The sequence below is a fragment of the Rhodococcus sp. WAY2 genome (assembly GCF_009859915.1).
In the GTDB taxonomy this organism is placed as follows: Bacteria; Actinomycetota; Actinomycetes; order Mycobacteriales; family Mycobacteriaceae; genus Rhodococcus_F; species Rhodococcus_F oxybenzonivorans.
Genome location: NZ_CP046574.1, coordinates 169,534 through 226,687 on the forward strand (window position 1 = coordinate 169,534; position 57,154 = coordinate 226,687).

Annotated in this window: 52 protein-coding genes and 5 pseudogenes (2 of these 57 running past the window's edge); 38 read left to right on the plus strand and 19 right to left on the minus strand. The window is 65.0% G+C overall.

What is annotated here, in order from left to right; all coding sequences use genetic code 11:
* The 4 genes and pseudogenes from GFS60_RS35395 to GFS60_RS39620 form a co-directional block, all read left to right on the plus strand.
* Positions 1-350: the 3' portion of a 3-phenylpropionate/cinnamic acid dioxygenase subunit beta gene (locus tag GFS60_RS35395; protein ID WP_054248802.1), read on the plus strand. 199 nt of this gene lie to the left of the window's left edge; only the last 350 of its 549 coding nucleotides appear in the window; its start codon lies beyond the left edge, outside the window; it ends in the stop codon at positions 348-350.
* Positions 351-379: 29 nt separating this feature from the next.
* Entirely contained in the window at positions 380-745 is a 366-nt protein-coding gene (locus GFS60_RS35400; RefSeq protein WP_063786650.1) for a non-heme iron oxygenase ferredoxin subunit, read from the plus strand.
* 147 nt (positions 746-892) lie between these two features.
* On the plus strand, positions 893-1,717 hold the full coding sequence (locus GFS60_RS35405) for an alpha/beta fold hydrolase (protein ID WP_054248941.1): 825 nt from the start codon (positions 893-895) through the stop codon (positions 1,715-1,717).
* A 44-nt stretch (positions 1,718-1,761) separates the two neighbouring features.
* Positions 1,762-2,253, plus strand: a pseudogene (locus GFS60_RS39620) (helix-turn-helix domain-containing protein); the annotation flags it as partial.
* 47 nt (positions 2,254-2,300) lie between these two features.
* On the opposite strand, the pseudogene GFS60_RS39625 reads toward GFS60_RS39620, so the two are convergent.
* Positions 2,301-2,861, minus strand: a pseudogene (locus GFS60_RS39625) (IS630 family transposase); the annotation flags it as partial.
* A gap of 142 nt (positions 2,862-3,003) precedes the next feature.
* On the opposite strand from GFS60_RS39625, the gene GFS60_RS35415 reads away from it, so the two are divergent.
* From GFS60_RS35415 to GFS60_RS35435, 5 genes are all read left to right on the plus strand, one after another.
* Complete coding sequence (locus tag GFS60_RS35415; RefSeq protein WP_054248916.1) at positions 3,004-4,539, plus strand: AMP-binding protein; 1,536 nt, start codon at positions 3,004-3,006, stop codon at positions 4,537-4,539.
* A 1,217-nt stretch (positions 4,540-5,756) separates the two neighbouring features.
* Positions 5,757-6,344, plus strand: coding sequence for a peroxiredoxin (locus GFS60_RS35420; RefSeq protein ID WP_054248917.1), 588 nt, complete (start codon positions 5,757-5,759; stop codon positions 6,342-6,344).
* Between the two features lie 3 nt (positions 6,345-6,347).
* A complete protein-coding gene (locus GFS60_RS35425; protein ID WP_054248918.1) occupies positions 6,348-6,887 on the plus strand; it encodes a carboxymuconolactone decarboxylase family protein in 540 nt (179 codons plus the stop codon).
* 440 nt (positions 6,888-7,327) lie between these two features.
* On the plus strand, positions 7,328-8,548 hold the full coding sequence (locus GFS60_RS35430; RefSeq protein WP_054248996.1) for an IS110 family transposase: 1,221 nt from the start codon (positions 7,328-7,330) through the stop codon (positions 8,546-8,548).
* Positions 8,549-8,639: 91 nt separating this feature from the next.
* The gene (locus tag GFS60_RS35435; RefSeq protein WP_054248950.1) at positions 8,640-10,853 is read left to right on the plus strand and encodes an ATP-binding protein; all 2,214 of its coding nucleotides are present in this window, start codon (positions 8,640-8,642) and stop codon (positions 10,851-10,853) included.
* Between the two features lie 360 nt (positions 10,854-11,213).
* Here GFS60_RS35435 and GFS60_RS35440 read toward each other — a convergent pair whose 3' ends face one another.
* The 4 genes from GFS60_RS35440 to GFS60_RS35455 form a co-directional block, all read right to left on the minus strand.
* Positions 11,214-11,789 carry a TetR/AcrR family transcriptional regulator gene (locus tag GFS60_RS35440; protein ID WP_054248951.1) on the minus strand — a complete coding sequence of 192 codons (576 nt, stop codon included), beginning with the start codon at positions 11,787-11,789 and terminating at the stop codon, positions 11,214-11,216.
* 111 nt (positions 11,790-11,900) lie between these two features.
* Positions 11,901-13,094 (minus strand): acetyl-CoA C-acetyltransferase, encoded by a 1,194-nt coding sequence (locus tag GFS60_RS35445; protein WP_159929219.1) that lies wholly within the window; start codon positions 13,092-13,094, stop codon positions 11,901-11,903.
* A 65-nt stretch (positions 13,095-13,159) separates the two neighbouring features.
* On the minus strand, positions 13,160-14,347 hold the full coding sequence (locus tag GFS60_RS35450) for an acyl-CoA dehydrogenase family protein (protein ID WP_054248190.1): 1,188 nt from the start codon (positions 14,345-14,347) through the stop codon (positions 13,160-13,162).
* A 34-nt stretch (positions 14,348-14,381) separates the two neighbouring features.
* Positions 14,382-15,125: an SDR family NAD(P)-dependent oxidoreductase gene (locus GFS60_RS35455; RefSeq protein WP_054248825.1), complete on the minus strand. Its 744-nt coding sequence runs from the start codon at positions 15,123-15,125 to the stop codon at positions 14,382-14,384.
* A gap of 301 nt (positions 15,126-15,426) precedes the next feature.
* Here GFS60_RS35455 and GFS60_RS35460 point away from each other — a divergent pair, with 301 nt between their 5' ends.
* From GFS60_RS35460 to GFS60_RS35475, 4 genes are all read left to right on the plus strand, one after another.
* Positions 15,427-16,716 (plus strand): MFS transporter, encoded by a 1,290-nt coding sequence (locus GFS60_RS35460; protein WP_054247964.1) that lies wholly within the window; start codon positions 15,427-15,429, stop codon positions 16,714-16,716.
* Positions 16,716-18,356 carry an AMP-binding protein gene (locus GFS60_RS35465; protein ID WP_054247965.1) on the plus strand — a complete coding sequence of 547 codons (1,641 nt, stop codon included), beginning with the start codon at positions 16,716-16,718 and terminating at the stop codon, positions 18,354-18,356. The genes GFS60_RS35460 and GFS60_RS35465 overlap by 1 nt, the downstream gene beginning before the upstream one ends.
* Before the next feature lie 14 nt (positions 18,357-18,370).
* Positions 18,371-19,345 (plus strand): NADPH:quinone oxidoreductase family protein, encoded by a 975-nt coding sequence (locus tag GFS60_RS35470; RefSeq protein ID WP_054248362.1) that lies wholly within the window; start codon positions 18,371-18,373, stop codon positions 19,343-19,345.
* Between the two features lie 870 nt (positions 19,346-20,215).
* Positions 20,216-20,482, plus strand: a complete 267-nt coding sequence (locus GFS60_RS35475; protein WP_054248348.1) for a hypothetical protein — start codon at positions 20,216-20,218, stop codon at positions 20,480-20,482.
* 53 nt (positions 20,483-20,535) lie between these two features.
* On the opposite strand, the gene GFS60_RS35480 is transcribed toward GFS60_RS35475, so the two are convergent.
* Positions 20,536-20,754, minus strand: coding sequence for a hypothetical protein (locus GFS60_RS35480; RefSeq protein ID WP_054248349.1), 219 nt, complete (start codon positions 20,752-20,754; stop codon positions 20,536-20,538).
* 342 nt (positions 20,755-21,096) lie between these two features.
* Here GFS60_RS35480 and GFS60_RS35485 point away from each other — a divergent pair, with 342 nt between their 5' ends.
* On the plus strand, positions 21,097-21,237 hold the full coding sequence (locus GFS60_RS35485) for a hypothetical protein (protein WP_159929221.1): 141 nt from the start codon (positions 21,097-21,099) through the stop codon (positions 21,235-21,237).
* Positions 21,238-21,504: 267 nt separating this feature from the next.
* Here GFS60_RS35485 and GFS60_RS35490 read toward each other — a convergent pair whose 3' ends face one another.
* A complete protein-coding gene (locus GFS60_RS35490; RefSeq protein WP_054248350.1) occupies positions 21,505-22,269 on the minus strand; it encodes an IclR family transcriptional regulator in 765 nt (254 codons plus the stop codon).
* Between the two features lie 152 nt (positions 22,270-22,421).
* On the opposite strand from GFS60_RS35490, the gene GFS60_RS35495 reads away from it, so the two are divergent.
* From GFS60_RS35495 to GFS60_RS35510, 4 genes are all read left to right on the plus strand, one after another.
* On the plus strand, positions 22,422-23,252 hold the full coding sequence (locus GFS60_RS35495) for a 2-keto-4-pentenoate hydratase (RefSeq protein WP_054248351.1): 831 nt from the start codon (positions 22,422-22,424) through the stop codon (positions 23,250-23,252).
* Positions 23,253-23,257: 5 nt separating this feature from the next.
* Positions 23,258-24,238 (plus strand): acetaldehyde dehydrogenase (acetylating), encoded by a 981-nt coding sequence (locus GFS60_RS35500; RefSeq protein ID WP_054248352.1) that lies wholly within the window; start codon positions 23,258-23,260, stop codon positions 24,236-24,238.
* A complete protein-coding gene (gene dmpG / locus GFS60_RS35505; protein WP_054248353.1) occupies positions 24,235-25,254 on the plus strand; it encodes a 4-hydroxy-2-oxovalerate aldolase in 1,020 nt (339 codons plus the stop codon). Before GFS60_RS35500 ends, dmpG begins: the two co-directional genes overlap by 4 nt.
* 265 nt (positions 25,255-25,519) lie before the next feature.
* Positions 25,520-25,972: a LysR family transcriptional regulator gene (locus GFS60_RS35510; protein ID WP_054248354.1), complete on the plus strand. Its 453-nt coding sequence runs from the start codon at positions 25,520-25,522 to the stop codon at positions 25,970-25,972.
* A gap of 130 nt (positions 25,973-26,102) precedes the next feature.
* On the opposite strand, the pseudogene GFS60_RS35515 reads toward GFS60_RS35510, so the two are convergent.
* The 7 genes and pseudogenes from GFS60_RS35515 to GFS60_RS35545 all read right to left on the minus strand — a co-directional run.
* Positions 26,103-27,108, minus strand: a pseudogene (locus tag GFS60_RS35515) (IS1380 family transposase); the annotation flags it as partial.
* 609 nt (positions 27,109-27,717) lie between these two features.
* Positions 27,718-28,599, minus strand: a complete 882-nt coding sequence (locus tag GFS60_RS35520) for a VOC family protein (RefSeq protein WP_054248357.1) — start codon at positions 28,597-28,599, stop codon at positions 27,718-27,720.
* 7 nt (positions 28,600-28,606) lie between these two features.
* A complete protein-coding gene (locus GFS60_RS35525) occupies positions 28,607-29,086 on the minus strand; it encodes a cupin domain-containing protein (RefSeq protein ID WP_054248358.1) in 480 nt (159 codons plus the stop codon).
* A 10-nt stretch (positions 29,087-29,096) separates the two neighbouring features.
* Positions 29,097-29,861 carry an SDR family oxidoreductase gene (locus GFS60_RS35530; protein ID WP_054248359.1) on the minus strand — a complete coding sequence of 255 codons (765 nt, stop codon included), beginning with the start codon at positions 29,859-29,861 and terminating at the stop codon, positions 29,097-29,099.
* Positions 29,858-31,354 (minus strand): 4-hydroxyphenylacetate 3-hydroxylase family protein, encoded by a 1,497-nt coding sequence (locus tag GFS60_RS35535; protein ID WP_054248360.1) that lies wholly within the window; start codon positions 31,352-31,354, stop codon positions 29,858-29,860. Before GFS60_RS35535 ends, GFS60_RS35530 begins: the two co-directional genes overlap by 4 nt.
* On the minus strand, positions 31,351-32,211 hold the full coding sequence (locus GFS60_RS35540) for an alpha/beta fold hydrolase (RefSeq protein WP_054248361.1): 861 nt from the start codon (positions 32,209-32,211) through the stop codon (positions 31,351-31,353). Before GFS60_RS35540 ends, GFS60_RS35535 begins: the two co-directional genes overlap by 4 nt.
* Positions 32,212-32,787: 576 nt before the next feature.
* Positions 32,788-33,423 (minus strand): GntR family transcriptional regulator, encoded by a 636-nt coding sequence (locus GFS60_RS35545; protein ID WP_054248871.1) that lies wholly within the window; start codon positions 33,421-33,423, stop codon positions 32,788-32,790.
* 442 nt (positions 33,424-33,865) lie between these two features.
* Between GFS60_RS35545 and GFS60_RS35550 the strand changes: the two genes are divergently transcribed.
* From GFS60_RS35550 to GFS60_RS35570, 4 genes and pseudogenes are all read left to right on the plus strand, one after another.
* Positions 33,866-34,378, plus strand: a complete 513-nt coding sequence (locus tag GFS60_RS35550) for a flavin reductase family protein (protein WP_159929483.1) — start codon at positions 33,866-33,868, stop codon at positions 34,376-34,378.
* Positions 34,379-34,433: 55 nt separating this feature from the next.
* A complete protein-coding gene (locus tag GFS60_RS35555; protein ID WP_159929223.1) occupies positions 34,434-35,429 on the plus strand; it encodes a 3-carboxyethylcatechol 2,3-dioxygenase in 996 nt (331 codons plus the stop codon).
* 894 nt (positions 35,430-36,323) lie between these two features.
* Positions 36,324-37,043, plus strand: a pseudogene (locus GFS60_RS35560) (acetaldehyde dehydrogenase (acetylating)); the annotation flags it as partial.
* 483 nt (positions 37,044-37,526) lie between these two features.
* Positions 37,527-38,633, plus strand: a complete 1,107-nt coding sequence (locus GFS60_RS35570; protein ID WP_159929225.1) for an IS110 family transposase — start codon at positions 37,527-37,529, stop codon at positions 38,631-38,633.
* A gap of 555 nt (positions 38,634-39,188) precedes the next feature.
* Here GFS60_RS35570 and GFS60_RS35575 read toward each other — a convergent pair.
* Positions 39,189-40,283 (minus strand): IS630 family transposase, encoded by a 1,095-nt coding sequence (locus GFS60_RS35575; protein WP_159929227.1) that lies wholly within the window; start codon positions 40,281-40,283, stop codon positions 39,189-39,191.
* A 1,033-nt stretch (positions 40,284-41,316) separates the two neighbouring features.
* Here GFS60_RS35575 and GFS60_RS35580 point away from each other — a divergent pair.
* On the plus strand, positions 41,317-41,643 hold the full coding sequence (locus GFS60_RS35580; protein WP_442972226.1) for a hypothetical protein: 327 nt from the start codon (positions 41,317-41,319) through the stop codon (positions 41,641-41,643).
* Here the strand turns inward: GFS60_RS35580 and GFS60_RS35585 are convergent.
* Positions 41,640-43,463, minus strand: coding sequence for an FAD-binding protein (locus tag GFS60_RS35585; RefSeq protein WP_159929229.1), 1,824 nt, complete (start codon positions 43,461-43,463; stop codon positions 41,640-41,642). The two genes, GFS60_RS35580 and GFS60_RS35585, sit on opposite strands and share 4 nt — an antisense overlap.
* Positions 43,460-43,720 carry a rubredoxin gene (locus GFS60_RS35590; RefSeq protein WP_159929231.1) on the minus strand — a complete coding sequence of 87 codons (261 nt, stop codon included), beginning with the start codon at positions 43,718-43,720 and terminating at the stop codon, positions 43,460-43,462. Before GFS60_RS35590 ends, GFS60_RS35585 begins: the two co-directional genes overlap by 4 nt.
* 471 nt (positions 43,721-44,191) lie before the next feature.
* On the opposite strand from GFS60_RS35590, the gene GFS60_RS35595 reads away from it, so the two are divergent.
* Positions 44,192-44,884: a GntR family transcriptional regulator gene (locus GFS60_RS35595; protein WP_159929233.1), complete on the plus strand. Its 693-nt coding sequence runs from the start codon at positions 44,192-44,194 to the stop codon at positions 44,882-44,884.
* Positions 44,881-45,552, plus strand: coding sequence for a V4R domain-containing protein (locus GFS60_RS35600; RefSeq protein ID WP_159929235.1), 672 nt, complete (start codon positions 44,881-44,883; stop codon positions 45,550-45,552). Before GFS60_RS35595 ends, GFS60_RS35600 begins: the two co-directional genes overlap by 4 nt.
* Before the next feature lie 463 nt (positions 45,553-46,015).
* On the opposite strand, the gene GFS60_RS35605 is transcribed toward GFS60_RS35600, so the two are convergent.
* The gene (locus tag GFS60_RS35605; protein ID WP_005253619.1) at positions 46,016-46,411 is read right to left on the minus strand and encodes an SCP2 sterol-binding domain-containing protein; all 396 of its coding nucleotides are present in this window, start codon (positions 46,409-46,411) and stop codon (positions 46,016-46,018) included.
* Positions 46,412-46,639: 228 nt separating this feature from the next.
* Between GFS60_RS35605 and GFS60_RS35610 the strand changes: the two genes are divergently transcribed.
* The 12 genes and pseudogenes from GFS60_RS35610 (at position 46,640) to GFS60_RS35660 (ending at position 55,079) form a co-directional block, all read left to right on the plus strand.
* Entirely contained in the window at positions 46,640-48,046 is a 1,407-nt protein-coding gene (locus tag GFS60_RS35610; RefSeq protein ID WP_159929237.1) for a Rieske 2Fe-2S domain-containing protein, read from the plus strand.
* Between the two features lie 3 nt (positions 48,047-48,049).
* Positions 48,050-48,568, plus strand: a complete 519-nt coding sequence (locus GFS60_RS35615; RefSeq protein ID WP_159929239.1) for an aromatic-ring-hydroxylating dioxygenase subunit beta — start codon at positions 48,050-48,052, stop codon at positions 48,566-48,568.
* A 13-nt stretch (positions 48,569-48,581) separates the two neighbouring features.
* Positions 48,582-48,854 carry a hypothetical protein gene (locus GFS60_RS35620; protein WP_005253629.1) on the plus strand — a complete coding sequence of 91 codons (273 nt, stop codon included), beginning with the start codon at positions 48,582-48,584 and terminating at the stop codon, positions 48,852-48,854.
* Between the two features lie 5 nt (positions 48,855-48,859).
* A complete protein-coding gene (gene hcaB / locus GFS60_RS35625) occupies positions 48,860-49,675 on the plus strand; it encodes a 3-(cis-5,6-dihydroxycyclohexa-1,3-dien-1-yl)propanoate dehydrogenase (RefSeq protein ID WP_159927764.1) in 816 nt (271 codons plus the stop codon).
* Positions 49,676-49,896: 221 nt separating this feature from the next.
* The gene (locus tag GFS60_RS35630; RefSeq protein WP_159929241.1) at positions 49,897-50,883 is read left to right on the plus strand and encodes a dihydrodipicolinate synthase family protein; all 987 of its coding nucleotides are present in this window, start codon (positions 49,897-49,899) and stop codon (positions 50,881-50,883) included.
* Positions 50,884-51,201: 318 nt separating this feature from the next.
* Positions 51,202-51,423: pseudogene (locus GFS60_RS40550) on the plus strand (hypothetical protein); the annotation flags it as partial.
* A 26-nt stretch (positions 51,424-51,449) separates the two neighbouring features.
* The gene (locus GFS60_RS35635) at positions 51,450-51,905 is read left to right on the plus strand and encodes a hypothetical protein (protein WP_159929243.1); all 456 of its coding nucleotides are present in this window, start codon (positions 51,450-51,452) and stop codon (positions 51,903-51,905) included.
* The gene (locus GFS60_RS35640) at positions 51,902-52,555 is read left to right on the plus strand and encodes a hypothetical protein (protein WP_159929244.1); all 654 of its coding nucleotides are present in this window, start codon (positions 51,902-51,904) and stop codon (positions 52,553-52,555) included. The genes GFS60_RS35635 and GFS60_RS35640 overlap by 4 nt, the downstream gene beginning before the upstream one ends.
* A gap of 10 nt (positions 52,556-52,565) precedes the next feature.
* Entirely contained in the window at positions 52,566-53,099 is a 534-nt protein-coding gene (locus GFS60_RS35645; RefSeq protein WP_159929245.1) for a hypothetical protein, read from the plus strand.
* Between the two features lie 51 nt (positions 53,100-53,150).
* Entirely contained in the window at positions 53,151-53,858 is a 708-nt protein-coding gene (locus GFS60_RS35650) for a hypothetical protein (RefSeq protein ID WP_159929246.1), read from the plus strand.
* Complete coding sequence (locus GFS60_RS35655) at positions 53,855-54,502, plus strand: hypothetical protein (RefSeq protein ID WP_159929247.1); 648 nt, start codon at positions 53,855-53,857, stop codon at positions 54,500-54,502. Before GFS60_RS35650 ends, GFS60_RS35655 begins: the two co-directional genes overlap by 4 nt.
* Positions 54,503-54,554: 52 nt before the next feature.
* Entirely contained in the window at positions 54,555-55,079 is a 525-nt protein-coding gene (locus GFS60_RS35660; RefSeq protein ID WP_159929485.1) for a hypothetical protein, read from the plus strand.
* Between the two features lie 70 nt (positions 55,080-55,149).
* Here the strand turns inward: GFS60_RS35660 and GFS60_RS35665 are convergent, their stop codons facing one another.
* The gene (locus GFS60_RS35665) at positions 55,150-55,755 is read right to left on the minus strand and encodes an HNH endonuclease (protein WP_159929248.1); all 606 of its coding nucleotides are present in this window, start codon (positions 55,753-55,755) and stop codon (positions 55,150-55,152) included.
* A 302-nt stretch (positions 55,756-56,057) separates the two neighbouring features.
* On the opposite strand from GFS60_RS35665, the gene GFS60_RS35670 reads away from it, so the two are divergent.
* Positions 56,058-57,154, plus strand: partial view of a tyrosine-type recombinase/integrase gene (locus GFS60_RS35670; RefSeq protein WP_159929249.1) — the 5' portion only. 52 nt of this gene lie beyond the right edge of the window; only the first 1,097 of its 1,149 coding nucleotides appear in the window; its start codon is at positions 56,058-56,060; its stop codon lies off the right edge, out of view.

Here is a 57,154-nt window from a genome sequence, read left to right on the forward strand (position 1 = left end):
CGGTCAACGATTTGTCGCGTATGGCCTACTACAACGATGATCTCGACATGATCTTCACTCGCGTGGAACGGCTGAAGACCGGCACCGCATGGTCGGAAGATCCACCCACGCGTTACCAGCATCTCATCACTAACATCGAGGTTGAACTCACCGATCGTCCCAACGAATACAGGGTCTATTCCAACTTTTTCGCGTTCCGTAGCCGCAACGAGAGGGATGAAGACAGGCCGCTGGTGGGCAGTCGGGAAGACATCTGGCGTCACAAGGAGGGCGACTATCTCCTCGTGAAGCGGATCATCACACCCAAATGGAACACGCTGCTCAGCAAGAACCTCAACATCTTCCTCTGAGCACAGTCACGACAACGAGGTTGAAGGCTATGGTCTGGACGTCCCCCTCAAATAAAGAATCTAAAACGGCGGACTTGATTCGTTTGTGCTGCGTGGATGAAGTGACAGAGGGAAAACCTGTCGCGCTGAACCCACCGGGATTACCACCGCTAGCGGCATACCGGGTCGGCGACGATTATTTCGTCACTCACAATGTTTGTACGCACAGCTACTCGTTGCTTACCGACGGGTTTCAAGAGGGCGAGGTAATCGAATGTGAAGTGCACGGCGGGACCTTCGACATTCGCAGTGGCGCGGCGACCGGGTTCCCCTGCCGGACAGCGCTGAAAACGTTTGATGTCGTCCTTATTGAGGGGTGGATTACGATTGTGGCGCCCGGCGCCGAGTCTCAATGACGAGGTCAGCAGTCCGGGAACGGAAATCCGGACGGTTTAGGACGGGTGCCAGCTTGTGAGGCATCCGCGGGCGCTTCGTCGTAACACGTTGGAACTGAATAGTGGGTTCGCCGACGCGAACTCGGGAATTACGTCGGAGGGAAGATAATGAGCACGGAAATTCCCCCAGGGGATAACTCAATCGTCGCGAACGGTATCAGGACGAACTACCTCGAGGCTGGTAGCGGTCCTCCTGTCGTGCTGATCCACGGATCAGGTCCGGGAGTTACTGCCTATGCGAACTGGCGGCTCACGATCCCGGCACTCGCGGAAAGGTTTCGGGTACTTGCCCCCGATATGGTCGGGTTCGGTGGGACCGAACGCCCCCCTGGCGTGGTGTACGACATCAAGACCTGGACAGACCAGGTGGTGGGTTTCCTTGACGCGCACGGCATCGAGCGGGCGTCCTTGGTTGGCAACAGCTTCGGCGGGGCAATCGCGCTGCGGGTCGCCACACAGCACCCGGAGCGTGTCGAGCGGCTGGCGCTCATGGGCAGTGCGGGTGTTTCCTTCCCGCTCACCGATGGCCTCGATGCGGCATGGGGTTACCAGCCATCGATTGAAAACATGCGTCGACTGCTCGACATCTTCGCATACTCGCGCGAGCTCGTGACCGACGAGCTGGCCGAAGTGCGGTACCGCGCGAGCATCGAACCGGGCATTCAGGAAGCATTCTCCGCCATGTTTCCCGAACCGCGGCAGAGCGGCGTGGATGCACTGGTCACTCCTGAGGAGGATCTGGCAGGACTGCTTCATGAAACGCTTGTCATTCACGGCCGCGAGGACCGCGTCGTACCCCTGTCGAGCTCCATTCGGCTCCTGGAAGTCATCCCCAAGGCCCAGCTACACGTCTTCGGCCGCTCTGGACACTGGACACAGATCGAATGGGCCGAGAAGTTCAACCAGCTACTCAACGACTTCCTCGCCAACTAGTGTCGTACGCCATAAATTTGTGCTTTAACTTGATAATCTGAGGTATGCCTCGAACCGCACGCCCGAAGGCGGAGTTGATGTTGACCGATGACGAACGCGAACAGCTCGTTCGATGGTCGCGGCGGGCGAAAACTCCACAATCGTTGGCACTGAGGGCGCGGATCGTGTTGGCTTGCGCGGAGCCGGGGATGACAAATAAGCAAGTTGCGGTAGTTCTAGGGATATCCGCCAACACGGTCAACAAATGGCGCGGGCGCTTCGTCGACCGACGCCTCGACGGCTTGGTCGACGAACCTCGACCGGGTCGTCCGCCCTCGATCTTGCTGGACCGGGTCGAAGACGTGGTTACCGCGACACTGGAAACCTCCCCGGCCAATGCGACGCACTGGTCGCGTACCTCGATGGCCAAGCGCACCGGCCTGTCACCGTCGACGATCGGCCGGATCTGGCGCGAGTTCGAACTCAAACCGCATCTGACCGACGGTTTCAAGCTGTCCACGGATCCGCAGTTCGTGGACAAAGTCGTCGATGTGGTGCCGTGTCGGACATAGTCGTGGGTGCGTTTCTCGGCCGAACCGATCCGCATCGGTGCCGTCCGGTCCAGGGCCTGGATCTGCGACTTCTCGTCCACGCACAGCACGATCGCGTTGTCGGGCGGATTCAAGTACAGCCTGACGATGTCGGTGACCTTGGCGACCAGCTCCGGGTCGGTAGAGAACTTGAACGTCTCACTGCGCCAAGGCTTGACACCGTACTCGCGCCATGCCGCCGCGACCGTGGTGTTACTGATCTTCAATCGGCCGGCGAGCAACCGGCTGCTCCAGTGCGTCACCCCAAGATTCTTCGGCGGCGGAGCCAACGTCGCGGTCACAATCGCGGCGTGGTCGACCTTCCGAGGCCGCCCCGACCGCAACTCGTCCTCGAGCCCCGCGGTCCCGAACTGCTCATAACGCGAACGCCACAGGATCACCGTCGGCCGCGAGACCCCGACCGTCCGCGCGATCTGCGCATTCGACTCCCCCTCTGCCGCCAACACCATCATCCGCGCCCGCTGCGCCAAATCCGCACGCACCGACTTCGACCGCGCCAACGGGGTCAGCACTTCCCGATCTCCGTCACGCAACACCAAAGGAGCAGCTCGCATGCCTCATTGTCTCAAACAAGTCCGTCAAATCACTTACCCCACGCCGCACTAGGATCCGCACCTTCGGGTGCGCTACACGATGTCTGCGCGGACCCCGCGGGGGGTCGGCGCAGACAGTACCGAGGAAGGGAACGTATCAACGATGCGTGTTCCGTTGACTACCAATGACTTCATCGACCGGGCTGAAGCCGTCTACGGCGACCGGGTCGGGGTGGTGGACGAGCCAGTGCAGCCGGCTGCCTCCCTCAAGGAACTGACCTACAGGGAATTGGCGCGCCGAGTCAGGGCAATTCAGGCCGGCCTTGACAGTATGGATGTTCCCGAAGGCGCACGGGTCGCAGTCGTCAGCCACAATTCCGCACGGCTGCTCGAGATGCTGCAGGCGATTCCCTCCTCCGGACGAATCCTGGTTCCGGTCAACTTTCGGTTGCAACCCGAGGAAGTGTCGTACATCGTCGACGACTGCGCACCAGACGTCCTGCTGATCGACCCCGAACTGGACCACGCACTCTCGAAGGTCCAGGCTTGCCATAGATTCGTCCTCGGGAATGAGTCCGACGATGCCTTGCTACGGTTCGGCGTCGAGCCACGTCGATGGCAGGGGCCGAACGAGAACGCCACCGCGACGCTGAACTACACGAGCGGCACGACTGCCAAACCCAAGGGCGTCTGTATCACCCACCGCAACATTTGGATCAATTCAGTCACCTTCGGATTGCACCTGCAGGTCAGCGACCGTGATGTGCTGATGCACGTGTTGCCGATGTTTCATTGCAACGGGTGGGGAATGCCATACACCGCCACGGCCATGGGGGTCAAGCAGATCGTTCTGCGTAAGGTCGACGGCACCGAGATACTGCGCCGTGTCGAGGAACATGGAGTCACCCTGATGTGCGGCGCTCCGACGGTGTGGAACATGGTGCTCGACGCCGCCCAAGAATGGGAAGGACGGATTCCGGGCCATGGCCGGGTGCGTCTGGTCTGTGCCGGAGCACCACCGCCGTCGCAAACCATCGCGCGGATCGAGGACGAACTGGGGTGGCAGTTCAACCAGATCTACGGTCTCACCGAAACCACACCGCTACTTGCGGTGAATCGTTCGCGCGCCGAATACGACGACTTGCCCGCGATCGAGCGCGCTAAAAAGCTCGCCCGCGCCGGCGCACCTTCGTTGGGAACCGCGCTCACACTCGACGACACCGGAGAAGTCCTGGCGGCGTCGAACACTGTAATGGCCAGCTACTGGAATCAGCCGGAAGCGACGGCCACTGCGCTCAGAGAAGGATGGTTCCATACCGGTGACGGCGGAACCATTGGGACGGACGGATATCTGACGATCACCGATCGAAAGAAGGACGTCATCATCACCGGCGGAGAAAACGTCAGCTCCATTGAGGTCGAAGACGTACTTTTCACTCATCCCGCGGTGGCAGATGCCGCGGTCTTCGCCGTACCCGACGACAGGTGGGGTGAATCCGTCACGGCCGTGGTAGTCCTGCGTGATGGCGAAACGGTGACCGAATCCGAACTGATCGCCTACGCACGCACAAAGCTCGCCGGATACAAGATTCCTAAACAGGTGTTCTTCCGCGCGGAAATCCCTCATACCGCCACCGGGAAGATACAAAAATTCAAGCTCCGTAAACAATTCTGGACCGGCGATCGACAAGTGAATTGAGCCTGACCCGCTCGGCTCGCCCCGACTGCTAACCCCGCCGGCGATGGCCTTTGGTTGACAGACATCCGAAGGTACAAGCGATGCTTGGCGAGGTGCATCATCGAATCGAGGATCTGGCGCACAGCTGAAGTCCAGGCCGAAAACGTGTCCGCCTTGGTGATGGCAGGTGCCGCGAGGGACTTACGGTGTCCAATCACCTTTGCGGGACATGCGAAAGACCCAGCGTGCTCGGGGCATCGTCAGACCCGCCCCACCCGCTGAGCCGTAGGTCTATCGGACGCTTCACCCCGACGGGCAAGCCGCGAGATCGGAACCTGGGTTGACGTCGCGGCGCGCTCTACTTGGCCGCCGCGAGAAGCACGATGGCGGTAGGGACGCCGGCGCGCCTAGAGTTTGGAATGATGTAGCCCGACATCAGCCAACTTGTTGACCAGATTGTCCGATTGGGCAGGTTGAGAACTACCCGGAACGCCAGTCCGCTCCGCGAGCAATCTACGTATCGTGGTCACAACAGCTGAGATACAGTTAATCAGCGCGGCGGAGGCACTCCTGTGAGCGCCCCGCAGGAAACACGAGTTCATCTGTCGGTCGCAATGTGGAGAAGGATAGACAATGTCGCAGTCAGCGAAACCCGCTAGCTCAGTTGACCTCGCCTCGCTCGTCGAGTCACAGAGTCTTCCCGGGGAACCTGAAATCCGATCCGTTGACGACACTCTCCATGTCAGCTATTCCCATGCAGACCTTGTCATCAAACTCAAGAAGCGGCCGTCCCAACCACTGTGGGACACTAAATGGGAAGTCAGCGTGCGGGAACCCACCCCAGGCCTCGGGACCTGGTGGGGCGCATGGAGTCAATCCTTTGCAGCGAACCGCGCCGACATAGGCAACCTGCTTGCGGGAGAAATCACTGAGACAGCTTGCCGTATTCGGAACATGCTCGACGACCATTCATCAATCATCCCTGTCCCTGATCTCTAACTTCGCGCGAATCTCCGCGATATCTGACTAGCTCGACTATGACGAACTGGAGATACCGACACTCAGGGCATGCCGACGGGTGACCAGCGCATTCGGCCGGATGCCTCGCCAGTTCGAGATGCGCTGATTGCTTATCGCCGATCAGGTTTCACGTTCCATGGGGATCATCTTTTTACGCACACTCCGGTTCGAATCACGTGTGGTATCTGCGAACAACCCAACACAGGAGGACGACCGCAATGGCTCTGCTCACCATCGGCGATCAGTTTCCCGCGTACAACCTGAAAGCCGTCATCGGCGGTGACCTCTCCAAGGTCGACGCCCAGCAGCCCGACGACTACTTCACCACGATCACCAGCGACGATCACGCCGGCAAGTGGCGGATCGTCTTCTTCTGGCCCAAGGACTTCACGTTCGTGTGCCCCACCGAGATCGCCGCATTCGGCAAGCTGAACGACGAGTTCGCCGACCGCGACGCGCAGGTGCTCGGTGCGTCCGTCGACAACGAGTTCGTCCACTTCCAGTGGCGTGCCCAGCACGAGGACCTGAAGACCCTTCCCTTCCCGATCCTTTCGGACCTCAACCGTGAACTGGTCGAGGCCACCGGCGTTCTCAACGCCGACGGTGTCGCCGACCGCGCCACCTTCATCGTCGACCCCAACAACGAGGTCCAGTTCGTCTCCGTCACCGCCGGTTCCGTGGGCCGCAACGTCGACGAGGTCCTTCGTGTCCTCGACGCCCTGCAGTCCGACGAGCTGTGCGCCTGCAACTGGAAGAAGGGCGATCCGACGATCGACGCCGGCGAACTGCTGACTGCGAGCGTCTGAGTCATGACTGTCGAGAATCTGAAGAACTCACTCCCCGAATACGCCAAAGACCTCAAGCTCAATCTGAGTTCCATCGGGCGCAGTACCGTGCTGAACGAGCAGCAGCTGTGGGGCACCCTCCTCGCCACCGCAGCTGCCACCAAGTCGGCGACCACCTTGAAGGAGATCGCCGAAGAGGCGGCCGACTCGCTGTCGGCCGAGGCCTACAACGCAGCTCTGGGTGCCGCGTCGATCATGGGCATGAACAACGTCTTCTACCGCACCAAGGGCTACCTTGACGGTAAGTACGACGATCTCCGTGCGGGCCTGCGGATGAACATCATCGGCAACCCGGGTGTCGACAAGGCCGATTTCGAGCTGTGGTCGCTCGCGGTCTCCGCGATCAACGGCTGCAACCACTGCCTCGAAGCCCACGAGAACACCCTCCGGCAGGAAGGCGTCGACCGTGAGGTGATCTTCGAAGCGATCCGCGCCGGTTCGATCGTCGCGGGTGTCGCCCAGGCCGTCGAGACCGGCCGCACACTTGACGTTGTTGCAGTCTGACCCCTACCGCATAACAGCTGCCCGTGTGGAGCGGACGACATCGGCTCCCCCTTTCGCCGGGACCTGCGGAACACACCCGAGATGGACCGTTTGCCTACCTGAAGTATTTTCGGTTCGTTCGCGAACGCTTATGCCAAGGTCGGTGGGTTCTGACCCACTTTCGCTGACGGATCGTCGTCTCCCCTCTCTAATGAGTGTTAGCGGGTCGGCTTTCTGGCAGGCTTGCTACCGGTAGCGGCCGGTGGGTGAGCACTTTCCCTCTCTGGACTTCGAGTCCTGTTGACAGATCGGCGCCCCCACCGGTCGGCCGGGAGGATGGATCGCTGATGGGATGTCGTGCCCGCTCGCTATTCGGCGTGAGCACTGCTTCATTAGAGCGCGAATGGTTCTCCCGCACGCTGCCGGACGTGACCGACACCGAGGACGGGAGAAACAGGGTGTTGCTATTTGTGGGAGACGATTGGGCGGAGGACCATCACGATGTCGAGCTGATGGACCCGGCCGGCAGCAGGCTGGCCAAAGCGAGGCTGCCCGAGGGCATGGCCGGGATCGCCCGGCTGCATGCGATGATCGGCGCGCAACTCGGTGACGACGTCGACGAGGCCGAGGTGGCGGTCGGGATCGAAACCGACCGCGGCCCATGGGTGGCCGCCATCGTCGCGGCCGGATACACCGTGTACGCGGTCAACCCGTTGCAGGCGGCCCGGTATCGGGAACGGCACAGCGTTTCCGGCGCGAAAAGCGACGCGGCCGACGCGCATACCCTGGCCGATATGGTGCGTACCGATTCCCACCAGTTGCGGCCGGTGGCCGGGGACAGTCCCGAGGCCGAAGCAGTCAAAGTGGTTGCCCGAGCCCACAAGACGCTGATCTGGGAACGCACCCGCCACACCCAGCGGCTGCGGCACGCGCTGCGCGAGTACTTCCCCGCCGCGTTGGAGGCGTTCGACGATCTCGACGCGCCCGACACGCTGGAACTGCTCGGCAAGGCGCCCGACCCCGCGTCGGCGGCAAGGTTGTCGCTCAACCAGATTCGTGGCGCGCTCAAGAGGGCCCGCCGCCGTGACATCGACGCGAAAGCCAGCCGGATCCAGGCCGTACTGCGCGGCGACCAGCTGGGCCGGACGAAGGTGATCACCACCGCCTATGCGGCCACTACCCGCGCCGCCGTCGCGGTGCTGACCACCCTCACAGAGCAGGTCACCGCCCTGCAACGGCAGGTCGAAGCATCTTTTGGCCGGCACCCGGATGCTGAGATCATCCTGTCCCAGCCCGGGATAGGCCCGGCCCTCGGTGCCCGGGTGCTCGCCGAATTCGGCGACGACCCCGGCCGCTATTCCACCGCCAAAGCCCGCAAGAACTACGCCGCCACCAGCCCGATCACCCGCGCCTCGGGCAAGAAGAAGGTCGTCCTGGCCCGGTTCGTGCACAACGACCGGCTCATCGACGCCCTCATGTCCCAAGCCTTCAGCTCGCTGCAAGCCTCGCCCGGCGCCCGCGCCTACTACGACCAGCAACGCGACCGGGGCCTCGACCACAACCCCGCGCTGCGCCAACTCGCCAACCGGCTCGTCGGAATCCTGCACGGCTGTCTCAAAACCCGCACCACCTACGACGAAGCCACCGCCTGGTCCCATCGCACCGAAAAGGTTGCTGCTTGACATCTAAGCTCCTGGGATCTCTGTCAGGCTGTGATGAGACACTCGGGCTGACCCGAGATCACTCAATGAGGGCTTGAATGGAGCATCACCTGTGAGCAGCCCTACCTCTACGATCCCGGACGGTGAGCCGGTGGATCCGGCCCCGAAGCCGACCCGCCGGACCTTCACCGCGGAGTACCGCAACAAGATCATCGACGAGTACAACAAGGCCGCACACGGAGAGAAGTCGGCGGTCCTGCGCCGGGAGGGCTTGCATCAGTCCCAGCTCCGGGAATGGACCCTGACCCGCAACGCGAAGGCCGACAAGCGTCTGCTTCTCGTCTTAGATAACTGCGAGCACCTGGTGGAAGTAACCGCAGAGATCTCGCGAACACTGCTGCAGACCTGTCCCGGCCTACAAATCCTTGCGACAAGTCGCGAACGGCTGAGCATCGCGGGTGAGACGACAATCCGGGTACCTTCGATGTCAGTTCCCCACCTCGACCGGGCAGTTCCCCTCGAAGGTCTACGACAATACGAATCTGTCAATTTGTTCACTGACCGGGCGGTCGAAGCGGTACCCGATTTTGAACTAACCGACGACAACAAGGATGCGGTTGCGCAAATCTGCCAACGCCTTGACGGTCTGCCCTTAGCGATCGAGTTGGCTGCGGTACGGCTACGAGCCATGTCGGTGCAGCAGCTTCTCGATCGACTGACCGACCGCTATCGTCTTCTGACCTCGGGAAACCGCGCGGCACCGTCACGACAACAGACACTGAGGTTGTCCATCGATTGGAGCTATGAGCTGTGCACACGGCAAGAAAAACAGCTCTGGACCTATTTGGTGGTGTTCGCCGGTAGCTTCGATCTCGATGCAGTCGAAGCAGTATGCGCCGGTGATCTTTCGTCTACTGACCTTCTCGACCTCGTGGCATCTCTGGTCGACAAATCAATCCTCATCAGGGTGGACGGGGGCGAAGTCGTCCGCTACCGGTTACTCGAGACGTTACGAGACTACGGCCGCGAAAAGCTGCAGACGAAGGATCGGTACGAAGTTCTGCAGAGGCGGCACCGGGACTGGTACGAACAGTTGGTGCTGCACGCGGAGGCGGACTGGATCAGTCCTCGACAGCTCAAGTGGATCACTCGACTCGAGCAGGAGCGGTTCAACGTACATCGCGCGCTTCGATTCTGCTTGAGTGACGCGAATGGACCATATGCTGGCATGCGAATCGCAGCTGCGCTGCTGCCCTTCTGGTTGTCGCGCGGCCTGTTGAGCGAGGGACGGCTCTGGCTTGAGCGTGTCCTCGCAATCCGGGCCGATGAGCCCACAGTCGATCGTGCGAAGGCCCTCTATATGGCGAGTGTGTTGGCGGCTATGCACGGAGAAATCCAAGTTGGATCAGCACTTCTGGCTGAGGGACACGACATCTGCAACAGTCTTGAGAACACATCGATGTACTCGTCCGCGGGGTATGCCGCTGGTTGTATCTCCCTTTATAGCCACGAACCATCCAGGGCCATAGCCTGTTTCGAGAAGGCCATCGCCGGGGGTCGGGAAATCGAGTACACATTCTGCCAGATCGGAAGTTTGCTGGGTATCGGTCTAGCGTGCATGTTGCAAGATCACCCTGCCGATGCAGTGATCTGGCACGAAACAATCCGTAACGTGACTGAAAGACATGGCGAATTAGTATATCGCGGTCGCTCATCGACGTCCGGAGGGTGGGGAATTTGGAGGGAAGGTGATCCCGGCCGGGCAACTGCCGTACTAGAACAAGGATTGCGGCTATCGCGCCAAGTGGACGATCCCGTTGGATTTGCACGCTCCGTGCAGGTACTGGCCTGGATTAAAGCAGACCGACATCACGAAGATCAGGCTGCCGTGCTCTTGGGTGCCACCGCAGGTATTTGGCGCGATATCGGCGGCCTGATGGCCAGCTTTCTGGACGGTCTTACCTACCAGCATCAATGCGAACGCCGCGTCCGCAGCAGACTTGGTGACCGGAAAACCCAGGAGCTCATGAGGAAAGGCAGAGACATGAGCATCGATGAAGTGGCCGCTTATGCTCTTGGTGCATCACGCCGCGCAGTACGAACGCAACCCGACAACATCGCCTCGAGTCTGACCCGGCGAGAACGGCAAGTTGCCGACCTCGTCGCAGAAGGCCTCACTAACAGGATGATTGCGAGCAGATTGGTCATTTCGCACCGCACCGCGCAGGGACACGTTGAGCACATCCTGTCCAAACTTGGCTTCACCTCGCGATCGCAGATCGCGGCATGGGTCGTATCGCAGGTACACAATCTGAATACCGACTGACAGGTGACCAGACGCATCTCTTCTAACGAAGAGGGACTTCTTCTCGATACCAGTTTGGCACCGAGGAGACATCGCCGATCGGCGGGAAGAGGGGGTGGCGTCTGGCGCAGGCGTATCTGCAGAAGGCCAAACCGAAACACACCTCGACTACGGTATGCCTAGAGAGGCATTGGGGACGATGAGCAACGTCCACTTGTCCCCAGGACGCGCGATGGAGCAGACGGTAGGGCAGACGTCGACGACGGCTCATGTGGTGAGAATGGTCTCGGCTGGCTGGCTCGCATGGCCAAGCCAGCCGCTCTTCCCCTGCGCGGACGACGAGTCGAAAACCCGCTTTTCAACGCGCGGGCGCGAAGCGCCTCACGCTCGCATCCCGCTGATGACGATGTCGAGGAAGTCGTCCGCGATCTCCTCGGGTGTCTCGGCGCCCACGGGGGTGATCCAGAGGTAGCTGTAGTTGAACATGCCCAGCAGGCCCTTGACCATCAGCCGCGGGAGAGCGCGGAACTGTCCGTCGCGAATGCCCTCCGCCAGCGCGTTCCGCCAATGTGATTCGTAGCGTTCACGTTCGGCGATGATCCGATCCCGACGCTCGTCTGTCAGGGCGTGGTACTCGCGGAAGAAGACTGTCCACTCCGCACGGTGGTCGGCGATGTTGCGCATCAGCGCTCGTGCGAGACCACGCAATCGTTTCTCCGGGTCGGCTTCTGACAGTGCGAGTTCTTCGGCGACCGTGTTCATCTGTGCGAGTTGTCTGCTGCTGATCTCGTAGAGGATTGCCTCTTTGCTGCCGATGTAGTGGTACAAGGCTCCGCGACCGAGCCCGACCGCTGTGCCCAGGTCGGCGATTCCGGTGCCGTGGTAGCCAGATTTCGCGAACAACTCGGCGGCCACTTGCAGGACCCGGTCCCGGTTGGCGTCGTACTTGTCGCTCATCGAGGCCCCCTTTTCTATCCCAGCGGTCGGATATGGAGTCTAGACGGATCGGATCACGGGTTGGCGCGCCCAGTCCCCGCGATCACGGCAACGCGCGCCCTTGCTGTGACATCAGGGCGTGACGTGCACGATCAGGGCCTGCCCCTGGCCGCCGCCCCCGCACAGCGCCGCTGCGCCGACGCCACCGCCGCGGCGTCGCAGCTCGAGCGCAAGGTGCAGGACGATCCGTGCGCCCGAGACGCCGATCGGGTGGCCGAGCGCGATCGCGCCGCCGTTGACGTTCACCCGGTCCGTGTCGAGACCGAGGCGTTCGGACGAGACGAGTGTGACGGCGGCGAACGCCTCGTTGATCTCGACGAGATCGAGGTCGCGAGGCGCGATCCCCTCGCGTCGGCACGCGGCCTGGATGGCGTTCGACGGCTGCTCGTGCAGACCCGAATCGGGTCCGGCGACCACGGCGCGTGATCCGATCTCGGCCAGCCACGACAGTCCGAGCCGGACGGCCGTCGACTTCCGCGTGACCACGACGGCGCAGGCACCGTCGGAGATCGGTGACGAGTTGCCCGCGGTCAGCGAGCCGCCTGCGGCGAATGCCGGAGGCAGACCGGCGAGGTCCGCTGCCGAGGTGTCGGCCCGGATGCCCTCGTCGTGGCTCACGGCGGTCGACTCACCCCGACCGGACCTGATCGGCACGGGAACGATCTCGGCCGCGAAGACGCCGTCCTTGCGCGCGCGTGCGGCCGCACGGTGAGAGCGCGCGGCCCACTCGTCCTGGGTCTCGCGGGTGATCCCGTACTCGGGATTCCGCGACTCGGTCAGCGCCCCCATCGACGACCCGGTGAAGGCGTCCTGGAGCCCGTCGAACGCGAGGTGGTCGATCAGAACCGTGTCGCCGTACCTGTGCCCGCGACGACTGTTCGTCAGCAGGTGCGGCGCAGTGCTCATCGATTCCTGACCGCCGGCGACGACGATGTCCGCGTCGCCGGCTGAGATCATCTGGTGCGCCAGCGTTATCGCGTCGATTCCGGAGAGGCACATCCGGTTGATGGTCAGTGCCGGTGTGGTCATGGGGATTCCGGCGACTGCCGCCGCGACGCGCGCCGGCAGTTGGCCGCTGCCTGCGGTGAGCACCTGGCCCATGACGACGTGGTCGACGGCGCGTGCGTCGACGCCGGCCGATTCCAGCGCACCACCGATCGCGTGGCTACCCAGTTCCTGGGCGCTCAGCCTCGACAGGGATCCCATGAAACGTCCGAACGGGGTTCGCGCCCCCGCGACGAGGACGGTGGGGTCGTGATCGGTCATTGTTCTCCTCCTTCGAGAGCGTGGTGCCGCCCTGCGGCCGTTCCCGGCAGCAGGGGCAGCTGATGTCAGTTGTTGCGCGACGTCTCGAAGGCGTCGGAGAACGCGTACCCGTCGAGCAGGCGGCTCGCCGTGACCAGGTACTGGATCGTCGGGGTTCCCTCCTCGAGCCAGTTGAGGCGGGCGTCCCGGTAGAGGCGCTCGATCGGATGCGCGCGCGTGTAGCCGATTCCGCCGTGGATGAGCAGGGCCCGGTCGGTCACCCGGCCGACGGCCTCGAGGCCGAACAGCTTGCACATGCTCGCCTCGGCGGGAATCCGTTCGCCGGCATCCCACTTCTGTGCAGCGTCGGCCAGGATCCCGCGCAGGGCGTAGACATCGGTGGCCATCTCCGCCAGGTAGCGCTGGATGGCCTGCCGTGTGCCGATCGGCTTGCCGAACGTGACACGGCTCTTCGCGTGGGCGATCGACAGCTCGAGGGCGCGCTCGGACGTGCCGAGGGAGCTTGCCGCGATGAACACCCGGCTGATCTCCAGGGCGCGTTCGAGGTGCTCGTTTCCCTGCCCTTCGGCGCCGACGAGGGCGGTGGCCGGAACCCGGACAGAGTCGAGGGTGACGCGTCCGTGCTCGGTGCCCTTGCATCCCATCGTCTCGGGTAGCGCTGCGATCGAGAGACCCTCGGTCTCCCGGGGAACGAGGAACGCGGAGACGTCGGTGTCGGATGTCTTCGCGAAGACGATGAAGTGAGACGCGATGTCCGAGTTGGTGATCAACCACTTCTCGCCGTTCAGGATGTAGTCGTCACCCTCGCGCACCGCCGTCGACCCGAGATCGGCGCCCGTCCCGAAACCCGGTTCCGTCAGCGCGAACGCGACCGAGTTCCGGCCCGTGGCCGTGCCCGGCAGCACGTCCGCCTTCTGCCGGTCGCTGCCGATCTCGGAGAGTGCGTGGGCGAAGGAGTTGTGCACGTGGACGATGACCCGGAGCCCGCCCTGCACCTTGGCGAATTCGGCGATGATCGGCAGGTACTGGGCGATCGAGAGGCCGCTGCCGCCGTACTCGCGGGGGACGAGCAGGCCGAGTGCGCCGATCCGCTCGAGGATGGGCATGACGATGTCGTGCGGAACCTGCTCGTCGTCCTCGATTCGCTGTTCGAGCGGATCGAGTTCGGACCAGATCGCTTCGACAATGCGGTCCCGGAGCGCCAGGTACTCCGACTCCGGAATGCCGACCGAATGCGTGAGTGTCGCGGTCATGGTGTTGTGTCCCTTCGTTGTTGGTCGTGGTGTGTCACAGCGCCCAGCCGCCGTCGACGGTGAGGACGGAGCCGGTACAGAATGTGGCGTCTTCGCTGAGGAAGACTGCGGCCTTGGCGATTTCGTCGACGGTGCCGAATCGGCCGAGGACGGTCTCTCGTTCGATGCGCCTGCGTGCGGAGTCGGGCACCGCGTCGGTCATGTCGGTGGACACGAAGCCGGGGGCCAGCACGTTGACGCGGATGCCGTCACGCGCGACCTCCTTGGCGAGTGAGCGACCGAAGCCGATCATCGCGGACTTCGCACCCGCGTAAGCGGTGTCACCGGCGTGACCGATCAGGCCGACGACCGACGACACCAGCACGATGCTCGGTGACCTTCCGTGCGCGAGGTGGGGTAGCGCGGCCCGGGCGAGGGCGACGGTGCCCCGGAGGTTCGTCTCTATCACGCTCCACCAGGCGTCCGGGTCCGTCTCGACGAGCCGCCCGCCCGACCACTGGCCCGCGTTCAGGACGAGCGAATCGAGGTGTCCCCAGTGGGAGACGACGCGCTCCACCGCCGTGGGCGCCGTGGTGTCGTCGTGCAGGTCGAAGCGGATCGGAAGTACCTGTTCGGGAGCGTCCGCGGCGAGTTTCTCGGCGTCCTCGCGTCTCGTCCGGTACGTGCATCCCACCCGGCAGCCGCGCTGCGTCAGGGCCGTGGTGACGGCGGCGCCGATGCCGCGGGACCCGCCGGATACCAGCGCGACGCGGGAATTGTCGTGATCATTCTCGTCCATGCTCAGAAATGTACTGATCGATCCAAAAATAGTCCAGTGTGTCCGTGAAAGTCGGTCTTAAAGCCGTATTACCTGGATATTTAGGCGGGTTCACGACTTGGATCGATCGGTACAAGAACGCTTGCGGTCGACGTCCGGGATGTGCTAGACCTGTGACCGTGGCCACACGGGGTGACGGCGCCGACGATGTCCGATCGGCGAACCTCGGACGAGGCCCGACGGCCCGAACACAACCGCGGTGGCACCGGATCGACACACGGCAACCGCACCGCCCCACATCAGCAGCGATGGGAGATTCGATATGAGAGTCATCGACGACCTGGAGGTCACTCGGGTCAAACCCCGGAAGGTTGCCTTCGCGTCCTTCGTCGGAACGGCAATCGAGTGGTACGACTTCTTCATCTTCGGGACCGCGGCCGCCCTGGTATTCGGGAAGGCATTCTTCCCGTCGTTGAGTCCGCTGTCGGGAACGCTGGCCGCGTTCGCGACGTTCGGTGTCGCGTTCGTGTCGCGTCCCGCAGGCGCGATCGTCTTCGGGCACTTCGGAGACCGGATCGGCCGCAAGAAGATGCTGGTGTTCTCCCTGGTCCTGATGGGGTCGTCGACGGTCGCGATCGGACTCATCCCCACCTACGGAGCGATCGGTCTTGCGGCGCCCGTGCTCCTCGTCCTCGCGCGCCTGGCACAGGGCTTCGCGGTCGGCGGAGAATGGGGCGGCGCGGTGCTGATGGCGGTCGAACACGCACCGCGCGAGAAGCGGGCGTTCTACGGCAGCTGGCCGCAGGCCGGCGTACCTGCCGGACTCGTGCTCGCGACGCTCGCGTTCCTCCTGGTCGAGCAGCTTCCCGAGGACCAGGTACAGGCGTGGGGATGGCGTCTTCCGTTCCTCGCCAGCGCCGGACTGGTCGCGGTCGGCATGTACGTGCGACTGAAGGTCGTCGAATCACCGGAGTTCGAGAACGTCAAGCGCAACAAGAAGATTGCCGACTTCCCGATCCTCGCGGTCCTGCGGGGCGAGAAGCGCGCGCTGGGCGTCGGGATTCTCACCCAGGCCGCCTCCCTCGTGCCGTTCTACCTTGTCACCGTCTTCGTCCTGTCGTACGGTCCGAAGGAACTCGGGAACTCGCGGCAGACGATCCTGTTGAGCATCCTCGTCGCGTGTGTCCTCGACATCCTGTCGGTGCCCTACGCGTCGATGATCGCGGACCGGATCGGAGCACGGAAGATGTTGATCTACGGGTCCCTCTACATGGCGGCGATCGCGTACCCGTTCTTCTGGCTGCTGACCACAGGCGCCGGTGCCGCCGTGCTGCTGGCGATGATTCTCATCATCACGATCGGTCACGCCGTCACCTATTCCGCGGTGGCCGGCTACGTCACCGGCCTGTTCCCGGCCGAAGTCCGGTACACCGGCGCGTCCGTCGCCTACCAGTTCGGTGGTGTCGTGTTCAGTGCTCCCGCACCGTTCATCGCGGTGGCGATCGCTGCGGAGACGGACGGTTCATGGGCACTGGCCGCGTACATCGCCACGGCGTGCGCCATCACGGTCCTGGTCCTGACCCTGACGAAAACTGCAAAGGTGAATCACTGATGTCTCTCGACAGACTCGCATCGTCCGCACTCGCCGGTGCCTGGCAGGACATCGAGTCCCTGCTGGACCGCGACCCGTTCGGTGGCGACTTCAACACGGCCCACGAAATCTGCACCCGCTACGCGGCCGATCCGAACCGGGTGGCGCTGACCGTCCGGCACGAGGACGGCTCGGCCGACCGCTGGACGTACCGCGAACTCGACAGGCTCGCGGCCAAGGCGGCACGGGTGTTCGCTGACGCGGGGCTGACGCGGGGAGATCGCATCGGCGGACTGCTCTCGCGACAGGTCGAGAGTTGGATCACCGCACTGGCGGCGTGGCGCTCCGGGCTGGTGTACGTGCCCCTGTTCGGCGGGTTCGCCCCGGACGCAATCGGCATGCGCCTCGACGCGGCGGGAGTCCGCGCGGTGGTGGTCGATCAGCGGTACCGGCCGGTGCTCGCGGAAGCGCAGGCGACCCACGGACTCGATCCCGCGGTGTTCGTCGTCGGCGACGTCGCGGCCGGCAACGACGACCGGTCCTTCTGGACGGAGGTCGACCGGGCCGACGCCGACGGCCCGCTCGCGACCACGGCACTCGGGGACACCGCCACCCTGCTGTTCACCAGCGGAACATCCGGAACACCGAAGGCGTGCACCATGACCCACGCCGCCTTTGTCTCCGTCATGCCCTACGCGAAGAGCGTTCTCGGGGCGACCCGCGACAGCGTCGTCTTCTCGACGTCGGACCCGGCGTGGGCGTTCGGGCTGTACAGCACCGGCGCCGCCGTCATGGCGCTGGGCGTGCCGCGCGTCATGTACTCCGGGAAGTTCGTCCCCGAGGCCTGGCATCGCGTCATCCGGGAAGAGAAGGCCACCATCCTCACCACCGCGCCGGCCGCCCTGCGGCGACTGACGGCGACCTTCGGACAGGACGGGGTGCCGCCGACGCTCCGCACCGTCGCCGCTGCCGGTGAACCGCTCACCGCAGCGGTCGCCGCGGCCTGGGCCGGCACCGGTGCACCCGCCGTGCGCAACGGGTACGGACTGTCCGAGGTCGGCATGCTCCTGGGCGACACCCCGGGCACCGGAACGAGATCCGGCCCGGGCTGGATGTCCGCCACGATTCCCGGGTTCGACACCTTCCTCGCCGACCGGGACGGGCAACCGGTAGCCGACGGCCAACCGGGATTGATCGCGGTACGGCGGCCCCGGCACCAGATGTCCAGCGGCTACGAGAACACCCCCGACCTGTGGGCCGACCGCTGGCGCGGCGACGTCTTCCTCACCGAGGACCGTGCCGTCACAGACCCCCAGGGACGGTGGCAGATACTGGGCCGGGACGACGACATGATCATCGCGTCGGGGCACAACATCAGCCCGGTCGAGGTCGAGAACGCGCTGTTGCAGCATCCGGCGGTCGCCGACGCCGCGGCAGTCGCGTACGACGATCCGATCCGCGGCGGAGTGGTCCGGGCCGTCGTCGTCCGCGCGGACACCCGGGCCGACGACGGCGACCTCGTCACGCAACTCACACACCTCGTCGCGCAGCGCGTCGGCCCGTACGCGGCACCCAAAGTCGTCGACTTCCGGCCCGACCTCCCGCGCACCGAAGTCGGCAAGCTGCGCCGGGCGGCCGTCCGCGAACTCCCGATCACATGAACGGGCACAACCGCATGCGCGCCCTGATGGTCACCGCGCTCGACGGTCCCCGGGCGCTCGCCCAGGTCGAGGTCGACGAGCCCGTCGCGGACGATTCCGCGATCCTCGTCGAGGTTCATGCGGTCGGGGTGTCGTTCCCGGATCTGCTTCTCACCCAGGGTCGTTACCAGTACAAGCCGGAACTGCCGTTCGTCCCCGGCGGAGAGGTCGCCGGGATCGTTCGGTCAGCGCCTGACGGCAGCGAATATTCTCCGGGGGACCGGGTCGTCGGATTGACCGGTGTGGGCGGCGCGATGGCCGAAGTAGTTGCACTGCCGCCGGAGACGACGTTCTTCCTCCCTGACACGATTTCGATGGCCGCGGGCGCCGCCCTGCTGTTCAACTACCTCACCGTGCATTTCGCGCTGGTACATCGTGGGCGCCTCGAGGAGGGGGAGTCGGTGCTCGTGCAGGGCGCGGCGGGAGGCATCGGCACCGCCGCGATGACACTGGCGCCTCACCTGGGCGCGTCGCGGACCATCGCGGTCGTCAGCAGTGAGGAGAAGGCGGAGTACGTGCGGAGTCTCGGCGCCTCCGACGTCGTGGCCACCGGGAACTGGCGGGACGAGGTCCTCGCGATCACCGACGGCCGCGGGGTGGACGTCGTGGTCGACCCTGTCGGGGGCGATCGCTTCACCGACAGTGTCCGATCGCTGGCGACGGGCGGGAGGATTCTCGTGATGGGCTTCACCGGCCGGGACATCCCCTCGGTGAAAGTGAACCGACTGCTCCTGAAGAACGCGTCCGCAGTCGGAGTCGCGTGGGGCTCGTGGTGGGCCGAGGACCCCCGACGACTGTCGGCGCAGTGGAGCGAATTGTGTCCCTTGCTCGCGTCGGGCGCGTTGACGATTCCGGAGCCGAAGCGGTACCCGTTCGAGGCGGCGGCCGAGGCCCTGCTCGATCTCGAACACCGCCGAACCGTCGGGAAGAGTGTCCTGACCCTCCAGTGAGGCGCCGCTGCCCGTGTGTGGGCGCTGACCAGGAAAGATGACACGAGCCCGGCGCCTGGATCGGTGGTTGTGCGTGGGTGGATGGTCGCAGTAGCCTGACGTCCAGGTTCGGTCAGGTGTTCTTTCTCCGGCCAGCGGAGCGACTAGTGCGCTTGGCAGTCGGGTGAAAACGGGCTGATGCGATGCAGGCGCGTCTGCGTCGTGCGGCGGCCCTCACCACCGTTTGCGGTGGTGGGGGCCGTTCGTGTTGTACCTCGGCAGTTCGGTGCCGGTGTCAGTAGGTAGAACCTCGGTCGTCCGCGACGGTCCGCTTGAGGTGCTCGATCCACTCCTTCCGGCGATGCCGCTGTCCTGAGTAACCGTGGGGAGCCGCGGTCAACCACCGGGTGGGTCGACGCCCCCGCTGCTTATGCGTCCGCTGGGCCCGAAGCATGTGCTTTCTACGCTCCACATTGAACGACGACGAACCTGACGAGACAGGCGCGCGGCGGTCATCGGCGATCGGTTGATCCGATCTTGTGGGCATACGCGCCGCGCGCAGGGTAGTGGAGCGGAGCGGCGCAGTACCTGCGGGTGTCGGGGTGGTGTGTCACACTCGAGGTATGGAGGGGGCCAACAAGTTTGCGCGTAAGGTGATTGCCTTACTGCGTCCAGTGCTACCGGCGCAGACGCTCGATCATGTGAGTTTCGCGCTCGAGACCGGTCAGGTCCACAGGGCGCTGATCGAAGCGCTGGGCGGGGCGGTCAAGCACGAGGTGACCGTTCCGGCCCGTGTGGTCGAGACGGTGCGCGAGCTGCTGGCGGAGGGGTCGTTGCGGCGCCGCGATGCCCGTGCGGTGCACCGGATGCTGCCGAGGCTGCGCGTGGACGGTGGAAGCAGTACTGGTCGCAGCTCTCACCGGCGATCAACGGCAGGAGTACCTCGATGCGCTCGCTGAACGGTCCGCGTTGTTGAAGGATTTTGGCATCGGGTGGATCTACGAGTGCACGCGCGACTTCACCCGGGGTGATCCGGTAGTGCTCTCCCCGGCGGAGATCCGCCAGCGCACGGCACGGTTACGCAGCACGCTCATCGCCGAACGCACCAACCCCTCACCGCTCCGAACCCAGCACAAACGGCCCGCGACCACCCCCTGAGAAAGCCTCGAGCCTGCGAGCGAGTTCCCGGCGAGGTGTTCGGGTGAGATGGGTCAGGAGATGGCGGCCCGGTTGTTGGCCCAGTTGATGTCCCAGCTCGTCGTCAGCAACGCGATGGCCGTGGGGACCGGGTAGATCCCGCAGTCCCCGAAGGAGACCACCCGGCTCTCTCCCGGAGCGAGCGTGCCCACGAAATATGGTGAGACCGGCGCGAACAGGCTCGTCGGTACCCCCACCACATTCGCCGCGGCCGCGGTGCCCAGATTCGACACGGTAGCGGTGCAGCCAAATCCCTGTCCGCCAGCGCGAATAGCGACATCCACTGTTCCCGGAGCTGCGGTGGCAGTGGCCGGCGACGCGAGCAACGCGATGACACAGGCAGTAACCCGCCGGCGCCGGACATCGATCGACTGAACATCGTCATGGTGAAGCCGTCCTTTCCGCTCGGGCGTCTACATCATTGAACAAGACTGCACCTCAGATGGTAGAAACTGCGCACACTCTCTCGTCTACCAGTCCGAAGAGTTGACCGCTGCAGATTACTTGTCGGTCGTGCTGTGAATACTCGACGCCGGCACCACCGCTTGCCAATCCCAACCAGGAGAGAACCACTGATGCATCTTCGGACCCGCCCGGTCACAGCCACTTTCGCCGCTACCCTCACCGCCGCGGCGTTGACCTTGACGGGGTGCTCCGCCGCCGCCTACCGTGAGCGATACGGCGTCCTTCCCTCGGAAACCTTGCGCACGGTGTGACCCATACTGACGGGCATCGCCCCAAAGATCTCGTTCACACTCCGACCACTGACCTTCTGAGGAAAAAGCAAACCACGATGCCCGGCACGAGTATGTCCATCGGACGTCGCCCCACCCCCAAAACAGCTCTGACACTGGTGGTTCTATGCCCGCTGCCGCACCGTTGATCCCGAACTCCATTCTGCCAACGCTCTGCCGACAGGGAGATTCCGCCTCGTTCGCTCGTACCAACTGGCTCGCCCCTGTGTGAAATGCGGACTCGGTCACTCATGCCAGGAGGCGATTTCGGCGCGCGAGGGTGACCCCTATCCCTTCGGCTGCCGCGCGAACAGACGCGGCCTGGGTGTCGGGCCGAAAGCGGTGGGAGGGGCCGGTCACGCTGATTGCGGCGACGACGTCCTCGCCGTCGTGGATCGGGGCGGCGACGCACACGATTCCGGTCGTCGATTCTTCGTATTCGTAGGCCACGCCCTCTTCTGTGATGCGGTCGAGCTGAATGTTCAGCGGGCCGGGCAGGATGATGGTGCGCGGGGTGTACCGGGGCAGCGCAGTGGAGAGCACCTGCTCCCGCAGCTCGTGGTCCGCGTGCGCGAGCAGCACCTTGCCGATCGCGGTGCAGTGCACCGGCATCCGGCCGCCGATCCTCGATGGCGCGCTTGCTTGCCGATGACCGCCGATCTTCGACAGGTACACGACTTCCGTCCCGTCGAGGACCCCCAGGTGCACTGTCTCGTGGGTGCGCACGTACAGATCCTCCATGAAGGGGATGGCCACCTCGAGCAGGCTGCGCTCGACCGATGCCCGCATGCCCAGCTCGAACAGGGAACCACCCAGCCGGTAGCCGGCATCTGCACGGTCCAGCATCCGCACGGCCACCATGTCGGCGAGGACGCGGTGCAACGTGCCCTTGGGTATGGACGTCCGACGGCACAGTTCGGCCAGCGACACGGCGGAGTCGTCGATGGTGAACGCGTGCAGCACCGACATCACCTTGCCCAGGACGGTCGTCCGGTCGAACTCCTGATCAGACACTGCGCCTATCACCTCCGTTGCCACTGTTCCCGGCGACAGTGTTCACGATACCGAGCGCGTTCGGCTCAGTGGAACGCAATGCTTGGCCGGCGACCACCCGGCGGCGACAGTGGAACCACAGTCCATTCCCCACGATCACATCGGGAAGTCAGATGAGTACACCTCGGGGCACCAGCCTGCCCTCCACGGCGCAAGCAACGGCCGACGCGATCGTCGACGCCGCCGAGCGGTTGAGTGCGGCCGCCGCAACGTCCACGCCGTGCCCGCCGGTCCGCGACCTGATCGGGCCCGACGACGTCGCGGCCGCGTATGCCGTGCAGGAGCGGGTCGTCGCCGCCCGGATCGCCGCCGGAGCGAGGGTCGTCGGCCGCAAGATCGGTCTGACCTCCCCGGCGGTCCAGCAGCAGCTCGGCGTCGACCAACCGGACTTCGGTGTGTTGTTCGACGACATGCGCTGCGAGGAGGCCACCCCGATCCCGCTGTCGCGTCTGCTGCAGCCGAAGGTGGAGGCGGAGATCGCGTTCGTCCTCGCGTCCGATTTGGTGGACGGACCGCTCGACGACGCCCAGGTTCGCGCCGCCGTGGACTACGCGGTGGCCGCCCTCGAGATCGTCGACAGCCGAATCGCCGGCTGGGACATCACCTTCGGAGACACCGTCGCCGATAACGGGTCGAGCGGACTGTTCGTCCTCGGCGCCGACCGTCGCACCCTCGACTCCTTCGACCCGGTCGCCGCGCAGATGCAGATGTCCATCGACGGCACCGAGGTGTCCACGGGAACCGGGGCCGCCTGCCTCGGTGACCCGTTGCGGGCGCTGGCCTGGCTCGCGCGCACGGCCCGCGAGTTCGGCCAACCACTGCTCGCCGGCCAGGTGATCTTGTCCGGGGCCCTCGGGCCGATGGCCGCAATTGACACCGCCGGCACCGTCCGGGCCGATATCACCGGTCTCGGTTCGGTCACCGCAACCTTCACCCAGGAGTGAGCACTATGAGCGAGAGCCCCCGTAAGGTCACCGTCGCGGTGATCGGATCCGGCAACATCGGAACCGACCTGATGATCAAGGTGATCCGCCACTCCGACGTCCTGCTGATGGGCGCGATGGTGGGTATCGATCCCGACTCCGACGGGCTCGCCCGCGCCCGCCGCCTCGGCGTCCCCACCACCTCAGACGGGGTCCAAGGCCTGCTGGAGTTGCCGAACTTCGACGAGATCGACGTGATCTTCGACGCCACCTCCGCCAAGGCCCACGCCGCCAACGCCGCCCTGCTCGAACCGCTCGGCAAACGAATGATTGACCTCACCCCGGCCGCCCTCGGCCCGTTCGTGGTGCCGGCGGTCAACCTTGACGAGCACCGGGACGCCGCCAACGTCAACATGGTCACCTGCGGCGGTCAGGCCACCATCCCGATCGTCGCCGCCGTCTCCCGCGTGACACCGGTCGCGTACGCTGAAATCGTCGCCTCCATCGCCTCGAAGTCCGCGGGACCGGGCACACGCGCGAACATCGACGAGTTCACCGAAACCACCTCCCACGCCATCGAAACCGTCGGCGGCGCCCGCCGCGGCAAGGCCATCATCGTCCTCAACCCGGCCGACCCGCCGCTGATCATGCGCGATACCGTCCTGTGCCTGATCTCCGCCTCCGACCCGGCCACCCACGACGCGGTCCGCGACTCGATCGCGACGATGGTCGAGCACGTCGCGACCTACGTGCCCGGCTACCGACTCAAACAACAGGTCCAGATCACCCCGGTCCCGGACGGCCAACCCGTGCATACCCTGCTCGCCTCCGGGGACACGGCGGCACCCACCCACCAGGTGTCGGTGTTCCTCGAGGTCGAGGGAGCGGCGCACTATCTGCCGGCCTACGCCGGAAACCTCGACATCATGACCTCGGCCGCGGTGCGCTACGCCGAGTCCGTCGCCGACACGATCGCCGCCCCGGCAGCACAGGGAGCCACCCGATGACCACCACGCAGCTGTTCATCCAAGACGTCACGCTCCGCGACGGCATGCACGCGGTCCGCCACCGCATCACCCCCGACGACGTCGGCAAGATCGTGGCCGCGCTCGATGCCGCCGGTGTCGACGGCATCGAGGTCGCGCACGGCGACGGACTCGCCGGCGGATCGTTGAACTACGGTCCGGGCAGCAACACCGACTGGGAATGGATCGAGGCCGCCGCGGCGAACCTCACCCACGCCCGGCTGACCACCCTGCTGCTGCCCGGCATCGGTACCATCGCCGAACTCGAACACGCCTACCAACTGGGCGTGCGGTCGGTCCGCGTAGCGACTCATTGCACCGAGGCCGACGTCGCCGCCCAGCACATCGGGAAGGCCCGTGAGCTCGGCATGGACGTGTCCGGCTTCCTCATGATGAGCCACATGACCACCGCACCCGAACTCGCCGCGCAGGCCAAACTCATGGAATCCTATGGCGCGCACTGTGTGTACGTTACAGACTCCGGTGGCCGGTTGACCATGGACGGGGTCCGCGACCGGGTCCGCGCCTACCGGGACGTGCTCGACGAGGCCACCGAGATCGGCATCCACGCCCACGAGAACCTGTCGTTGTCGGTCGCTAATTCCGTCGTCGCGGTCGAGGAGGGTGTTACCCGGGTCGACGCCTCCCTTGCCGGGCACGGCGCCGGCGCCGGCAACTGCCCGATCGAACCGTTCATCGCGGTCGCCGATTTGCAGGGCTGGAAGCACAACAGCGACCTGTTCGCCCTGCAGGATGCCGCCGACGACCTCGTCCGGCCGCTGCAGGACCGGCCCGTGCGCGTCGACCGGGAAACCCTCACCCTCGGCTACGCGGGCGTGTACTCGTCCTTCCTGCGGCACGCCGAAGCCGCATCCCAGCGGTACGGCATCGACGTGCGCACCATCCTCCTCGAGGTCGGCCGCCGCGGCCTCGTCGGCGGACAGGAAGACCTCATCGTCGACATCGCACTCGACCTGCGTAGCCGAGCAGACGCCTGAGAACGAACCTGCCGTGGCGGTGACGAAAGGTCACCGCCGCGGCACGCTGCTCCGGAGGAGAATTTCAAACCACCTTCCGGCGCCTTGCGATGTCGGAGGTGATCACGGCGCTGTACCGCAGGAGTTCCGCGCTCCAGTCTTCGACGCGAAAATGGGATCATTGACTTCGGAACGGGCAGTTGCCGACGTCGTGTGCACCCGAACCCCGGGTTGTTCGCCAACCGGTCACAACTAAGACGAGCATGGACTTTCCAAGGGGACGTCGATGGACCTGCACCGCGTTGACCTGAACCTGCTCGTAGCGCTCGATACCCTCCTCGCGGAGGAGAGCGTGACCAGAGCGGCCGAGCGGCTCGAAGTCGGTCAATCCGCAATGAGCGGCACACTGCGCAGGTTACGAAAGCTCTTCAAGGATCCGATTCTTATCAAGCATGGCCGCGGCCTGGTCGCCACGCCCTACGCCAAATCGTGCATCATCGACTCGCTGGTGGTCTCAGGATCTGCCTTCCACCCGGCGACGGATCAGCGCGAGTTCACCATTACCACCAATGACTACGTGGCCGCTGTCCTCCTGCGCCCACTCCTGAGCATGCTCGCCGCCGAGGCACCGCATGTGACTTTGCATATCGAGCCCGCGCGAGACGATTTCGCCGAACGGCTCCGCCGCGGCGACACCGACCTGCTCATCCTTCCTAAGCCTCAATCCGTGGATCGGTGATTCCGGCGGGTTTGGCGGTGGTTTCGGTTCTTCGGGCTGTCGGTGGGCGTGGGTTTTCCGCTGACCGGGTGTCAGCTCATCCACGTTGTCGGGAGTCCTCGGGGTCGGGCCGGATGGCGAACGGGATCGGTCAGGCCAGTTGTGGTGGCCCAAGCGCGGAGCCGATAACCCAGCACCACAGGGTGTTCCACTGCTTCTGCCACGGCCAGTGAGCGGGCAGGTGCAGGACGGGTTTACCGGCGGGCCGGGCGAACCGGGCGGGGACGTTGACCAGGTGTCGGCGCAGCGTGGCACCGCGGGCGATGGCATGGTTGCCGCCGGCGAGGGTACCGGCGAGGGTGCAGCAGGTTGTGCGCGATCGCCGCGCAGAGCACCCAGGCGCAGTTCGCCGGAAACCGTCCCGAAGGGATGTGGGCGAGTGGTCCGTCGATCAAGTCCGCGAACACCGTTTGCACGATCGCGTGCTTGCGGTGGGTGAGGTCGGCGTCGACGGTCGGCAGGTCGGAATTGGTGAAGAAGGGGTGGTACCGCCAGACGGGGCAAGCGCGTCGGGATAGTTTGCGTCCTTGATCCGGCGCACGATCAGGCGGGCGGTGACCTGGTGGCGGCTGGAGAATGCGGTGTACTCGACCTCGGCGACCTCGGCGTCGGAGATCAGCTTCCCGGTGTCGGGATCGGTGACCGAGCCGGGATAGCGCACGGGGATCCACTCCTGCTCGTCGATGCTGGCGATGGCGCGGGTGATGCGCGGGTTACGGGTCATGGTCAGGGCGAACTCGATGCCGGCGGCGATCGCCGCCCCGATGACGGCCTTGTTGGGCGAACGCGGAGTCACCGCGGGCCATGATCTTGCCCGTCGCTCCGCAGGCACGGGCGGTGGTGATCGCCGACCGCAGCTGGGAGGCGGCGCCGCGGCCGGAGCCGGTCTTGCCGGCCCGCAGCCGCATCTCCGCGACCACCGGGGCCGCATGCGCGGTGGACAGCGTCGTGACCAGCGGGTTCAGGCCTTTCCGCAGCAAGGTGCGGCCGGAGACCTTGGCGCGCCCGTAGCTTGCACCCTCTTTGGCGTGTCCGTAGACCGGGCGCAGCAGCGAGTCGATGTCGAGGAACGCCCGCTCCTCGATGCCCGGCAACAGGGGGTGTGCGGGCGGTGAGGGCGATCAGGTGCCGGCGAGAGCAATGCGCGGGTGCGGGCGGCGCGTGCTGCGGCCATACCGACAACTTCGCCCTCGGTGGCAGCAGAGCGCTCGGACACAGGACATTCCTTCGTCAGGGAACAAGTGAGGGACACCGTAGCGTGAGCCTGCGGACGAATCGGCCCTCCTCGAGTGCCTCTGGGCGAGCAGGACATCAGAGAGCTCCATTTTCTCGTCCGGACGCGGGCGACGTCGCCGGAGCAGATGGAACGCATTCGCGCGGGCAAGGTCTATACGGGCCACTACCTCCAGTACAAGATTGGACACCTCACGGCTGCGGGCGGTGAACGCGGTGCGCGCGATGCTGGTCGATGCGGACCCGGCCTGCGTTCGGCGTGTCGGCGGCAGTCACGCAGATGCTGCTCGGATTCGACAACGAACGCCGGTGGATCCGGCACGCCCTTCGATCGAGATGTCAGCCAGCTCGCGGGTCTCCCCACCTTTGGAACGGGCGGATCGGGATCCGCCCCTTGATGCATTGATCGACCTGTATAAGGCATTGGTGGCGGTGCCGCCGCTGAGGGGAAGGTCAACGGCGGCACCGGTTCCCTAGGAGGCGTGTCCGAACGACTCGGGTGGGGTCAGGCCCCAGGGGCTGAACGCCTTCGGGAAGTTGTCCCACATTCCGGGCGCACCGGGGCGCACCCGGGGCATTTCGGCGGACAGTTCGTAACGGTTACCCGCGACCCAGAAATATGTGTAGAGGTTGGCGCCCACACCGTGACGGCCGGGTCCGGTCTCGATCGGCACACCGTGTCGTGCGAGTTCGTCAGCGGCCACCTTGAGGTGGTCGAAGGACTCCATTCCCAGGGCGTAGTGGTGCAGCGACTTTCCGGGCTCGGGTGTGGAGATGATCGCCACGTCGTGGTGCAGGTCGCTGGCGCGGAGCCAGGCAGCACCCATCACGCCGGGTGCGGGAGCGAAGATGTCGGAGATCTGGAAGTCCAAGATGTCGACCATGAAGTCGACCAACGGTTCCGGGTCCTGCGCCTGGAGCGTGATGTGGTCGAAGTCCAGTGCCCGGATCCCACCGCGATGGGCGGCTCGCGCCGGATGAATGTACTGCGGCCCCTCAGCGTCGGTGAGCAGTGACAGCTCCATCACGTGGCCGGTCGGCGTCTGGAACTGCAAGGACTGGCTCACGCCGGGATCCTCGTCGCTGCGGATGCTGTTCTCGACGCCGGCGTTGGCGAGGCGTTTGCCGTAGTACTCGAGGTCGTCGCGCGAGTCCACCCTCAGCGCGAACCGGCGAACGCCGGTGCCACCCGAGGTCAGTACCAGGTCGCACCTTTCGTCGACGCCCGCGGTGAGGCGGACGGAACCGCCGGACCGGCCGAGTTCCTTCATACCGAGCACGTCGACGTGAAGGCCGACAGCTACTTCGAGGTCGCCTACGGCGAGTTCGGCGTGGGACACCTGTGAGATTCCCATGATTGGATCAACTCCTGTCAATGTTGTCGTGGTAGGGGATGTTTCCGGCGCTCTCCCGCCGGTTGATGCCGAGGCTGTCGAGCATCCGCGAGTTCTCTACGAGGATCATTCGGACGTTCGTCGTTCCGTCGTTGTAGTGCCGGTGCCAGACCCAGGGCGGGGTGTAGACGAAGTCCCCTGCCGTCCAGCGCAGGGTCTTCCCGCCGATCTCGGAGTAGCCGCTGCCGTCAACGACGCAGTGCACGGATTCGTGCAAGTGCCGCTGAAGGTCGGTCGCGGTTCCGGCCGGAATCTCCTGGAGGTAGAACTCCATGGACTTCGTCGGCACATCCGCGAGTACCCCGACCCGGCTGGGGTTGCCGGTGATCTCCTCCTCGAGCCAGCGCGCGCTGTCCGGGCCGGTGACCAGGCCGTCCGGCAGCGAACGCTCCGGGTCGAAATCCTTCATGTCGTGCAGCTTTTCCATCCACACGTCGAAATTCGTCATTCTTTCCGCCTTAGATCGAGGTCATTCCGCCATCGACGACGTGCGTCGACCCGGTCTGGAAGCTGGCGCGCTCCGAGCAGAGATAGGCCACGAGCTCACCGATCTCCTCCGGACGCCCCCAGCGGCCGACGGGGAGCTCGGCGGCGAGCTGCCGCCGCTCCGTTTCCTCCACTGAGGTACCCGCCGACGTGGCGGCCGCCGCCACCAATGCCCTCCGCCGCGTGGTATCGACGTGCGCCGGGGCGATGACGTGGGTAGTGATCCCGTTCGGCGCAACCTCACCCGCGAGGGAGCGAGCCAGCGCCGCCACGCCGGCACGCATCACGTTGGACGTGTGCAGGCGGGGCAGTGGCCGCACCACACCGACCGAGGTGAGGTAGATCAACCGACCCCACTCCAAGGCCAACATGCCCGGCAGGACCGCGTTGGTCAGCGAGATGGCACTGTCGAGGATCAACCGGTAGGCCGACTCCCAGTCCGCTTGTGCGAGTTCGGTGGCCGGAGCGGCCCGCGAGCCGCCGGTGTTGGAGACGAGGATGTCCACACCGCCGAGAGTGTCGAGGGCAGACCGGACCGCGCCGGTGGCGGCGCCGGGCATGGTGAAGTCCGCGATCGCCCAGCCCGCAGCCCCGAGGTCCCGGGCGACGTCGGCCGTGTGCGGTCGGGTTCCGGTGATGAAGACTTCCGCGCCGCCCGCCCGCAGTGATGCCGCGACGGCGGCACCGATCCCGCTCGACCCGGCGGTCACCAGCGCCCGCTTGCCCGTGACGGTCATGCTGCGGCGCCCCCCTCGGTGCGGTCCGGCTCTGCGGAGCCGGCGGTCCGTGCGTGTTCGGCCGAGGTGGCCAGCAGGCCGTCGATCAGTCCCAGCGGTTCCGTCCAGTCGTACTGGTTGAACTGGGTGTTGATGCGCAGGAACATCGGATCGCCGGCGTAGAAGCGTTCATAGAGTTCATGGCGTCCGCCGAAGGCGGAGACCGCCAGCTCCGCTGCCACCTTGTAGATGGAAATGCGGTCGACGCTGCTGTTGTCGGGGCCGCGGTAGAACTTGGCCAGGTCCGACGCGATGGGGGAGTCGAACGCACTGACGTCGGCTGGCTGATAGAGCAGTCCGCCGGCGAGGATTTGCTGGAGAATCTCGCGCACCCGTGGATACCAGCGGTTTCCGGAGTTGCGGATGGCGTACAGCGGCCGGAGGTCGGGGAAGAGGACACCGTCCTGGTTGGGCGTGGCGCCGGCCTCGGATGCGAGGATCGCGGCCCTTGTCAGTTCGATGTAGGTGCTGATCTCCCCGAGGGCATCCCGGACCTGCGGGAACTGGTCGGTCTTGACGACCTCGGTGGCCCGCTTCGCCAGCCCGGCGACGAACTGCAGCTTCGCCATCAGGCGGACCGAGGTCTGGGCTCCGGTGAAAGCGTTGGAGTTGATCTCCCAGATCCGGTTGACCCGCTCGTAGTCCTGGTTGATGAAGACCCGGTCCCAGGGCACGAGCACGTCGTCGAAGACGACCACCGCGTCCATCTCGTCGAACCGGCTCGACAGCGGCTGGTCGAACGCGTTGCCGCCGCCGAACGGCTCCCGGCAGATCAGCCGCACGCCGGGCGCGTCGGTCGGGATGGCGAAGGCGATGGCGTAGGGCTTCTCCTCCGGGGCGAACTTGCGCAGCGAGAACGGCCAGACGAGGATCTCGTCGGAGTAGGGTGCGGCCGTCGCCAGCATCTTTGCGCCGCTGACGATCAGGCCCTCCGCGGTCTGCTCCTTGACCCCGAGATAGGTGTAGGGGTCGGGCTGCTGTGACGCGGGCTTGGACCGGTCCACGGGCGGGTCCGCGATCGCGTGGGACAGGAACAGATCGTTGTCCCGCACGTGCCGGAAGTAGTCGCGTACCTTATCGGCGTTGTCGCCGAAGAAGTCGGCATTAGCGTTCCAGGCCATCAGCATGGCGCTCACGAAATCCGTGGTGCGACCCATCATGCCCAGGGTGGAATCCGCCCACTTCTTGTGCATGGCGTGTCGTTGCTCCAGGTCCTCGCGGGAGCGCGGCTCGAGGAACTGCACTCCGACCGGGCCCTCGCCGTCGGCGGGTTCGAAGAGCATGTCCTCGTTGCCGTCCTCGCACTGGAGGTCGTACAGGCGGGCGATCTCGGTGGCGGCACCGGCCGTGGCCGGGTGCCCGACGACATCGACGATCTTCTCCGATCCCACCCACAACTCGGGACTGTGCGTGCGCAACCTCTCGAGGTATGCTTCGCCGTTTCGTGCGGTCATGACTTTCCTTTCAAGAATCGAATGTGTGCCTCGTTGAACTCGTCCGGTTTCTCCCACTGCGGCCAATGCCCGGCCCCCTCGATGACCTCCAGGCGACTTCCCGAGATGAGTGTTTCGAGCAGGGAGGCCTCTTCGACGGCGGCGGTCGGGTCGTGGTCGGTCCACAGCAGCAAGGTCGGGGCGACGATGCGGTCACACCATGCCGGTGACCACACAAAGGGGCGCCGGTACTCCCAGTCCTGCACCGCAAGGATGTTGGCCATCGCCGTCTCGAAGCCGGACTGGGAATAGATCCGCAGCCGCAGGCCCACGAGTTCGTCGGTGACCAGGGACGTGTCGTGGAAGAGCCACTCGACCCTGGCTCGCACGGTCTGCGGGCTGGCCTCACGAACCGCCTTCATGCTCGATTCCTTCAGGCCGGCCATCACCTCGGGCTTGTTGGTGATGTTCCCGGGTGTGTTGAGGACCATCCCGCGGACGCGAGTGGGGTGGTGCGCGGCCGTCCAGGCCGCGACCCAGCCGCCGAGGGACTCGCCCGAGAGGTCGGCCCGGTCGATGGACAGCGCGTCCATCAACGCCACGAGATGATCGCTGAGATAGTCGATGGTGTACGGCCGGTCGGGCTTGTCCGAGTAACCGTGCCCCGGCATGTCGTACAGGACTAGATGGAAATCCTTGGCCAGATCCCGCACGTTACGCGCGTACGCCTCCAGGTGCCCGCCCGTCCCGTGCACCAGGATCAGGCTCGCTCCGCTCCCGGCCTCCACGACCCGAGTGGCGACTCCGTTGACATCGACCGTTCGTTGAACCAGGTCGACACCCGCGAGGTCTCCCCAGATGCTCACATGCTCTTCCACGGCAATCCTTCCTGTTGCAGCCAGGCCCGGCCGGTTCGGGTCGGCGGCATTGATGCCGCCCCGGTGCATTTCGCCGGCCGGATGCCTATCCCAGGTACCTGACTGATATCCGACCAGTGACTGCGACCACACGTAACATGCTGGCATACTAAGATCTCAATGACAAGATGCTGTTTTTCCGCCGCAGTGTCGCGCGGGGCCGCCAAGTGGGCGCGGTGACCAACAGAGCGATGCCCCGAACGTGCTGGTCCAGAGAGCGGAGCGGCTGCCCGGGCTCGGTGTGCGCGGGCGGATGCGGCGCACGGGGCAGTGTGCGCGCTACTCGCGTTCTGCTCTTGGAACGATCTCGGCGGTCGCCTCAGAGATCGTCGCCGTCGACCTCCCGGTGTTTCCCTGACGGGCACGCACCATTCGGCCGGATTCACCTCACGGGGCGGGGACGCTGCTTGGGTCGGTCTTTCTCGGGCACTCCGGAGCCTGATGGCGCTTCGCCGCCAGGCTACGGCTGGGCCGCGGGCTTACACCCTGTCGAGGGTGACCCGCTGTTGTCGCCTGCCGGACGTGACCGGCGCGTGGCTAGATGTGAACGCCCATCCAGAATCGCGAGAGATGCCCTTCCATGAGCTCTCGCGCAAGCCCTGGTTCCCGGCGCGAGATCGCCCCTGCAATGTCGGAGTGTTCACTCTGAGATCTGCGCAGGTCCGTGCTGACTCGGTTCTTCTGGATGTAAAAATCGCTCAGATCCCAGGCGTGTTTGGCGAGCTCGGTCAGTCGCTGGTTGCCGCTGGCTGCCAGCACGGCGGAGTGGAAGTCGCGGTTCGCGGCCGCGAAGGCCGCGGCATCGTCCGCCTCGGCTGGGCCGGCGCAGCGGCCAAGTGCAGCATCGATGTCGGCCAGTTGCACCTCGGTGGCGTTGAGGGCTGCCAGCTTAGCGGCCGCACCTTCGAGGATTCCGGCCAGGGCAAAATGCTCCCGGACCCTGTCTTCTTCGGGGATGATCACCCGGCACCCCACCTGGGGGATAATGGAAATGAATCCCTCGGACGCCAGCCGCATCGCAGCGTCCATGACCGGCCGGCGGCTCACGCCGAACTCCTGAGCGAGTTCGTAGGTGCTCAGGACCTCCCCGAACTGGTAATGCCCTTGCATGAGCCGGGTGCGGAGGGCGTCGTAGATCTGGTCCGTCTTGCTCCCGGACGCGGTCATGGTCATGGAACATCCAGCCTCTCGACGATCACTGCATGGGCTAAACCGACGAGTGTTGGCCCTGTCAGATTCTAGTATTTCAATACCATATCTCGCGCGAGAATGCGGCTCAAATGATCCTACTCGAGGCGCTCGATGATGCGGTCCAACCGGAACGCGGCGACGGAACAGATGGTGCCCAGAGGGATCCATCAAATGCCCTCTGGCCTAGGTGAATGCGGCCGACCGTGGGGCTGACTTACCGGCGGTCGACGACGACGTTGATCGCCGGTGGACTGGAACAGCTTCCGGACGCCTTCGACGGAGGGGCTTGTCAGGTCGGTCACACACCTCTAAGCTGACATACTAAGATCTCAGTACGAGAGGTGGAGCAATGAGCACATCGATGTCGACGACTACCGGCCCGGACGCGCCGCCCCCCGTGGACCCCCGGCGTTTCCGTAATGTCATGGGGCGCTTCACTACCGGAGTGGCGATCATCGGTACCACACACGCCGATGGCATTCACGCCATGACCGCCAACGGATTCATGTCGGTGTCTTTGGACCCTGCTCTGGCGATGGTGTCCATTGCCACCAAGGCGAAGATGCACGAGATGCTGCTCGTCAGTGGCCGCTACGGCGTGAGCTTTCTCGGTGCCGACCAGGAAACCGTTAGCCGGCACTTCAGCGGGCGGCCCGACCTCCTTCCAGATTTCAGCTTCGACGAGATCGCCGGTGCCCCCCTGGTACGGGGCGCCCTGGCTCGCATCAGTGTCGAGGTGGTCGACGCCCACCGCGCCGGGGACCACACCCTCTTCATCGGGAAGGTCCACCATTTGGACGACACCCCGGGCGATCCACTCGTTTTCTACTCCGGCGGCTACCGACACCTACTGCGCGCAGCGCACGACACCGAATACTCCGCCGCCTGGTCCGGCTTCTGCCTCGAACCGACCGGCCCGCTCACCCTCGCCAGCTGAGTGCTGGCCCGCCCGCTGAGGCGAAGACCATATTGTTCACCGAAGGGAACCAATAATGACGCTCGCGCTAGTCTGCACGTCACACAGTCCGCTGCTGGAGTTCAACGGCCCCCCGCCCGAGGTCCGCACCGAGGTGGACAGGGCCTTCGCGCAGGCCCGGCAGTTCATCGAAGACTACGACCCCGACCTCGTCGTTTCCTTCGCCCCCGATCACTACAACGGGTTCTTCTACAAGCTCATGCCGTCGTTCTGCATCGGCTTCGAGGCCTCGGGCGTGGGTGACTTCGGCAGCTCCGCCGGCCCGCTCGATGTGCCCTCGGCGCTTGCCGAGCAGATGGCGCAGTCGGTGCTGGACCAGGGCGTGGACATTGCGGTCTCCCTCGAGATGGAAGTCGACCACGGTGCAGTCCAGCCCTTGGAAATCCTGCTCGGGGGCATCGCGACGAAGCCGGTGATCCCGATCTTCGTCAATTCCGTGGCGGCACCTTTCGCGCCCATGAAGCGAATCCGCCTGCTCGGCGAGGCCGTGGGCACATTCCTGAAGAATTTCGACGGGAACGTTCTGCTCCTCGGGTCCGGTGGTCTGTCCCACGACCCGCCGGTACCGCGGCTCGAGGCAGCGACCGGGGAACAAAGGAAGATGTTGCTGGGTTGCCGCCATCCCACCGCCGCGGCGCGAGCGGTCCGCCAGCAGCGGGTTATCGACACCGCCAAGGCCTTCACCAGGGGTGAGGCCGGCATCATGGACCTCGCCCCGGAGTGGGACCGGCAACTTCTTGACATCCTGGCCTCCGGGGAGCTGGAACAGCTCGATGCGTGGACCGCCAAGGAGATGGCCGCCACGGCAGGCAACTCCGCCCACGAAGTGCGCACCTGGGTCGCGGCCCACAACGCCCTGAAAGCGGCCGCCGGCCAGTACACGGTGACCTCCGAGTACTACCGGCCCATTCCCGAGTACATCGCCGGCTTCGCAGTGACCACGGCCGTACCCGTTCACAAGACCGCCGGCCTCACGGAAACAACGGTCGCTGCCGGAACGGTGCGCGAATGATGACGACGCCGACACGCCGGAACACCATCGACCAGGCGCAGCCAGCGGACCTCGGCGCTCTGCCGGCGATCTCCTCGCTGCCGCAACCACGCGTATCCCGATCTCTCCACTCTCCGAACGTTTTCCGGGCCTGACCATCGACGGGGCCTACCGGATCCGGACCAGCTTGCGCGCTCACCTGCTCGGCTCGGGCAGCGTGCTGCGAGGGCACAAAGTGGGGCTGACTCAGCTCAGGATCGACCAGCCGGACTTCGGATTCCTGCTCGACGAGATGATCTTCGAGTGCGGTCGGGTGCGTTCTCGCGGACCGATTCATCACCCCACGTGTGGAACCCGAGGTGGCATTCATCCTCAAGGAGGATCTTGTGGGCCCGGGCCCGGGCCCGGGCCTCACCTTCGAGGATGCTGCAACCGTAGTGGGGCAGTGCTGCCCTGGATCGAGATCATCGACTCGCGCATCAGCGACGGAAGATCACGATCATCGACACCATCGCGGACAATGCGTCCTCGGGTGCAGTGGTACTGGGAACGGGACCGCAGACACCGCTGACCGTGGAGCAGCTGGCGACCTGCGAAGCACACGGATGACAATCAACGGCCGCGCCGCCGGGTACCGGAATGGGTACCGATGTACTCGGCAACCCGCTCGCGCCCCTGGCATGGCTCGGTAACACCCTTCGGCGAGCGCGGGGAAAATCTTCGTGCGGGTCAGCTCGTCATTCCCGGTTCCTTTACCGCTGCACAGCGTGTCACCACCGGTGATGTCGTCGAAGCGAGTTTCAGCGGTCGCGTTGGAACCGTGAGCCTGCGTTTTGTGGACTCCGAGGGGAGCAATTGAACAAGACTAAGGTCGAGGTCGCCATCATCGGGTCCGGGAACATCGGCACCGACCTGATGATCAAGGTCATTCGCCTGTCCGACGCGCTGGAAATGGCAGCGATGGTCGGCATCGACCCCGGATCAGACGGACTGGCCGGGCTACCCGTCTCGGAGTGCCCACCACCGCTGCCGGTGTCGACGGTCTCATCGGCATGCCCGGCTTCGAAGACATCGACATCGTCTTCGACGCCACCTCAGCTGTAGCGCACATCGCGAACGCTGAAAGGCTCGCCGGGTACAGGAAGAAGCTGGTGGATCTGACACCGGCAGCGATCGGTCCCTACGTGGTCCCTGCGGTCAATCTCGATGAGAATCGCGATGCCGACAACGTCAACATGGTCACCTGCGGCGGGCAGGCAACGACTCCGATCGTGGCGGCAATCGCTCAGCGAACTCCCGTCCGCTACGCCGAAATCGTCGCGTCGATCGCCTCCGAGTGTGCAGGTCCGGGCACCCGCGCCAGCATCGACGAATTCACGCAAACCACCGCCCGCGCGATCGAGGAGGTCGGCGGGGCGGAGCGGGGAAAGGCGATCACGTCCTCAACACAGCAGAGCCGGAGATGATCATGCGAGACCGTGTCTGACCGACCGACTCGGCGAAGACACCCAACAGCGGATCCGCGACTCCGTCGAACGCATGGCTCGAAACGTTGCCAGGTATGTTCCCGGCTACCGACTCAAGCAGGCCGTCCAATTCACCGAAATCACCGCTGACGAGCCGGTGCACACACTGGCCGCGGTGTGCGAACCCCCATATCCATCCGAGAATTTCGTGGCGATCCGGCGTCAACCGCCGCTCGAACAGCTCGCCGGTATCCCCGTCGAGTCCACACGGGACCACCGACCGCGCGTGCACATCCAACCCAACACTCGTACGCAATGATTCATTGCTGGGGCCTCCCCACATCTGTGGCTCTACCGGCCAGGACCGCTTCCTGTCGGCAACCCACGATCACATGTGGCGCGAGGCCCCAGCCATCACCTCCATACCAACTTGTTGAATTGCTGCAGGGGATCGCGGTCTGCAGCCATGATCTCCTAGGCACCGACCGGGGTCGCTCGCTTCATACCTGTCACCCTGCTGTGGGGTTGGCTCCTAGACGGCCTGCGTCCCCGGCCGGCGCCGACGGCAGGAGTGGCTGAAGAGAGGCCTGCAAAGCCGAAAGTTGGTGTGCCCTCCTCGCTACCGAATCGAAACTGAGTTGAGGAGTTGGTGATGGCGCAAGTGCTCGAGGATTCCGGAAGACAGGTGATGATCTCTGTTGATCCGCACAAGGCGTCGTGGACCGCAGCCGCGGTCGACGCCTCGCTGCGACCGTTAGCCACCATCCGGGTCTCGGTCGGCGACGACGGTTACCGATCGCTTCGCCGATTCGCCCGGAAGTGGTCGAACACCCACTGGGCGATCGAGGGCGCAACCGGCCTGGGTGCGCCGCTGACGAGGCGCTTGAGCGAGGACGGTGTGGACGTGGTCGATGTCCCCGCGAAGCTGGCCGCGCGGGTGCGGCTTCTGTCCACCGGTCACGGCCGCAAGAGCGACGATGCTGACGCCGTGTCCGTCGGGGTCGCAGCGCTCACCGCGCACGGACTGACCACCGCCCGAATGGATGCCGCGGTCACCGCGCTGCGGGCGATCGTCGAGCACCGCGATGACCTGGTCAAGACCCGCACCCAAACCGTCAACCGGCTCCACGTCGTACTCACTCACCTGATCCCCGCAGGCGCCCCCCGTGGCCTGAGCGCCGTCCGCGCCGCCGAGATGTTGCGCCGAGTCCGACCCCGCGATCTCGCCGGCAAGACTATGCGCGGCCTCGCGGTCGACCTAGTTGGTGAGATTCGGCAACTGGACCGGCGGATCGCCAAGGCCACCAGCGACATCGAGGCAGCGGTCGCCGTATCCGGCACCTCCCTGACCGAGTTGTGCGGGATCGGAACGCTGAACGCGGGCAAGATCCTCGCTCGGGTCGGTTCGATCCACCGGTTCCGTTCGGCCGCCGCGTTCGCCAGCTACACCGGCACCGCCCCGATCGAGGCGTCTTCGGGGGACGTCGTACGCCACCGTCTTTCCCGCGCCGGAGACCGCCAACTGAACTGCGCCCTGCACACCATGGCTATTACGCAGATCCGTAGAGACACACCCGGCCGCGCGTATTACCAACGAAAACGCGCCGCCGGAAAGAGTCACAGGGAAGCGTTGCGCTGCCTGAAGAGGCGGCTCTCGGACGTCGTCTATCGGCAACTTCTCCGCGACTCGGCGACAGAGCTGGCGGCAGGCCCGGGAGGACACTCGGGGGCGGCTCTATCGTCCTGCGCGGCCGGCTGACACCCCGCACACCGGCACTTCGGACCAGTCACTTCCCGGACCTACCAAATTCCACCCTACAACCGGGGCCACAAGTTCGGCTTGACACAGAGAGGCGCCGTCTAACAGGGCTTCGCCCCAGCCCGACCGACGAGTCGTGTGATGGCGGCTGCGCTCAGGGGCACCGGCCGGTCGGGGTGGTGCCCCTGAGCGTGATGGCTATCTGGGTGTATGAAACCGTCGTAGCGGTTGGTTGGTTGGTTTACGGACGCCCGACCCATCGGAGCCCACCATGACCGTAGCGCGCAGCGTCGCCGATGCGTCACCGAACACGTGCTGTTCGAGGTCGAGTGCATCGACCGGTGTACCCGAACGTCTACGTGCCGGGCCTGCAATACGCGAAGGGTCTGGTCGGCTAGGTGCACCGGCAGTTGGGGTTGCCGATCGCCTCGACCGCACCCTTGGCGAGGACCAACCGCTTTCTCGGCGGCGGTGCACCGCTTCGCCGACACCCGGCACATCCCGTGGGTCGACTTCGCCAAGGGGCAGCGCAAGGACGACGTGATGCATGAGTACCTAGTGTCCCGCGTCAGAAATTCGTGAGATATATTTGGCGAGGGAATCGAGGATCTCCTCGGCGGTCTTGTGCCAGACGAACGGCTTCGGGTCGTCGTTCCAGGTCTTGATCCAGTTGCGAACGTCTTTCTCCAGTGCGACAACGCTTTTGTGTACTCCACGGCGGAGTAGTTGATCGGTCAGGAATGCGAACCATCGCTCGACCTGATTGATCCAGGAGGACCCGGTCGGGGTGAAGTGGACGTGAAAACGTGGGTGCTTTGCCAACCAGTCGCCCACTGCAGGCGTCTTGTGGGTGGCCAGGTTGTCGCAGACGAGATGCACGTCCAACTCGTCGGGGACGGCCTTGTCGATCGCGGTGAGGAACTTCTTGAACTCCACGGCCCGGTGACGTCGATGAAGCTCGGAGATCACCGTGCCGTCGGCGATGTTGAACGCCGCGAACAGACTGGTGACGCCGCTGCGGGCGTAGTCATGACTGCGCCGTTCCGGCATGCCGGGCATCATCGGCAACACCGGCTGGGAACGGTTCAATGCCTGCATCTGGCTCTTCTCGTCCACGCACAGGACGACGGCACGCTCGGGCGGATTATGGTAAAGGCCAACGACATCGACGACCTTGTCCACGAACTGCGGATCCGTGGACAGCTTGAAACCGTCGGTCAGATGCGGTTTGAGTTCGAACTTGCGCCAGATCCGGCCGATCGTCGACGGTGACAGGCCGGTGCGCTTGGCCATCGAGGTACGCGACCAGTGCGTCGCATTGGCCGGGGAGGTTTCCAGTGTCGCGGTAACCACGTCTTCGACCCGGTCCAGCAAGATCGAGGGCGGACGACCCGGTCGAGGTTCGTCGACCAAGCCGTCGAGGCGTCGGTCGACGAAGCGCCCGCGCCATTTGTTGACCGTGTTGGCGGATATCCCTAGATCTACCGCAACTTGCTTATTTGTCATCCCTGGCTCTGCGCAAGCCAACACGATCCGCGCCCTCAGTGCCAACGATTGTGGGGTTTTCGCCCGCCGCGACCATCGAACGAGCTGTTCGCGTTCGTTATCGGTCAACATCAACTCCGCCTTCGGGCGTCCGGTTCGAGGCATACCTCAGGATATCAAGTTAAAGCACGAATTTATGGCGTACGACACTAGTGCGCCGTGGGATAAGTAACTTGACGGACTTGGCTTCTGATACGAGCCATTAGACGATGTTGTTGCTCATATGTCACCCACTCGCAGTGGATTTCGATCAAGCGCCGATATCGCAGACAGCCCGTAGACGAACTCACGGGAGGTGCCACCTTTCCGAAGTTGGGACACTTGGAACCCGACAGCTGCTGCTAGTCGGCGTTCGTACTCGTTGATGTCGATTGCGAATGCGGCAGTGACATCCCTTCGGAGCAGGCCCACCAAGCGGTTTCCAAAGAAGAGCAAAGTCCAGAATGTCGTTGTCACAAAGACTGTTCCACATTTCGTTCCTATGTGAGGCGTGTGCTCAAGTTTGCGTAACTGCCTGGGATCTGTCGGATCGCCAGCCGCCCGCTCCGTCCACGTGACCCGCCGAGCGACTCACGGAACGAGACGAGGATCGTCCGTTCGCAGGGGGTGCGGGGTATGTGCCCGCTAAACTGCATATTTCCTCTTGAGCGCAGTTGGAATCAGGTATGACCTGCCACAAACGTTCGATGAACCGGAGCCGCGACATTCCGAAGTGAACGAGGATCTCTTCCTCGTCCGGACCGCCGTATGGTGCCCACATACTGGCGAACTCGATGAGGCGCTCCGCCTCGGTGTCGCGATGCTTGCGCGTGCGGTTGACCTCGGCCCATGCGGCGCGTCGCCGCTGGGGCCATCTGCGATACTCGCGAGAATTCATCGGATTGAACGATCTACTCAGGGCCGGTGGTGGCCTTCGGAATTTGGTCGTCCTCGCCGCGGCAAGGCGTGAAAGCGGAGTGACATCCCGTTCAGGGGTAACTGTCAAGTTAATTTCCGCACGGCGCACTAGAGCAGTTCACCGCGCCCGAGGGAGTGGTGTTCATCGGCCGGGCGCAGGAGAAGACAGCACTGTTCCGCACCGAGAAAACGCCGCGACGTCGACGGTCGGAGCTATCCGTGGATCGTCAAGTCCGCCGGCATGTTCAACCACTACTACTTCTACTGCATCGCCGCCGACTTCGGCCCGTTCTTCCTCAAGTTCTGCTCGTCCTACCCCTACAACGCCAAACTCTGTATCAACGGCCACCACTGGGCCCAGCGTCAGGCCGCGAGGGCCGGGCTCGGGTTCACCGCACTCGATAATGCGTTCACCGCGGTCGACGATCCTGCCGTGCTGCAGGCGAATCTGCGACCGGCTCACCGGCGCACGGATCGATGCGCTGCTGCGCAAGTGGCTGGCAATGCTGCCGGATCCGTTTCACCGGCGCCGATCGGGACGGTGAAACGGATCCGGAGGAGGGATTAGTGCACCGCCGCGACAAGCTCCAACAGATCACCAAGTACCGGTTCGATATCCGCGGTGACGACTGCGTCGGCGAGGCCGGACAGTTCGTCGAGCTGGCCGTCGGGGTCTACCACGACGATCTGCCCTGCTCCAGTCACCGCACGGAGGGTCCCGGGGTCGTGTCTCCCCAGGCCCAGATAGATCGAGGGGGCGATCGTGCGGGCGAGTGGCCCGATCTCGATCTGCCACGGTGCGTCGCCCGCGGCCACCGCCGCTGGGGTGGCCGCCACCGCGCCGCCAGTCGCCTGAGCCAACCGCTCGACCGCCCGCCGCGTTGCCGCATCGAGCCCGGGGCCCAGGCCGATGACCACCCGCGCCGCTGTCAGATGGGGAGCGTCGGGATTCTCGACGCGCCGCTCGATCGGCGTGCACCGGTCGTCGGCGACCTTGGCGGCCGGCTTGAGGACGTCGACCTGCGGATCGCCCTCGTCTCGGACGGCGGCGACCGGAAAGGACCCGGGGCGCAGTGTGCCCATCGAAGGGGTGGTGTGCGCGATGACAGGTGCGAGCACGTTCCCCGCGAGCGCCGGCTTGAGCCAAAGCAGGTCCGGGTCGTCGGTGTCCGCGCCGCGTACCTCGAGGGCGACGAAATCCCCGGTGAGCCCGAGACCCAACCGGGCCGCGACGCGCGGTGCGTAGTCGCGCCCCCGGGCACTGAACGGGGCGATCACCGCGAACGGCGAGCCGGCGGTGATCGCCGCACTGAGGGCGCTCGTGAACGGTTCCGTGGCATACTCCGCGAGCCCGGCGTCACCGAGCACGATCACCCGGTCCGCCCCGTGCGCGTGCAGGACGCGCGGCGCGTCGCTGCTGTGCGCACCGGGGAGGACGGCAACGGTCGTGGAGTGCAGCTCGGCAGCGATCGAGCGGGCGCAGGCGAGGGCCTCGAGGCTGGTGGGGTGCAGCCCGCCACCGGGCAGCGGCTCGGCGACCGCCCAGACCTCCCGCGGCGGGGATGCCGGACCGGCAGCGTAGGTCGCGGGCCAGAGGTCCTCGTGGGCCGCCGCGAACGCGGCGGCCAGCATGCTGGCGGCGGCGGGGGCGTCGGCGCAGTGCTCCGTGGAGCGCATGCTGCGGCCGGGACGGATCTCGACGACGAAGGTCGGCGAGCCGCGGGTCCCGAAGTCGCGGGGCCCTCCTCCGAGATCATCGGCGGTGACCGTCTCGATGGCCGCGGCGTCGGCGGCGGCGACTAACCAGGGCGGCTCGATTCCACGTCCGACCGACACCAACGCCGGCAGCTCGACGGCCCAGTCCTCCGTGCCGACGTCGGTTTCCACCTCGGCCCGGATGTGACCGTCGTCGCCGGTGTGCAGCGCCACGACTTGCGTGAGTTGCGGCAGCCCGGCCAGTTCGGCGACCTGCGGACCGACCTGTGCGGTGGCGCCATCAAGCGTCCAGCGGCCGGTGAGGACGAGGTCCGGCGCTTCACGTTCGACGACCCGGGTGATCGCGCGCGCCGTCGCGAGCGTGTCGGCGCCAGCGAAACGCCGGTCGAGAAGATGGACGGCGCGGTGGGCGCCTCGGCGTAGTGCGTCGACGAGGGTGGCCTGGGCGGCGGGTGGCCCCATGGTGACGACAACCACCTCCCAGCCGAGCGCGTCGCGAAGCGACAGCGCGTGCCCGAGAGCACACAGATCGGCGGGGTTGGTGATCGCGGCGTCGGAATCGCGGCGAATGCGCTTGGTGCGTTCGTCGAAGGAAACCGCCCCCGGGGCGGGTACCTGCTTGAGGCAGACGAGGACGCGGCCGCTGCCGCTGCCGCTGCCGGAAGCGTTCATCCCAGCTCTCCCGTCACGAGGTCTTCGCTCACGTCCTGGTATTCCTCGCCAGGCCTGAGCTTCCGGAATTCCTTCTTGCGCGCCCCGCAGACCGGACAGACCCAGTCGTCGGGGATGTCCTGGAAGGCAGTTCCTGGGGGGATGCCACCGTCCGGGTCACCCAGCCGGGGGTCGTACACGTCTTCACAGACCTCGCAGACCCATAGCTCGGTTGCCGGGTCCGCCTGTGCCTCTTCCGTCGCGATCAGGATCTTCATGAACCCTCCTCCGTATGTTTGATACTAGTATGCTAGCGCGCTATTGAACGTAGTGGAAGGTGGTTTGTCACAGACCTCCCCATTGGTGGACACGGCTGGTCCACGGACCAGGGGTGGGACTCGGCAAGCATCGTGCGCCGGTGCCGGCGGCGCACGATGCCTTGCGCGGACGTCGATCACCTGCGAGGCCCTCGATCATCTGGCCTCGGCGGGATCCCACCCCGCCACGCACGCTCGGCTCGGTTGCCCCTAGCGCCGGGCCTTTCGAAGAAACATTGCAGAGCTGGATGTTCCGGCGCGTGTTACGTCCATGGTGTCGGCCAAGCCGTCGGCATGGGTTCGGGTGATCCACCACACCGCAGTGGCATCAACCGTACCCAGCTAGCGTAGTAACATTCTAGTCGGATCGGCGATGCGTCCACCGGTGCAATACACTGGAGTGAATCGATCACTTCGCACACCTAGGATCCCATGGTCAGTCAGCGCCTCAATCGAAGCGGTCAAGCGTATGAGCAGCTCACCGCGGAGATCCTCCGCGGTCGCTGGCAGCCGGGCGACACGCTCTCGACTTACGCGCTGTCCGAGGAGCTGCAGATCAGTCGCACGCCGGTGTCCGAGGCCCTCAAGCGACTGGAGTCAGAGGGACTCGTGGAGATCATTCCCCAGGTCGGGTGTCGCGTTGTTCGGCCGAGTTCCACGACCGTCACCGAGCTGTTCGCGATACGTGGCGTGCTCGAGGGCCTCGCCGCCGAGGTGGCCGCCAAAGCGATGAGCGCCAAGCAGCTCGCTGAGCTCGGTGGCGTGCTCGAGCGGATGGAAGCGGCCATTGATCATGGGGACGAAGTGGCCTACGGTGACCTCAACTACGAGTTCCACCTGAAGATCATCGAGGGTAGCGGCATGCCGCGGCTCATCCAGACCGTCGAGGGCGTGTGGTCGCTGCTGCGCTATCAGCTTGCGCGGCTTCCGTTCACGGGCGACCAGATGGGGGAGTCGATGACGGAATCCAGAACCGAGCATCGAGCCATCTTCGAGGCGCTCGAGCGGCGTGCCGCCAAGCGTGCGCGGACCCTCGCAGAGCAGCACACCCGTCGGTGCGGCGACCGCTTCGTCGTCTACCTGGAGGGTGCCGCCGCCCCGCGGCGAGGAGGAGAGAAGCCATGACACAGCTGTCGGCATTGATCGCTCGTGCCCTCGACGACATGTGTGAGTACCAGGAGCGCTTCACGCGCGACCCGGGCCTTGCCCAGGTGTCGCTCGCCGGCGTTCCACACGCCCTGGTCCCGACCCACGTCGTGGCCAGCGACCTGCCGCGCGAGCTGGTCGAGATCCTCGGTGCCGAGCTGGCACCCGCGGTGATGTACCGGTTCGGTCGTCTCATCGGGCTCAGCCACGCGACGGCGTTCTTCGCGGACCGCAAGATCGGCATGACCGAACCGCAGTATCGCGTGCTTACCGGCCCGTTCCACTTCGCATGGGCGGGCTACGGAGACGTGCAATTGCTGCTATGGGAGCCCAAGCTCGACGAGGACTTCCTCGTGCTGTGGGAGTCGGACAACTCGTTCAGTGCGCGGGAGGCGCTGAACGACGGGCACCGCAGCCGGGCCTGCCATCTCCAGGCGGGATACGCGGCGGGCTGGGCCTCGGAGGCGACAGGCCTCCCAATCGATGTGCAAGAGATCGCCTGTCGGGCAGAGGGCGTGTCGTACTGCCGCTTCGCGATGGCCCACCGCGATCGTGTGTCGCTGTGGATGCGCGATCCGCGCCTGCACCGCCCGACCAAGCAGTACAAAGTGATTCCGGCCAGTATGCCCCGCGCCGCGTCCGTCTGACGACGCGTCGGCAAGGTCGCCGGCTGACGAGCGGCGACCCGCTTGCGTGCGGCACAGTTCATGCGAGCCCTGGGTACTGGCGCGGACCACACGCCTTTCACCCTGACGCAGCAGCGTCCAACCGCGCGCCAGGGAAAGACGAATGACGTGGGCAGCCGACGAGCACGGGCACGCGCTACGCCACGAGAGGTGCGAGCAGCCCGCCGGTCGCTTCAGGTTGGAATGATCAAGGGCCTCAATGGGTCCCAATCTGGCTGCGGCAGGGTGGAAACGCGCCCTCGGCATCATCAGTGGAGTGCCGTCCGTACACGACCCACACATGTCCAATGCTGATGATGTGGCCAAGCCCAGTGCGGAGTCCCGGTCGCGCGTCGACCGGGACGGTCCTCATCTGTTGTTCCGCGGCGGCGTCGGATGCTCGATGCAGGGCGGACATTTCACCCTTGTGCGCGAGGCTTTCCGGTTACACCGACCAGTCGGTGCCGTCGATCTGGCCCATCATCTTCATCGCTGCTTCCAGGGATGGAAGGTTCGCCATAGCGACCGACATGGGGCCGCGAAATTTGACCTTGCGGGTGACCATCGCCTTGGCTGCCGGGAGTTCGCCCAGGCCGAGGCGCTGCCAGGTGTCCGTATTGGCTGTTAGCACGAACTCGGGCTTGACGCCGTCAGCCGGGGCGCCCGCCCGGACGACCTCGCCGAGGACTACCTGGATCTGACCTGCGCGGCTCTCGTCCTCGGCGAGTCGGTACTCGATGACCATGCTCAGTTTCTTGAGTCCCTGGCGTGTCGCCTCGGTGTTGTTCCACAGCTCGCCATATGTCTGCATCCACTCGGGTGAAAGGACGGGTGTTGTCATGTTGCGCTCTCCTTGTTGGTGGCCCACGACACACAATCCGGTCGTCGGTGACCTGCGACACAAAATTACGTTGACCGATGTGAGCAAAGATACTAACATGTTAGAACGTCAGTCAAGTAGATGGCTTTGAGCGGGGTCGAATCGCCTCGGAGACCCCCACTTTCAGGGTTCGTAGGCCCGCACTTCCAGAAGGAGAAAGAGAATGTCTGACTCGAGAAAGCCGAAAGCATGCTGAGCAACGAACTCCGGCAGACCCTTCAGAAGGGTTTGCACGACGTGAAGTCCGACTGGACCGTCCCCGCCTCGATCATCAACGATCCCGAGGTGCACGACGTCGAGCGCGAGCGGGTCTTCGGTCACGCGTGGGTCTTTCTCGCGCATGAGAGTGAGATCCCCGAGCGCGGTGATTACGTCGTGCGGTACATCTCCGAGGATCAGTTCATCGTCTGCCGCGACGAGGACAGCGAAATCCGCGGGCATCTCAACGCTTGCCGCCATCGCGGTATGCAGGTGTGCCGCGCGGAGATGGGGAACGCCTCGCACTTCCGGTGCCCGTACCACGGCTGGACCTACAGCAACACGGGAAGTCTGGTCGGCGTGCCGGCCGGCAAGGACGCGTACGGCAATCAGCTGAAGAAGTCCGACTGGAACCTGCGGCCGATGCCGAACCTGGCCACCTACAAGGGCCTGATCTTCGGCTCGCTGGACCCGAACGCCGATTCGCTGGAGGACTACCTCGGCGATATGAAGTTCTACCTCGATATTGTTTTGGACCGCAGTGACGCCGGGCTGCAGGTCGTCGGCGCCCCGCAGCGGTGGGTGGTCGACGCGAACTGGAAGCTCGGCGCAGACAACTTCGTCGGCGACGCCTACCACACCATGATGACCCACCGCTCGATGGTCGAGCTGGGGCTCGCCCCGCCCGACCCGCAGTTCGCACTCTACGGAGAGCACGTCCACACCGAGCACGGTCACGGCCTGGGCATCATCGGTCCGCCGCCGGGTATGCCGCTGCCGGAGTTCATGGGCATGCCGGAGAACATCGTCGAGGAGTTGGGGCGTCGGCTCACGCCGGAGCAGGTCGAGATCTTCCGGCCCAATGCCTTCATCCATGGCACCGTGTTCCCGAATCTGTCGATCGGCAACTTCCTGATGGCCAAGGACCACCTCTCCCCACCGACGCCGTTCCTGACGCTGCGCCTCTGGCACCCGCTCGGACCGGACAAGATGGAGGTGATGTCGTTCTTCCTCGTCGAAAAGGATGCGCCCGACTGGTTCAAGGACGAGAGCTACAAGGCCTACCTGCGCACCTTCGGGATCTCCGGCGCCTTCGAACAGGACGACGCCGAGAACTGGCGCAGTATCACCCGTGTTCTGGGTGGTCAGTTCGCCAAGGCAGGCGAGCTCAACTACCAGATGGGGCGCGGCGTTCTTGAGCCCGACCCGAACTGGCCCGGACCCGGGGAGGCCTACCCGCTGGACTACGCCGAGGCCAATCAGCGCAACTTCCTCGAATACTGGATGCAGCTCATGCTCGCGGACACACCGCTGCACGCCGGCAACAGCAATGGCAACGGCAAGGTGGAGACATCGGCGGCGGGCGGCCCCAAGACCCCAGCGAAAGCGGAGGCGTAGGCCATGAGTACGCAGACACAGATCTCGGACACCACCGTCCGTGAGATCACCGAATGGCTCTACATGGAGGCCGGGCTGCTCGACGCCGGTAGGTACCGGGAATGGCTGGACCTCGTCGCCGAGGACCTGAGCTACATTGTGCCCCTGCGGGTCACCCGGGAGCGTGAGGCCGTGACCGACGTCGTCGAGGGAATGACCCACATGGACGACGACGCGGACTCGATGGAGATGCGCGTGCTGCGCCTCGAGACCGAGTACGCGTGGGCGGAGGACCCGCCGTCGCGCTCACGGCACTTCGTCACCAACGTTCGAGTCGCGCCGGGCGATAGCGAGGACGAGTTCGAGGTTACCTCGAACCTGCTGCTCTACCGCACCCGCGGTGACGTTGCTACCTATGACGTCCTCTCGGGCGAGCGTAAGGACGTGCTCCGGCGCGCGGACGACGGCTTCCGTCTCGCCAAACGTGTTGTGCTCCTTGATCAGACCACGATAATGACACACAACCTCGCCCTGATCATGTGACGGAGGAGCCTATATGAGCATCATCCACAACGACCGCGGAGAGCCGATAATCCAGATCGCCAACGAGTTCACGGTGATCCAGGTCGGCTACACCCGCACGGGCAGTGGTGAGCGTCTCGTCATCACCTCGCCGCGCCTCGGATTCCAGACCCATCTGGATCCGCTGCAACTCGAGAGCCTCACCTGGCAGACGCCGGACATGTACTCGGCGCTGCTCGACACGCCCTACGGACCGGGCTCGGAACTCAAAGCGAGCCCCCTGTCGGCTCTATTCAGAAAGGACTGATTCCCTTGGGATTCCTGGACGGCAAGGTGGCGCTCGTCACCGGCGGCGGATCGGGTATTGGCCGTGCTGTGGTCGAGCTCTACGTGCAACAGGGCGCAAAAGTGGGGATCCTCGAGATCTCCCCGGAGAAGGTGAAGGACCTGCGCAACGCACTGCCCGCCGACTCCGTCGTGGTGACGGAAGGTGACGCCACGTCGATGGCCGACAACGAACGCGCCGTCGCCGACGTCGTGGACGCGTTCGGGCCGCTTACCACGCTCGTCTGCGTGGTCGGCGTTTTCGACTACTTCACCGAGATTCCGCAACTGCCCAAGGACAAGATCAGCGAGGCGTTCGATCAACTCTTCGGCGTCAACGTCAAGAGCAACCTGCTCAGCGTGAAGGCGGCGCTCGACGAGCTGATCGAGAACGAGGGTGACATCATCCTCACCCTCTCCAACGCTGCGTTCTACCCCGGTGGCGGTGGCCCGCTGTATGTGTCGTCGAAGTTCGCCGTACGCGGCCTCGTGACCGAGCTCGCGTACGAGCTGGCGCCGAAGGTGCGCGTCAATGGCGTGGCACCAGGTGGCACCATCACCGAGCTGCGCGGCATCCCTGCTCTGGCCAACGAGGGCCAACGTCTCAAGGACGTGCCGGACATCGAGGGTTTGATCGAGGGCATCAATCCGCTGGGAATCGTCGCCCAGCCTGAGGATCACTCATGGGCATACGCGCTTCTCGCCTCCCGGGAGCGGACCTCGGCGATGACCGGCACCATCATCAACAGCGACGGCGGTCTCGGGGTCCGCGGTATGACGCGGATGGCCGGTCTCACGCAGTGAGGGTCGGCGCGTGGGTGGGTCACTCCTCCCACGCGCCGTGACGGGTTCGGACGTCCACCAGCCCGGCGACGGTCCCCGCCGTCGGGCTGGTGTCCGCTGCGATCATTCCTGCCCAGCCCGGCCGTTCCTGAGCTTCAACGGCCACCGTGGAGGGGGCGCGTCCCGAACCGTTAGGACGTCAACGACGACATTGGAAACGACACCTTCACATCGGAGATGGCATGGCACAGAAGTTCGGAGTCAATGACCTGCGCGGCGTCGTCGCGGTCACGCCGACCCCGGCGCTCCCCGACGCGGGGGAGCTCGCCGGGCGCGACACGGTCGACCTCGAGGAGACGGACCGGATGATCCGGCGGCTGATCGCCGACGGCGTCGACGGCATCATCACCAACGGCACGCTCGGCGAAATGGCAACCCTGACCCTCACCGAGTGGCAGGCATTCACACGGCGCGTGTCCGAAGTCGTGTCCGAGGTCGCCCCCGACCTGCCGCTGTTCATCGGGGCGACCACACTGAACACCCGTGACACCGTCGACCGGATCCGCTTCCTGGAAGACCTCGGGATCCACGGGGTGTTCCTCGGTCGTCCGATGTGGGGCGGACTCGGCGCCGACACGATGGCCGCCTTCTACCGCGATATCGCCGACACGTTCCCTGACATGTCGATCGTGCTCTACGACAACCCTGAAGCATTCAAAGGCCCTATCCCATCATCGGTCTACGCCGAGCTCGCCACGCTGCCCCAGGTCATCGGCGCGAAATACATTGCGCTCACCCCGAAGTTCGCGGTGGACATCGCCGCGGTCGACGGCAAGATGCGGCTGCTGCCGCTCGAAAGCGACTGGCTGGCGACCCGCACCCTCTACCCGGACGAGGCGCTTGGCTGCTGGAGCAGCAGCGCGCTGTGCGGCCCGGAGCCCGTGCTCGCCCTCCGGGACGCACTCGCGTCCGGAAACCTCGATGCGGCGCGACAACTGACCCATCGCATCGACTGGACCTACGAGCCGTTCCTCGCCCGTACCAACTTCCCCGAGTTCTCCAAGTACAACGTCACCCTGGAGAAGCTCCGCTTCGACGAGGCTGGCTACATCAACGCCGGGCCAGCCCGTCCCCCATTTCTGACAGCACCCGAGGCCTATGCCGAGGGGGCGCGCGAAAACGGACGTCGGTGGCGCCATCTCGTCGACGAAATCACCACCACGAACTAGGTGTTCCACACAACCCTGGGTCCAGGGCTGCGCCGTTTCCCTTCGGTGGCACGGCAGGTCCGCACAATCCGCGCAGTACGACCAGCGTAATTCCCGCGCTGGCCATCAAGGACAAGGAGATTGGATCGATGACCGACAAGCTGAAGCTCTTCTCACAAGACTGGTGACGCAGCACTCGACGCGGTCAATGCCAACGATCCGATGTATGAGGGTTTCAAGGATCCTGGCGTGACGAGACGATCTTGCCCTCTTTGAATTCGAGATGGCAGGCGACATCGTCCCGGCCGATGACGCCAATTCCAGCTTGTTGGTGAACGTGTCCCACGGACGTTCGACGAGAGTGAGCTGTGGCTGATCATCAACGGCAACTTCGAGACCTGGCAGGCCGCCGCCACGGGTAAGGAAGAAGGCCGAAGCCTGCTGATGAAGGGGCAGATCAAGTTCGCCAAGGGCCCGATGTCCGCGGCGATCGAGAACGCGGGAGCTCTCCACAACTTCCTGCTCACCTGGGGTCAGGTCCCCACCGACTGGGACGTCTGACCCCACGAACCTGAAAGGCCCACGCCATGACCACTGTTGAATCCGGCACGTACCCCGTCAGTTTGTTCGATGGTGAGGACGCGAATGGCGTCGCAAACATCGTCGGCATGCTGCTCGGGCAGAACCTCGAAAACTTTCCGTCGCGAATCCAGTTCGCACGCAAAATCGCTCGACCGGTTTCCATTATCAGCACGGACACCGACAGCGCCTGCACAATCGTGTTCGGCACCGACGAAGCGGTCGTCTACAACGACGTCGTCGGGACACCAGCCGTGACCGTCATCGCCACCGTCGATCAGATCGTGGACGTGTCACAGTTGCGAATGAAGGCCGGCGGGCTCATCCCGGTGGGCTTCTTCACCGGCCGTGGAATGAAGGTGCTCGGTGCGATCCTCACACACAAGCTGGTCGTGAAGGGTCTACTCACCCAAACCGTGACCGCGCTGCGCACCATCGCGTTGGTCTCGGTGATCGAATCATGACCTCACTCTCGGGCCGCAGCCGCCCGGGCAGTCACGCCTCCGACGACCAGGCGATGCAGTTCGAATTGCCGAATGCAGACGACGACGTCGTGCAGGGCGGGGAACCGCCTCGGGCGTCGAAGGCCACGAACATCGTCAGGGGGTTGCTCCTGCTCGCCCTGATCCCGGTCTCGGTGTTCTACCTGGGCCCGCGGATCTACAACCTGACCGCCACCCCCTACCGACTGGACCAGGCCGTGGTTTCCGCCGGCAACTACAACCCCGCGCTGGACAAGATCGTCGAGCACGAAAAGGTGACCCTCTCCGCGTTCGCGTCGCTGGACAAGATGAAGACCGCGCTCGCGAGTGTCCTCGTCACCGATGCGACCGTCACCACCGAACTTCATACCTTGACCGGTCAGATCAGCGGCGATGTGCAGGCAACGCTCGATCAGGCCGGCGCGAACGTGACCGACCTCATTGCCTCCCTCGACACTCTGACCACGCACATCAACTCGTTGCAGCCTCCCGTCGACGGCGCCACCGCGGCCCTCGCGGCCGACAGCGCCACGTTGCGGGCCATCCTCGACGACGCCCGTTCGACGGCCGCGAAGGTGCACAACGCTCGAGTCTCCGCGGAGGAGTCCGCGAACGACCTGTCAGGAAAATAGGAGAAGTACTGTGATTTTCTTCGGACGCCGCGGCGGTCCCGCCCGGATGGTTCTGGCGATCGTGGCGGTCGGTGTACTCGGTCTCCTCACGTTCGTGGTGTTCAACCTCAACACCCGCCTCGACAACCAGCAGCGCGCCAACGTGACGAGCATCGCCGCTTCTCAGGCCATCGTCGACGTCAACGACAAAGTGACCGGCCAACTCCAGCAACTGACCGAGCTCACCCACACGGCACACACCGCGCTCGATGCCACCTCCGCGCTCGGTCCACTGCTGATCAAGTTGGACGAGGCGATCGCCCCGGCGGCGGCGATGCTGGCCAGCAGCACCGCGGGCGCCCAGATGACCAACGACCAGCTCACCAACATCCAGTCCATCCTCGGCGAGGTCCAGAACACCGTGCTCCCGTTGGTGTCCTCCGCGGAAGCGTTCGGGGAGCAAGGAAACCAGCTGCTGACGATCGTGCAGGGGCTGGTGAGCGACCTGAAGGTCTCGGTCGAGGCGGCGAAGACGATCAACCAGATGCTTCCACTTCCCGGCTGAGCACTCTTTCACCGTCGACGATCCGACACAACTACATCCACTGGACGTGATATGCAGCAGCGCAACGATTTACCTCCCAACGCCTTCCCACCCCGAGGCCTGACCAGATACCAGCGATTCGATGTGCCCGCGGCGGCGCTGCCCTACCGAAAAGGAACCAAGCCGCATCGGCCGGATGTGCTGGTGCCCGCGATCCCCGACGCGACCGGGTTCTCGGTCGCAACCGAGTGGCTGGGCCGCCTCGCCGCGGTCATCGCCGTCGTCCTGTTCGCACTGGTGGTGGCCTCCATCCACAAGGGGCTGCAGGTACAACACAGCGCGCGCACCGTCGTGGACAACTTCCGCCTCACCAACGATTTCTTCGCCCAACGCGCGGACCTGACCGCGCCCGCCACCGCCCGCAAACAACTCGACGAACTGACAGGAGTCTTGACCCAGCTCAACATTGCGACCGCGACCGACGTCGACCACCTCGACGCCCTCCTACCGAACGCGCGCACGTTGCTCGCCGCCGGCCAAGGTGACACACAGATCGCCGGCCAGCTCGAGGGGGTCGCCACCACATTGCAGGGCTCGGCGGCATCCCTGCACCAGATATCGGCAGGCGCGAACACGACCGTGACCGGCGTCGACAACGAACTCACGCAGGCCATCGAACTGGTGAACCAGCTCAACGCGGAACTCACCCGCACGACGAACAAGCTCGCGCTCGTTCCCGCCACCGACGCATTCATTCCTGCCCCCGGAGGGAACCGATGATCACCAAAAAGTTGTGGACCGCGATCGTACTCATGCTGGGTGCGGGGTCGGCCGTGGTTCTGTGTGCCCTCAACGGGTTCTTTCCCGCCGTGCGCGATGTGAGCGATCCGCTGGGGCGGCCATCGAAACTCAGTCTCGAGCTGATCGATTCCGCCGGCCAATTCGACACCCTGACCGCGATTCTGGTCCCCAAGCACGCGCGTCTGGCCTCCGACATCCAGACCCTGACGCCGCTCGCGAACGATCTCGAAGGACTCACCGACAAGGCCGGCGAACTCTCCGGTCAAGCCAAGACACTGAACGCCTCCACCAGCACGGTCAGCGAGATCGCGGCGCCGCTGCCCGACCTCATCGTGAAGGTGACCGGTCGTGCCGACACCGCGAGCCCGACGGTGGCCGGACTGTCCACTGCGGTGGGAGCGGTGACCACCCAGCTGGAGGCGATCAACCACGGACTGACCACCGTCCAGGGATCCCTCGGTGCGCTCGGCCCGAAAGCCGCCGCCATCTCTGCGACCCTCGCAATCGTTCGGGAAGAGGCCGCACACGTGCAGGAATTCGGGCCCCTCCTCGCGGTAATCGGCCCCCCGGTCAATGACCTGAACCTCCCCGCCCTCGGTGTCGCACCCGCACCGCCCTCATGACCACCCGCACCGGCTTGTGGCCGACCACTGAGCGAGTGAAAGGCAGAACATGATGTTTCGGCTCTCCTGGGCGATCGCCCTGTCCTTTACCATTGCGGTTCTCGCTGGCATCCTGATCGTGACGCGCGATCTGAGTATCTCGAATGACATCTTCAAAGACGGAGTGGCACAAGCGAAGATCGTCGACAGTACCACTGACCAGGCACTGGACGGTGCGCAGCAGTTGCCCGCCGCTGATCAGGCCCTCCACGAGGGTTTACCCCAGGTGGTGGGTGTACTAGACTCCCTCGCCAGAGCCGACCAGACTCTGGGTTCGCTCGGTGATCACTTGCAGTCTCTGGGGGACGCCTTGAAGTCCGCGGACGCCCCGCTCGGCGGGATCATCGATGCCGGCCAGTCCGCGACCGATCAGGCGAACGCGGCGGCCGCCCCGGCGGCGGAGATCGTGAACACCCTGTCCGCGGCCGATACGAAGGTTCAAGCCTTGGGCCCGTTGCTCGACCAGTCCCTCGCCCTCAGCCAGACGATCGACTCGAAACTGCGCATCGCACTCACCTTGCCGAAAGTAGGAAACTGAGGTCCGACGATCCGGCCTGCAGTCCGAGCGGTCGCGCTCACCGGCTAGGCATCCCCGGTGAAACGGCGCTTCAGGCACAACCTTCCGCCTGAACGGCCTTGGTCGCCCGTAACCACTTACCCAGGTACGGATCCGCAGCCAGCTGCGGGTGATGGTCGGTGTAGCGGACGAACCACCCGGTCAGACCGTCCCACGCAGTTGAGGAACCGGCCGTCACGAGCGGCCATCCCAGCTCGTCCAGGGTCCAGTGGGCCTTTGCCGAGTTACGCAGCATGGAGGTGGTGACCCAGTTCGCCTCCTCGTCTGCCCCGCCGCGAGTCACGGGAACGACGTGGTCGATGGTCGGGAAGAGTTCCCAGTACGCGAAGTGGGTCTGCGACATGCTCCAGTTCGGGTGTGCCGGAAACTCGTCCGGGATGATCTTCGACAGGGTCCGCAACGCACCCGGATGCACCAGCTTGGTTCCCGAGTATCGGTCGAGGAAGCCGTCACGGTAGAACACGCGCAGACATTGGCGTTCGGTGTATTTACGCGTCGCCTTCAGCGTGGCCACGAAGGGGTACTCGCCGCCCAGGATCACCTTGGCTCGACCGGCCTCATCCTCCTCGAGTGCGGCACACACCCGGACTAGAATTTCCGCCTTCTCACCCGCCACCGTGCTCCCATCGCCCTGCATCCGGCTTCTCCCAAGGTCGAGGTTCTCCTGAGGGCTTCGTCGTCGCACCCCTCCATGGCTGTTACCGCGGCACTCCAGCATCCAGATCCGAGCGTCGACGTGTCCTGTGTCAGCGAATCGTCCTTGAAGCCGACGCTTGGTTCTCTCGGGTCTCCTCGTGTGTGGTGGATTGTTGCGTCCGGCTTGGTTTGGTGCTGGTGCACCACACGATCGCTCGGGATGATGTGCACGTTGCCGACACGCGGCTGCGTTGCCGGGAATGAGGGACGCGGCGGAGTAGCCTCCGGCGTGGAGGGATGCCGATGCGAGCCTTTCGTATCACGTTGCCGTCGGCCGAGCGGTATTGGACCGTGGTCGATGACGAGTACCGGATTGTCGGCGATGTCGACGAGTACTTGCGGCATCTTCGATTCGGGCACGACGCTGCAGAGAGCACCACCAAGGCCTACGCGGAGTCGCTGACACTGTATCTGCGCTGGTGCGAGCACACACAGCGAGATTGGCGGACCGCGGCCGAACGGCTTGGTGCGTTCGCCACCTGGCTCAGGCACACCCCGATCGATCCGGAGGCTCCGTTGATCGGTCCGGGGCTGCCCGAGGTGCGCGGCCCGGGCCGGATCAATCGGATCTTGGCGGCGGTTCGCGGATTTCTTCGGCACAGTGTCGCCGTCGGCACCGCGCCGCCGGAAGTGCTGGCGATGCTCTTCGAGGTCAGCGACAACCGTCACTTGCCGGTGGAGGCCGGCGGCGAGGACGGCGCACTGCACTACATGGCCCGTCCACGTCATCGCTTGTCGGAACCGGAGACTGGGGTGGACCGCGCCACCGACGAGGAGGCTCTCGCGTTGCTGGGGGCCTGCCGGTCGGCTCGTGACCGGTTCATCGTGGTCGCGATGGCGCGGGCCGGGTTGCGGCGTGGTGAATTGTGCGGGCTTCGGCGCGAGGACATCCACTTCGTGGCCGACGCGTCGGGCCTGGGTTGCACGATGTCCGGTTCACATCTGCACGTGCGCCGCCGGGTGAATATCAACGGCGCGTGGGCGAAGTCCCGCCGCCCCCGGGCGGTTCCGGTCGACGATCTGCTGGTGCTCGCGTACGACACCTACGTCTTCGAACGCGACCGGTGCCGCCCGGCCCGAGAGTGCGACTTCGTCCTGGTCAATCTCTTCCACCCGCCGCTGGGATCGCCGATGCGGCCCGGCGCGATCATCGAGCTGTTGACGGGGTTGTCGCGGCGGGCGCACCTGTCCCGCCGGGTTCACCCGCACCAGCTGCGCCACGGATTCGCCTCCGACGTCCTGGACGCGGGAGGGTCGATCGACGAGGCCCAGCAATTGCTCGGCCACGCCCGCGCAGCCTCGACGCAGGTCTATGCGCATCCTTCCGCGCAACGGCTGCG

Bases quoted from the DNA above. Each gene is read 5' to 3' on its own strand.
- GFS60_RS35400 (WP_063786650.1), top strand. From the start codon at position 380: ATGGTCTGGACGTCCCCCTCAAATAAAGAATCTAAAACGGCGGACTTG.
- GFS60_RS35405 (WP_054248941.1), top strand. From the start codon at position 893: ATGAGCACGGAAATTCCCCCAGGGGATAACTCAATCGTCGCGAACGGT.
- GFS60_RS35415 (WP_054248916.1), top strand. From the start codon at position 3,004: ATGCGTGTTCCGTTGACTACCAATGACTTCATCGACCGGGCTGAAGCC.
- GFS60_RS35420 (WP_054248917.1), top strand. From the start codon at position 5,757: ATGGCTCTGCTCACCATCGGCGATCAGTTTCCCGCGTACAACCTGAAA.
- GFS60_RS35425 (WP_054248918.1), top strand. From the start codon at position 6,348: ATGACTGTCGAGAATCTGAAGAACTCACTCCCCGAATACGCCAAAGAC.
- GFS60_RS35440 (WP_054248951.1), bottom strand. From the start codon at position 11,789: ATGAGCGACAAGTACGACGCCAACCGGGACCGGGTCCTGCAAGTGGCC.
- GFS60_RS35445 (WP_159929219.1), bottom strand. From the start codon at position 13,094: ATGACCGATCACGACCCCACCGTCCTCGTCGCGGGGGCGCGAACCCCG.
- GFS60_RS35450 (WP_054248190.1), bottom strand. From the start codon at position 14,347: ATGACCGCGACACTCACGCATTCGGTCGGCATTCCGGAGTCGGAGTAC.
- GFS60_RS35455 (WP_054248825.1), bottom strand. From the start codon at position 15,125: ATGGACGAGAATGATCACGACAATTCCCGCGTCGCGCTGGTATCCGGC.
- GFS60_RS35460 (WP_054247964.1), top strand. From the start codon at position 15,427: ATGAGAGTCATCGACGACCTGGAGGTCACTCGGGTCAAACCCCGGAAG.
- GFS60_RS35465 (WP_054247965.1), top strand. From the start codon at position 16,716: ATGTCTCTCGACAGACTCGCATCGTCCGCACTCGCCGGTGCCTGGCAG.
- GFS60_RS35470 (WP_054248362.1), top strand. From the start codon at position 18,371: ATGCGCGCCCTGATGGTCACCGCGCTCGACGGTCCCCGGGCGCTCGCC.
- GFS60_RS35485 (WP_159929221.1), top strand. From the start codon at position 21,097: ATGCATCTTCGGACCCGCCCGGTCACAGCCACTTTCGCCGCTACCCTC.
- GFS60_RS35495 (WP_054248351.1), top strand. From the start codon at position 22,422: ATGAGTACACCTCGGGGCACCAGCCTGCCCTCCACGGCGCAAGCAACG.
- GFS60_RS35500 (WP_054248352.1), top strand. From the start codon at position 23,258: ATGAGCGAGAGCCCCCGTAAGGTCACCGTCGCGGTGATCGGATCCGGC.
- dmpG (WP_054248353.1), top strand. From the start codon at position 24,235: ATGACCACCACGCAGCTGTTCATCCAAGACGTCACGCTCCGCGACGGC.
- GFS60_RS35510 (WP_054248354.1), top strand. From the start codon at position 25,520: ATGGACCTGCACCGCGTTGACCTGAACCTGCTCGTAGCGCTCGATACC.
- GFS60_RS35520 (WP_054248357.1), bottom strand. From the start codon at position 28,599: ATGGGAATCTCACAGGTGTCCCACGCCGAACTCGCCGTAGGCGACCTC.
- GFS60_RS35525 (WP_054248358.1), bottom strand. From the start codon at position 29,086: ATGACGAATTTCGACGTGTGGATGGAAAAGCTGCACGACATGAAGGAT.
- GFS60_RS35530 (WP_054248359.1), bottom strand. From the start codon at position 29,861: ATGACCGTCACGGGCAAGCGGGCGCTGGTGACCGCCGGGTCGAGCGGG.
- GFS60_RS35535 (WP_054248360.1), bottom strand. From the start codon at position 31,354: ATGACCGCACGAAACGGCGAAGCATACCTCGAGAGGTTGCGCACGCAC.
- GFS60_RS35545 (WP_054248871.1), bottom strand. From the start codon at position 33,423: ATGACCATGACCGCGTCCGGGAGCAAGACGGACCAGATCTACGACGCC.
- GFS60_RS35550 (WP_159929483.1), top strand. From the start codon at position 33,866: ATGGGGCGCTTCACTACCGGAGTGGCGATCATCGGTACCACACACGCC.
- GFS60_RS35555 (WP_159929223.1), top strand. From the start codon at position 34,434: ATGACGCTCGCGCTAGTCTGCACGTCACACAGTCCGCTGCTGGAGTTC.
- GFS60_RS35570 (WP_159929225.1), top strand. From the start codon at position 37,527: ATGGCGCAAGTGCTCGAGGATTCCGGAAGACAGGTGATGATCTCTGTT.
- GFS60_RS35575 (WP_159929227.1), bottom strand. From the start codon at position 40,283: ATGCCTCGAACCGGACGCCCGAAGGCGGAGTTGATGTTGACCGATAAC.
- GFS60_RS35580 (WP_442972226.1), top strand. From the start codon at position 41,317: ATGTTCAACCACTACTACTTCTACTGCATCGCCGCCGACTTCGGCCCG.
- GFS60_RS35585 (WP_159929229.1), bottom strand. From the start codon at position 43,463: ATGAACGCTTCCGGCAGCGGCAGCGGCAGCGGCCGCGTCCTCGTCTGC.
- GFS60_RS35590 (WP_159929231.1), bottom strand. From the start codon at position 43,720: ATGAAGATCCTGATCGCGACGGAAGAGGCACAGGCGGACCCGGCAACC.
- GFS60_RS35595 (WP_159929233.1), top strand. From the start codon at position 44,192: ATGGTCAGTCAGCGCCTCAATCGAAGCGGTCAAGCGTATGAGCAGCTC.
- GFS60_RS35600 (WP_159929235.1), top strand. From the start codon at position 44,881: ATGACACAGCTGTCGGCATTGATCGCTCGTGCCCTCGACGACATGTGT.
- GFS60_RS35605 (WP_005253619.1), bottom strand. From the start codon at position 46,411: ATGACAACACCCGTCCTTTCACCCGAGTGGATGCAGACATATGGCGAG.
- GFS60_RS35610 (WP_159929237.1), top strand. From the start codon at position 46,640: ATGCTGAGCAACGAACTCCGGCAGACCCTTCAGAAGGGTTTGCACGAC.
- GFS60_RS35615 (WP_159929239.1), top strand. From the start codon at position 48,050: ATGAGTACGCAGACACAGATCTCGGACACCACCGTCCGTGAGATCACC.
- GFS60_RS35620 (WP_005253629.1), top strand. From the start codon at position 48,582: ATGAGCATCATCCACAACGACCGCGGAGAGCCGATAATCCAGATCGCC.
- GFS60_RS35630 (WP_159929241.1), top strand. From the start codon at position 49,897: ATGGCACAGAAGTTCGGAGTCAATGACCTGCGCGGCGTCGTCGCGGTC.
- GFS60_RS35635 (WP_159929243.1), top strand. From the start codon at position 51,450: ATGACCACTGTTGAATCCGGCACGTACCCCGTCAGTTTGTTCGATGGT.
- GFS60_RS35640 (WP_159929244.1), top strand. From the start codon at position 51,902: ATGACCTCACTCTCGGGCCGCAGCCGCCCGGGCAGTCACGCCTCCGAC.
- GFS60_RS35650 (WP_159929246.1), top strand. From the start codon at position 53,151: ATGCAGCAGCGCAACGATTTACCTCCCAACGCCTTCCCACCCCGAGGC.
- GFS60_RS35655 (WP_159929247.1), top strand. From the start codon at position 53,855: ATGATCACCAAAAAGTTGTGGACCGCGATCGTACTCATGCTGGGTGCG.
- GFS60_RS35660 (WP_159929485.1), top strand. From the start codon at position 54,555: ATGTTTCGGCTCTCCTGGGCGATCGCCCTGTCCTTTACCATTGCGGTT.
- GFS60_RS35665 (WP_159929248.1), bottom strand. From the start codon at position 55,755: ATGCAGGGCGATGGGAGCACGGTGGCGGGTGAGAAGGCGGAAATTCTA.